Source organism: Paenibacillus sp. YSY-4.3 (assembly GCF_054767475.1).
Genome location: NZ_BAABMC010000003.1, coordinates 518,051 through 574,803 on the forward strand (window position 1 = coordinate 518,051; position 56,753 = coordinate 574,803).

The following is a 56,753-nucleotide window of genomic DNA, read 5'->3' on the forward strand; positions in this document are numbered from 1 at the left end:
CTCGGCAGCCGCATTGGATACGGCCCTGTCTTCAACAACGTATATCACACCGTAGGTAACAGCTTCATTGGGATTATGATTTAAGTATGCGTCAACCTCCCGGTGCGCTCCCGAACTGATGGGACAACGGGTACTATGTTTGAATAACAAAAGCGGCTTAAGCGCTGAGCCTTCCACAGTCTGGGCAAGCTCTTCTATGGAAGTTATTCTTTTCAAAGCAGCCATAATATATCCATCCCCTTTTTCCGACAAGGCAGACTCAACATACTCTTTAGATATCTTAACAAAAAAAAGACGTTAAACACAACTCATTACAGCACTTTGCCAAAAACCGTCCTTAATTCGCCCTTGAAAATTGACTGTTATTTACAAATTGAGATATTTGCGCTAATCTTTTGGAAATATCCTCCATCCAATCGCTATCTTCCATGCCTTTGGCGCATCCATACACATCCAGCAGCAGGTTAATGCGTTCCTTGCATTTCTGGTCGAGGAGCGATTCAAATGATGGAGAGTCCGTCTCATTCCATGTCCGGTAAATGCCGTACATCACGTCCGCCAGTTCGTTCACCTCATTAAAAAGCACGAGCCCCTGCTCCTGGCTCGCCTTCAGTTCCCCCAACAGAGCAAGCAGATCCGGTTTGACGGCCGGAAGCACCTCGTAGTGACTGCATTGCTCGCATTCGAATATCGGTACTCTGTCAATTTCGATAACCCCTCCAAAAATGAGCACTCTAAAATCGAGGCTCATTTCTTGCCCGCAATGACACAACTTGCGCACAGTACCACCTCTTCTTACAAATCATTTTTCAATTTACTTTTAACTGCCCGTCGTCCATTAAATGATGTATTCGACCCTTAGGGGATGTTCTCCTTTTCGGGGATGCAAATGCTTGTAATTTCCTTGATTGGCAAGGAATCTCGCCTAGGTTGCGGCGATGTCCATATGAAAAATAACTTTATTTTTGATACAATTAAAATATCGAAAACGATTTTCGTCAAGACCGATCAAGAACTGGAGGCGTCGATATTGAGACTTACTGGTAAAAGAGTTATCGCTTTAGTGGACGAGGAATTCGAGGATTTGGAGCTGTGGTACCCGATTTATCGGGTGCGTGAAGAAGGAGCCGAGGTGCATCTCGTCGGACCGGAGAAAGGCAAAAAATACATCGGCAAGTACGGCGTGCCTGCTGAAGCGGAATATAGCTTCGAGGAAATCGATGCCAAAGACTACGACGGCATTCTCGTTCCGGGCGGCTGGGCCCCGGACAAGCTTCGCCGTTACGGCAAGGTGCTTGAAATGGTCAAAGAACTTCATGCGGCGAAGAAGCCGATCGGCCAAATCTGCCATGCTGGCTGGGTGCTGATATCCGCTAAGATTCTACAGGGCGTTACGGTAACGTCGACGCCGGGAATCCGTGACGATATGGAAAACGCAGGCGCGATTTGGAAGGATGAGGCCGTCGTCGTGGACGGGCATATCATCTCAGCTCGCCGCCCGCCGGATTTGCCGCCGTACGGCAAAGCATTCGTCGATGCGCTGGCGAAGGCGTAATCAGTCCGCCTTGAAGCCGCTGCTGAATATCAAAAAGAAGAACCGCAAGGGAAGGAGCCGGCTGCTCGATCCCTATGCGGTTCTTCTTCGTATTTAATTATTCTGCCACACGCAGCTTTCCGCAAAACGCGTAAGTTCTGCCTCCACCTCAGCTCCAGTCGCGAGCCGATAGCAGTTCGCCCCGGCTTCTCTCCCTGCCGAAGCTTCAGCATTCAATATCCGGTGCTTTACCCTTAACAGCGATTGCGGTGACATGCTCAGATCGCGGACGCCCAGATGAAGCCAGATGGGGATAGCCTTCTCATCCCCAGCGAGTTCTCCGCAGACGCTGACCGGGATCCCAGCATCCTGCGCTGCCGTAATCGCTTGGCGCAGCAGGCGAAGCACTGCAGGATGAAACGGCTGGTACATATGGGCGATCGTCTCATTCATCCGGTCGACCGCGAGGACGTATTGGACAAGATCATTCGTACCGATGCTGAAAAAATCCGCTTCCTTGGCCAGCAAATCGGCGATCGCCGCCGCCGCCGGCACTTCGACCATGACGCCGACCGGTATGCCGTCGTCGTAAGCAATGCCGCGCTGGTCGAGATCGGACTTGGCCTCGGCCAGTATTTGCTTCGCCTGGCGTACCTCCTCCAGCGAGGAAATCATCGGCAGCATAATTTTCAAGTTTCCGTAGGCGCTGGCCCGAAGGATGGCGGTCAATTGAGTCTTGAACATATCCTTGCTGTTCAAGCTGATCCGGATAGCCCGATAGCCGAGGAACGGGTTATCCTCCTCCGGCAGCTCGAAATATTCCAGCTGCTTATCCCCGCCGATGTCGAGGGTACGAATCACGACCGAATGACGGCCTGCCTTCTCGGCGACCTGCCGGTAAATTTCAAACTGCTCCTCTTCCGAAGGAAAGTTTGGCCGGTCCATATAGAGGAACTCGGTACGGAACAACCCCGCGCCTTCGGCACCGCAATTGAGAACCTGTTCCAAATCTTTGACAGAGCTGATATTGCCCGCAAGCCGAAAGCGGACACCGTCCCGCGTGATGGCATCGACTGTCGCCAGCAGCTGCAGCTGCTCCTTGCGCTTCCGCTGGGCTTCGGCCATTTCTGTGTACCGTTGTATGATTTCTTGGTCAGGTTCAACATAAATAAGTCCTTCATCCCCGTCAACGACAAGCATATCGCCCGTCTTCAGCGGCGCTCCGAGCTTATGCTCCAATCCAGATACAAGTGGAATCCCTAAAGCCCGGGCCATAATGGCCGAATGCGAGGTCTTGCCTCCAGCCATCGTAACCATGCCCAGTACATTATCGGGATTCATATGTACAAGCTGGGAGGGCGACAATTCCTTAGCCACCAAGATATAGGGCTGGGTATCGGCTGGAAGCGTAATATCGGGCGTGCCAAGCAAATGCTTCAACAGGCGATTGCCCACATCCTTGATATCGAGCGCCCGCTCTTTCATGTACTCATCATCGAGCAGATCAAACATCGTGACAAAATGATCCGTTGCTTCTTTGACAGCAACTTCTGCGGCTTTGTACTGGCGTTCGATGATCCCGCGGATTTCGCTCATGAATACGGGATCCTCCAAAATGGCCAAATGGGCGTCGAAAATGCTCGACTCCTCGACCCCTACCGCTTCCTTGACTTCATTTTTCATTACTTCGATTTCCGTCTTGGATGTGCGTATGCCTTCATACAATCTTTCAAACTCTGCGGCCAAATCCACCTTATCCATCTGGCTGTCCGGCACATCCCATTCCCAGGCAGGCAGCACGAATGCCTTGCCGATGGCTACGCCCGCTGCTGCAGCGACGCCCTGTATCATGTTTAGACCCCCTGTATCCTGCTCTGTTATAGGATATCAATCTCTATATAATATTTATCTTTATTCACGAAGTAATTCGGGTTCGCACTATTATGGTAATCCTAGGTTTACAAATTTGTCAAAGGAAATTAAGCCTGTCCGGGCAAAACAAAGAAGAGGACCCCCGAATTCGGGTCCTCTTCTTACAGATTATTGCCTGCTCTTGCCAAGCAAAATGCTGTCCTCTACCTTGATGCACCGGTCCATGATGACCTTCAGGCCGCCCTGCTCAGCAATTTGCGCAGCTTCCTCACTGATGATTCCCTGCTGGAGCCACAGCACCTTGGCACCGGCCGTAACCGCCTCCCGCGCTACCTCCGGCGTATATTCGCTGCGCCGGAATACGTTGACGATATCGATCGGCTCCGGAATGTCCGCCAAGGAGGCATACACCTGCTCGCCGAGAATCTGTCCGCTTACCGCCGGGTTCACCGGAATAATGCGGTAGCCGTTGCTCTGCATCGCTTGGGCCACCATGTAAGACGTGCGGTCTGTCTTATCAGACAGCCCGACGACGGCGATGTTACCCGCATGCTCCAAAATTTCCTTGATTTCCTCGCGACTGGGATTTTCAAAAGCCATGGCCTAATCCTCCTCTCGAAGTTCCATAGTATGCCCTGCCCTAACTTCTTATACCCATTCTACCTGAGCGCCAAGCGCCTCCATATGGTCGAAAAATTGCGGATACGATTTAGCGACGTGATGCGCGTCCTTGATGACCAGCGGTTCACGGCAGCGCAGACCGACAATCGTCAAAGCCATGATAACGCGGTGATCGTAATGAGCGTTGATCTCAACTCCACCCTCAAGCCCGCCCGGACGGCCGTGCACGATGATCTCGGCCTGGCGCTCCTCTACGTTCGCACCGGCTTTTCTCAGCTCGTTCAAATAATCCGTAATCCGGTCGCATTCCTTATATCTTAAATTCTCTACGTTATAGAAACGGGAAGTTCCGTCGGCAAACACCGCGGCTGCCACCATGGCGAGCACCGCATCGGTCGCGGCATCGCCGTCGAACTCCACCGGACGAAGACGGCCATTGCCTTGTACGTGGACCGTGTCGTTCACATGAGTCAGCGGTACATCCATCATTTGCAGGACGTCTACGACCGCGCGCTCTCCCTGTTTGCTGCGCTCAGCGAGACGTTGCACCTTCACATTCGATTTAGTTACAGCAGCTGCCGCCAGAATGGCCGCAGAGCCCGGATAATCGCCTTGAACCGTATAGGTCTTCGCCTGGTAGCTCTGGCGGCCAGGTACCTTGAAGCTCATGTAATCGTCGCTGGCATGAATAATGATCCCCGCCTGCTCCAGCACTTCCAGCGTCTGGCCGACAACGACCTTCGATTTCAAATCGTCCAGCACCTCGATCTCGCTGTCCTCCTCCAGCAGCGGAGTCAGGAACAAGAGGGCGCTTAAATACTGCGAGCTAACCGCACCGGATACGGTGATCTTGCCGCCTTTTGGATTGCCGCCGCGAATCGTGATAGGCAGACGGCCCTCCTGATGGTCGACCTCAACGCCAAGCTGTTTCAGGGCCACAATCAAATCGTCATGCGGACGCTTGCCCAAGGAATCAGGGTACGTGTTGACGAAGGTCACCTCAGGGCACAAGGCGCCGATTCCCATCAGAAACCGGAGCACGGCTCCGGCATTGCCAACGTTCAATTCCTTAACATCCTTCGGTTTCCGGCCAAAGCCCGTAATGACGATCTTCTCCTCATCCTCTTCCAGTACCGCCCCCAGGTCGGCAATGCAGCGGCGCATAGCGTCGCTGTCCTCGCTGTGTGCAGGGTAATATATAGTGCTCGTTCCCTCGGCTAGTGCGGCAACGAGCAGATAGCGTGTCGTATAATTTTTCGATGATAGCGCCCCGATTTCACCGCTAAGCTCGGGCGTTGGTCTAACGATAACGTCCATTTATATTCTCCTTTTTCACCAAATATTATTTTGATTAACCGCGGTAATGCATTAAAATCTCAGACGCTAGGACGTCCGGGGTTTTACCCGTGGTATCGATCTTGGCATGAGCGAAATCATAAGCATGCTTGCGCTCCTCTATGAGGACGGTTAGTCTCTCCCTAGCCCCTCCGGCAAGCAGCGGCCTGCCCGGATCCTCGCCAACGCGCTTCAGAATGCTCTCCAGGTCAGCGGTTAGAGCAGCGACCCAGCCATGCTCCAGCATGACGGAGCGGTTCTCCTCGCGCAGAACGGCTCCTCCGCCGGTTGCCAGCACTACCCCGCCCTCTTGCAGAACCTGGCGCAGCAATGCGGACTCCATATCCCGGAAGTAGGGTTCGCCATGACTCGCAAACAGCTCAGGAATCGTGCACTTTGCTTCCTCCTCGATCCGCTGATCGAGATCGATCAGCCGATAACCAGCCATTTCGGCAAGTACGGCTCCTACCGTTGACTTGCCCGTGCCCATCATTCCTACCAGTATAATATTGTTTCTCATTCCACTCAATATTTCACCTACTTTATTCCTGTGCTGATGGCAAACTTTTTCATATCATAACACAGGCGCTAACATTTCGGCACACCTCATTATGAAATATTCAAAAAAGGCGCCAAAGAGCAAAACTGCTCTTGACGCCTTATGAATCAATTAATTAGAACCATTGATGATGGAATACGCCTTCTTTGTCAACGCGTTTGAACGTATGCGCCCCAAAGTAGTCGCGCTGTGCTTGCAGCAGGTTGGCCGGCAGGCGCTCCGTGCGATAGCTGTCATAGTAGGACAATGCGCTGGAGAAGCCAGGAACCGGAATGCCGCGGGAGACCGCTGCCGAGATCACTTGACGCCATGCATCCTGATACGTCTCCACGATGTTCTTGAAGTAAGGATCGAGAAGCAGATTCTTCAAGCCAGAATCGCGGTCGTAAGCTTCCTTGATGTTATGCAGGAATTGGGAACGGATAATGCAGCCGCCGCGGAAGATCATCGCGATGTTGCCGTATTTCAAATCCCAGCCATACTCGTCAGATGCAGCTCTCATTTGAGCAAAGCCTTGAGCGTAAGATACGATCTTGCTGGCGAACAAAGCTTTGCGAACATTTTCAATGAACTCCTGTTTATCACCGTCAAAAGAGCTGGCAGCCGGGCCGCTCAAAATTTTACTTGCGGCAACGCGCTCTTCCTTCATCGCAGACAAGAAGCGGGAGAATACAGATTCCGTAATCATGGACAACGGCACGCCGAGGTCAAGGGCGCTTTGGCTTGTCCATTTACCTGTTCCTTTCTGTCCGGCAGCGTCAAGGATGACGTCAACCATCGGTTTGCCGGTCTCTTCATCGTATTGTGAGAAGATGTCCGCCGTAATTTCGATCAAGTAACTGTCCAGCTCGCCTTTATTCCACTCGGTGAAAATTTCATGCAGTTCCTTGGCATCCAAGCCAAGCACGTCCTTCAGCAGGTGGTAAGCCTCGCCGATCAGCTGCATATCGCCGTACTCAATCCCGTTATGCACCATCTTGACATAGTGGCCTGCGCCATCCGGACCGATATATGTACAGCAAGGATCGCCGTTCACTTTAGCGGAAATAGCCGTAAGAATCGGCTCTACTAATTTATATGCGCTTTCCTGGCCTCCAGGCATGATCGAAGGGCCGTTCAATGCGCCTTCCTCACCGCCGGATACCCCTGTGCCGATAAAGCGGAAGCCCTTAGCTTCAAGCTCTTTGCTGCGGCGCTGCGTATCCGGGAAGTAGGCATTGCCTCCATCGATAATGATGTCGCCTTGATCCAGGTAAGGAAGGAGCTGCTCGATCGTTGCGTCGGTAGCTGGCCCTGCTTGTACCATGATCAGAATCTTGCGCGGTACTTCCAAAGAATTTACAAATTCTTCAACCGAGAATGTACCGACCACATTTTTGCCCTTTGCTTCGTTCGCGAGCATATCGTGAGTCTTCTCAGGGGAACGGTTATACACCGAGACGGTGAACCCTCTGCTTTCAATATTTAGGGCAAGGTTCTTACCCATAACGGCAAGGCCGATAACGCCAATTTGTTGTTTCGACATGGTCTCCATCCTTTGCATTCTATATTTTTTTCAATAATATCATTTTAACTCTTTGAAGTACAGAAGTGAACCCCTTCATCCAACTCTCATTTTATATTTAAAAACGGCCCTTCCAATGATCCGAAAGAGCCGTTTCAATCCTTGTTTATTGTTCGCATTGTCTCTCTTACCACTCCAGTTGGATTAATTGAATACGAAGCTTGCGCAGTTTCTCTTTGCAGTTCTCGATCAGCTCTTCGTCGCCGGATTTCATGGCGTCATACAAATGATCCAGCTCCTCGTCCAGCTTCTTCTGCAGGCTCTCAATCTGCTGTTCCGCCGATTGCGAGGCAAGCAGTTCCACGACTCGCTCCATGTCGAGCATAGGCCCTTTTTGAAAAATAACCCGATGCTCCACTCCGGTGATTTCCACCAAGCGGATGACCTCGCCAAACAGAATGCTCTCGATCAATATTTGCCGATCTTTAAACCGTTTGACGACCGCATGGCCGCGCAATTCTCCGATCAGCTTCTCGAACCATTCCGCCAGCTTGGCGTCCTTGATGACGTAATCGCCTGCCAGCTTGTATCCTTTCGCAAGACGCTGAAAACGCAGCTTGGTCAATTTGCGTCCTGTGCGTACGGAAATAATGAAGACCGATTCGTTCTCGCTCCAGTACAGCGAATATCCATCCTGGATCAGGTCGCGAATCAGCTGCTGAATGTGCCGGCGATCGAAACGGAGTTCCAGATTGCAGTATTCTACTTCGTAACTTTTATTCACGGCACTCCCTCCTTACCTTATCTTATACTTCATCTTATGTAGAGGTAACTTGGATTATTGATTATTTTTACCCGTTATGGGCCCATTGTGACGCAGAATAGGCTGAAAAAGTGTTATACTGGCAAGTAACGGCCGATACTGGCCGATAGAAAAACAAGCAAGATGCTGGAGGTTGCCATGATGAATTTTTCCGGCTTTACAAGCCAAGATTTCGATAGCTTGACCGTGCCAGGGCTTGAGCCGCGGATGGAAGCAATCATCGCGAATATCCGTCCTAAGCTCGACGCGCTTGGAGGAACGATTGCTCCTTATCTGTCCGCCTTATGCGGCGAAGAAATGTTCCCGCATGTCGCGAAGCACGCGAGACGGACGATCAATCCGCCCGAGGACACGTGGATTGCCTGGAGCAGCAGCAAGCGCGGCTACAAAGCGCTGCCCCATTTCCAGGTGGGTATGTTCTCCACCCATCTGTTCATTATTTTTGCGGTCATTTATGAAAGCCAGAATAAAGAAACCATCGCTAGGTATTTAGAGAAGCATGCGACCAAAGTGGGCAAGCTCGTGCCGGCGGATTTCTACTGGTCGACGGACCATATGAAGCCTGAGGGAACGCTCCACCGGGAGATGGATAAAGAGGAGCTGCTGCAAATGGCCGGCAAGCTCAAAACCGTGAAGAAATCCGAGCTGCTGTGCGGACTGCGCCTCGATCGGGATCAACCGCTTCTTCAAGACGGCGAAGGACTTACCCATAAGATCGAACAGACCTTCGAGACGTTAATGCCGCTCTACAAAGGGTCTTTCTAAAGCAAAGCATCCTTCCCGCGTCAAGCTCGGGGAAGGCTGCTTTTTGGCCGTGATATAATGATATGAACAAAGAACAGGACGCCCATCACGATGGCGCTGGCCATAAACGGTGCGGAGGGGCCGATCATATCCCACATTTTACCCGAGACGATCGGTCCGAATACCATCCCCGAGCCCTGAACCGTCAAGAACAAACCCCATACGGTCCCTTTCTCCCCCTCAGGCAGCATTTGGGAAATCATCGTATCCCATGTCGGCAAAATGCAGGCATAGCTGATCCCGATGAGGATGACGAGGATCCATACGACAGGAATAGTGCGCGTTACGGCAAATAGCCCGATCGCGACGGCAGCGAGCGCGAAGCCAATGTGCAGAAACCATTTGGTCCCGAAACGGTCCACCAGCCGGCCGATCGGAATCAGACCGATGACGGTGATGCCCCCTCCGGTAACGAGCAAGGCGCTGAAAGCTTCCGGCGATAAATCAAGCTCTGTCCTTACAAACAATGTGATGACCGGCGTAAGCAGCCCGATCGCAAAGGTCTGCAGGAAGAGCGCCGGGAATAATAAACGGCTGACATGCAGATTCTCTTTAATATGCCGGATCGATTGGAGAACGTTGTTCAGCACTCCCTTGGCTCCTCCTTCCCAGAGGGAAGGCTCCTCCGTTGATTGCTCCGCCGTAGTCTGGTTGTTCTTCATTTTGGCCCTGCCCGGCAGGAACATGGATACGATGACTACAATCCCCATCAAAGCAAGCAGCACCCAAAAGACCGACCGATAAGAACCGCCCACAAAAAAATTGATGATGACCGGGCCGGAACCTGTCCCGCCCAAACTGGAAATTTGGATGACTCCCATCGCGGTGCCGAAATTGTTATTCTCGCGCGTAACGGCGGAAATGCCCATCAGAACGCACGGCCATAGCGGAGCGGTGCCGATGCCGATCAGCGCACAGCCCAGGACAATCATGCCCATTGTATCCGCCATAGCGATAATCAGTACAGCACCAAACGTCAGCAGCAGCCCCATCATCATCGTCAGTCTAAAACCGACTCTCTCAATGAACCAGCCGGCCGGACTGCGAAATACGTTATCGCCAATATATTGAAGCGAGAAGGATAAACCGATTGCAAACGCGCTTAGATGCAGTACATCCCCCATGTATACAGGTAAAATCGATACGATTAATGCTCCCTTTACAAACTCTACCAGGAACATGATGATCCACAGGCAAATGAAAGTCGGGGTCAGCAGTTTCTTGCTTACGAGTTTGGTCGTTATTTCCACAGTCGTTCTCCCTTTTCTTCTCTTTATAATCGTAAAGTTATTTCTATTTTATCCTCTCCACTTGCATTCCACTCTCTTTTTGCTATACTCAATTTTGTTTAAAAATTTAGCATGGAAAGGCAGGGATGGCCTTCATGGATCATCAAGTCACACCGCTGTTTACCGCGCTTAAGAAACACGCGGCCGGCAATCCCGTTCAATTTCATATTCCTGGGCACAAAAAAGGACTTGGAACCGATCAGGAATTTCGAGAATTCATAGGTGATAATGCCCTTTCGATCGATTTGATCAACATTGCACCGCTCGACGATTTGCACCAGCCTACCGGCGTCATCGAAGAGGCTCAGAAGCTGGCAGCGGACGCGTTCGGTGCCGATTATACGTACTTCTCCGTTCAAGGAACGAGCGGCGCGATTATGACGATGATCCTGTCCATTTGTGCTCCTGGCGATAAAATCATCGTTCCGCGGAACGTGCACAAATCCGTCATGTCGGCAATTATTTTCGCTGGCGCCAAGCCGATCTTCGTCTCCCCTGCACAAGACGAGAACCTGGGGATCGACCACGGCATTACCACTTCTTCCGTAAGGAGAGCCCTGAAGCGCCATCCGGATGCCAAGGCGGTGCTGGTAATCAACCCGACCTACTTCGGCGTCTGCGCCAATTTGAAGGAAATCGTCGACCTCGCCCACAGCTTCAACGTTCCAGTACTCGTTGATGAAGCGCACGGGGTTCACATTCATTTCCATGAGGAGCTTCCAATGTCGGCGATGGAGGCAGGCGCCGATATGGCCGCGACAAGCGTGCATAAGCTGGGCGGATCGATGACGCAGAGCTCCGTGCTGAATTTGAACGTAAAGAACGGATACGTTAATCCACAGCGCGTTCAGACGATCATCAGCATGCTGACCACGACGTCCACCTCGTATGTGCTGCTCGCTTCACTGGACACGTCGAGAAGGAACCTGGCGCTGCACGGGCGGGAAATGATACAGCGCGCTCTGGATATGGCGCATCATGCCCGCCATGAAATCAATAAGATCGAAGGCTTGTACTGCTTCGGACGGGAGATTCTCGGCAGCGAGGCTACCTATGATCATGACCCAACCAAACTTACGATTCACGTCCGCCATCTTGGGATCACTGGCTATGAGACGGAGAACTGGCTCAGAGAGCACTACAATATCGAGGTAGAGCTCAGCGACATGTACAACATTCTCTGCTTCATTACCCCAGGGGATACGGAAGAAACCGTGGAAACCCTGCTTACGGCGCTGCGTGAATTGTCTAAATTGTATTATAAAGAAAATAATGCTAATGAGCTAATCGTAAAAATTCCGGAGATTCCTCAGCTCTCACTCATTCCGCGCGACGCGTTCTATGCGGATACTGAGGTCGTGCCGTTTAAAGAATCGGCAGGCCGGATCATTGCTGAATTCATCTATGTATATCCGCCAGGCATTCCGATTCTCCTGCCTGGAGAAGTCATATCCCAGGACAATATCGATTATATCGTCGATCATGTGGAGGTAGGACTTCCCGTGAAGGGGCCAGAAGACCGGTACATCAATCAGGTCAAGGTTATCGTCGAAGCCGACCCTATTTTCTAGCGCTTGCCACTTATATCCAGTGCTCATATCCAAAGAAGCTCCCCTAGCCGGGGAGCTTCTCTTCAATTCAGCTCATAGATCTATAGACAAGCATTCTACACTTCATCTTGACCGGAGACTAGCTCGTTGTAGGCCGCCTCCACTTGACGCCATTCGTCCTCATCTTCAATGTTGTAGAGAACCATTTCCTCGTTCTCTTCTTCCAGACGAAGGATGATGCCGTCCGCTTCCGGATTGTTCCGCTCAAGCAGCAACGCATATACTTTCTCAGCTACGTCGAATGTTTCGACGAGAACCATTTCCACGTCATTGCCTTCTTCGTCCGTCAGCGTGAGCACAAACTCCTCGTGCTCATGGTCGTGATCGTGTCCGCAGCCGCACGCTTCTCCGTGTTCATGCTTGTGATCGCTCATTGAAATACCTCGCTTTAAATTGTTTTGTTGGTTGTTTGGATGAACCTGTCAGTTTCCTCTCGTATCGTATCATTTTTTTACGGGGCAGGTCAATTCAGTATCGAGGCATTCATGGCGCAAAAATGAATTATTTCAGCACATTGATGCTTTTCTCCGACACGAGTACGAAATCGGAGTTGCCGGATGCCGGTTTCATATAGAAGCCGAGCGTATATTTGCCTGCGGTTTTGAAATCATACGTATAGTCGTCGGTAACGAAATAGAAGTTGCTGCCGGTGTCTTTAACGTCCTTGCTCTGGATCGTTCTGGAGGAACCGTCCGGGGCCGTAATCGCCACCCTGACAGCGGATATTTCCGTTCTCAAATTGTCGATTTGCGAGAATACGCTGAACTTGAGCTTGCCGGTCTTCTCGATATCGGAAAACACATCCTTGCCTTTAAATAAGAAAATATGCACGTTAGGCTTGTAATAATTAACCTTCTTCGTCGCTTCGTCATATTCAACCAGTCCCTCAAGCTCTCGGACCGGGACATAAGTTTTGCCATCGATCACATAGCCGCCATCTTCCACTTCACGGCCGTCCAAATACAGTTTTACCTTCTGGGTTGCCGAATCTGCAAACAGCATGGATCCGCCCGCAAGGGAGAATGCCAATACTAGTACCGCTACTCTTCTCCAATTCAAGTTCATCAATAGCCCTCCAATTGATTCATGTTGATGTTAATGTATACTCCTGCAAGCTGCCCAAGTTGCGGTGTTTTCTGCAAATCGCTCTTATTTTTTGCGAGAATGCAAGAGCTCCTTTCTCTTATTAGGGAAATCGTGTAAATTAGAAATGTATACCAAAGAACGTTAAGGAGGGAATCCGTTTGTCGCTTCGCCTTCAAATGCTTGGTACAGGCGGCGCTTTTGCCAAGCAATATTACAACAATAACGGACTGCTGTACGCAGACGGTTTTACGCTGCTGATCGACTGCGGAATCACGGCTCCGCTTGCGCTTCACCGGATCGGCAAGCCGATGGAAGCCATTGATGCCGTTCTGATCACTCATATTCACGGCGACCATGTCGGCGGATTGGAGGAATATGCTTTCCGCATGAAATACGGCCATGGACGAAAGCCTGTCCTCTACGTTCCTGAGCCACTGGCTGAACCGCTGTGGGAGAATACATTGAAAGGCGGGCTAGGCCAGGATGGCATCGAGACGCTAGAGGACGCCTTTCATGTCCATGTCCTTCGCGAAGGAGAGATCTCAGAGCTCGCGCCCGGCCTCTCGCTGGAAATCATGCGCACTCCGCATATACCCGGGAAGAACAGCTACTCTTTATACTTGAACGGCGAAATTTTTTACAGTGCGGATATGATCTTTCAGCCTGAGCTGCTGAAGGAGCTCGTATATCGGCGCGGCTGCCGCAAAATTCTGCATGAAGTGCAGTTGACGGGCCCCGGCCAGGTTCACACTACTCTGGCAGAGCTGCTGACCTTGCCCGCGGACATCCGGACGAAAATCTCGCTGATGCACTACGGCGACGAAATGGAAAGCTTTATCGGCCAGACGATGGAAATGGATTTCCTGCGCCAGCATGAAGTCTATAAATTATAGGGGCAGCGCATACTGTACGACAAAGCAGCCAAGGGGTACTTACCCCAAGGCTGCTTCTTCGCTTATTCTATTCGAATGTGGGCAGCGCATCCAAATTGTTGGATGGATCTCCGTCCGCATCGCCGCGGATATACATCTCACCGTCTTTTCCCTTGAACATGTTCACACCCGCAATGGCACCAGCATTTACTTCACTCAGCGCGTCCTCGTAATTCAATATACGGCCACTGGAGGTTTTGAACCGGGTCAAGTTGCCGTCCCCGTTCCTTTGAACCGCGATAAAAGTCTCTCTGCTGTCAACAGCCATCCTTCATCACATCTCCTTAATATACTGGGATTCCCAGCAGGGATGCCTTTAGTGTGGCCCGCAGCGGCTATATATATGAGGAGTGATGCCTATAAAGGCTTTTCCATGCGCACATGCAGAATACCTGCATCATAGAACGGCTCCGTTGAGATCGTCTCATAACCAAGCTTGGCATAAAATCCCTCGGCCTGGCACTGCGCGTCAAGAACGGACTTCGTCAGGCCCAGCTCTCTGGCCCGTTCTTCCATGGCGAGCAGCAATATTTTGCCGAGGCCCTGCGAACGGAACGGCTTCCGCACCGCAATCCGCTGCATTTTGGCGCTGTTATCTTTATAGTACGTAATTCTTCCCGTTGCCGCAGCCGTGCCTTCCATTTCAATCAGCACATGAGCAGCATCCGGGCTGATCACATCATATTCGTCGATTTCCAGATCGATCGGCACCTTCTGCTCCTCTACGAAAACTTCCTTGCGAATGTTCAAGCATTTCTCCAATTGCTCTTCCGAGTTAACGGCAATAATTACAGCAGCAGCCATTGATACCCCTCCCATGTTGCTTCATTACTCTGCAAACTGCATCATTATACAAAAAAAAGCTTTTCGTGTATAGTTGTAAAATAACTACGTTTTAATTAAACATCTACCCCGGAAGGAGTCACTATACCATGGTCGTTTTGACGATTGCTGCAGCCGTGCTAATATCCGTTATACTTATCGTTCCCATGTTCTACGCCATCAAGAAGGGTTATTCCCGGAAATGGGAGGATGATTAATTCTGATCACGGAGGGGTAATGACCTCTTTCGAATATACATGATCCCGCACGGATTTGCCGTATACCTTATCACGAACGGATTGGCCGAACCATGAAGGAAGCTTCTGCTGCCGCAGCATAGTTTCTTCACTTGGCTGTAATCCGCATCCGCTGGCCAGCAGCAGCAGGCTAACGGTGCCGACGGCAAAAACTATTTTAGCGGTGGCTTTACGAGGAAGTTGTGCAGCTTTCGCTAGCTTCTTGTGCTGCATGGTGTTCATCCTTTCTGTCGTGTTTCTTGGTGTTTCGGCCTTACTGCCTGCTAAATTTATTCTCGGCTGGAGCCGTATCCTTTATACGTAAAAAACGTCTTTCTGCATAATCTCTTATTATTTTAAAAAAAGGTTTGACAGAGTTCATGTAACCTGATATGATATTTCTTGTCTTCACTAATTGCATCTGATCTGTTAGCTCAGCTGGGAGAGCACCATCTTGACAGGGTGGGGGTCAGTGGTTCGAGCCCACTACAGATCATAACGAAATAACCCTTACGGCGTAAGGGTTATTTTCTTTCTCATTGCTTTAGAATTATGGTCATGAATTTGGTTTCAGATTACTCGGGGAATTTTTATAAAACGCATTAATCCCTTGATATGACTGGATCTACATTCGATTAAACCATAATGCTCATCCCCCGCTTCCCATCTTGACAGGGTGGGGGTCAGTGGTCAGCCCACTACAGATCATACTTAAAGTCCTTGCCTATTAAGGGCTTTTTTATTTTTTTCCATCCTCTCAATCCGAGCTTTCAGAGGCTTTGGGGACAAAGTGGGGACAAAAGGCTTGGGTTAGACGCTTAGATGGACTGAAATTGATTTATTTCTCTACAAACCCGGCCAGCAAAGATGAAGTGCACCCCTTAGTATTAGACATTGATATCCCCTTCGTTTTAATCGATGAATTCTAAGGAGTGCATTTCAACCCTGTCATTTTCTTGTTTTTTTGTACTTCATTAATTAGGCAATTTTAATTTCCTTAAGTATTTCCTCTATCCTTAATTTAAAACTATGATACTTGTCAGGCAGTACCCCAATTAAATTGGACAAATCTTGAAATAAAAAGTTCGTTACATCCTCAAATGTGTTAAGTAAGTCTAAAGTTTTCCCTAAAGTATACTCTGCAGATACACCAAGTTCTATTTCTAAAGTTATTGCCTTACAGTACATTGAAACTGCAGTAGCTGGAACCCTCCTAAGTTTATGAACCTCCGCTTCAATTTTGCATAGCGTTAACTCTTCTTGCTTTAACTTTCTATTTAACACAGCTTCTGTATAACTAATATCCTTAGTTATCTGATTTAAATCCAAATCTACTCTCTGTGATAAAGCATTAATCCCCGCATCTAATCCACTTGTAGCTTCTTCAATAAGTTTTGAGATCTCAGCTGAATGGATCTCATTTAGCTCGTTAAAATGTTCTTCTAATTCAGTTTTTACCTTATTTATAAACTTCTCATTTGAGTTTATTAATTCTTTTTTAATTACTTCTAACCCTTCCTTATTATTCCGATAGCTATTAAATACATTTAAACCAACAATTGCAATAATGGCAGAACCTAACCCTCCTAGTGCCCAATAAATTGTATTTAGTATTCTATCGTTATACTCTTTTTGATCAATGTAAAGCTGCTGATAAAATATACCCGACTGTTCAGCAATAATGGTTTCTTTCTCTTCATTGCTAGTAGCAATAACAGTTCCATAAGATGATGCTGATAAGACGAGATAAAGTAGTACTGTACAACATACAATTTTCTTCATAGCTTCCCCCGTATTATTATTTAATTATGGAGGTATTTCGACATCATTCCTAAATTTTCCTTCCATTCGGGTCAGTGGTTCGAGCCCACTACAGATCATACGGAAAGAACTCTTACGATTGTAAGGGTTCTTTCTTTCGTGAAAATATTCCCCTCTCATTTCTAGTTACTTCTCTTCTCCTCTCCATCTCAATTGCTATTGCTGAAAAGCAAAGAACAACAGTAAAGTTAATCACAAGGCAAAATTCGACAAAAAACTCTCCTAACACTGCAGAAAATTCCATATCTTGCCGATATCTTCCCATTAAAGAAACAATTTGTTCAGAGATTGTATAGATTCATAGTCTATAGTATTTTATTGGAATTGTTAGATTGTTACAGATGTTATTACACATGTAGGGAGAGCGCGATGAAAGTTATTCTTCTGGATGATGAAAGAATTGCACTGGACTATTTGGGACAACAGCTGCAGCAGATTCCCGGGATTGAAATTATGGGGAAGTTTACGGATCCGGCATTGGGGAAGCAAGAAATACTTGATCAACCTGTCGACCTCGTTTTTCTCGATATCCAATTGCCCGATGTGGATGGGATTCAGCTGGCGGAAGAAATTTTACAAATAAAGCCTGAATTAAAAATCGTGTTTGTGACGGGGTACGAAGCCTATGCGGTAAAAGCCTTTGAGCTCAATGCGCTGGATTACCTGCTCAAGCCGGTGAAAACCGAAAGATTAATGAATACGCTCCAGCGGATTGACCGGTCGCAGACGGCATTCGATTTGGATCGGCTTGCGCAGCAAAGTCAATCGCTGCAAATTAAAATGCTGGGCCAGTTTCAAATGATTCTCGATGAGAAGCAGCTGCCCCCTCTGCGCTGGCGGACGACCCGGGCTCAGGAGCTATTCCTGTATATGCTGCAATGCCGCGGCCAGTTTATTCGCAAGTCGACGTTGATTGAATTGCTCTGGCCCGAATATGAGCCGAGCCGGGCGTTTTCTTTGCTGTACACGGTCATTTACCATATTCGCAAAACCTTGGAGCAGTACGAGGACTATTTTTCACTTACGAACTCCGTTGATGGGTATATTTTAAATTTGAATAATGTTCTGGTCGATGTCGAGGAATGGGAGAACTTTATCATATCCAGCCCGCCTTTAACTAGTAAAACGATCGGCGAATATATCGGCATGATGAAATTGTTTAAAGACGATTACCTGAAGGAATACGACTACTGGTGGGCGGAAAGCGAGCGCCAGAGATTAAAGATGCTATGGCTGCGCGCCTCGTTCCGAATGGCTGAATGGTACATGTCGAGCCATCAGCAATCGAAAGCTGTGGAAAAATATTTGGAAATCTGCCATCAGCATCCTATCGCGGAAGAAGCGCATTTTGCGCTGATTAAAATTTTCGCGGGAAATAAAAATTCATTGGCTGTCCACCGGCAATACCGCCTGCTTGTCGCTATTTTATTAGAAGAGTTCAATGAACAGCCAAGTACATATATAACGGACTGGTACGACGATTGGAAACTGGAACACGAAGAATAACGCTTACAATCGTTGGCCAGCCGATTTTGCAATTTTGGAGCATTCAGACTAAACTCATGTAGTGTTCATGCTTCTTGACCCATTCGCCGATCTCGTCGTCTCTCATGGGCTTGCCGTAATAATAACCTTGCATCACATGGCAGCCAAGCTGGGTCAAAAACTCGATATGTTCCTGTGTCTCGACGCCCTCGGCAATGACATCAAGCTGAAGATGGTCAGCCATCATAATGATTGCGTTGATGATCGCCCTTTTGCTGGGGCTCTCTAAATCATTCGTAAATAGACGGTCCAGCTTTAGTGTATCGATGGGAATCCGGTCCAGCAGCCCGATCGAGGAATATCCGGTTCCGAAGTCATCCATGGATACCCGCACGCCTAGCTTACGCAGGCTTTGAAGCTGGCGGATAATGTCGTTGATATCGTACAATACCATCGACTCAGTGATCTCCAGCTCAAGCAGATGAGGAGCCAAGCCCACTTTATCAAGCACGCCCCGGACAAGTTCCTGCAAACTATCGGTTTGAAAGAGCCGAACCGACAGATTAACGGAAACCGGTTGTTGCAATCCCTGTGACTGCCACAGCTTGCACTGGCGGCAAGCCACCTCCAGCGTCCATCTTGTCATCGGGACGATGAGCCCGGTTCCTTCGGCGATTTGGATGAACTCTCCAGGGGCAACCAAGCCAAGACGCGGATGCTCCCAGCGGATCAGTGCCTCGAATCCGACCAGGCTGCTCGTTTTAACGTTCCATTTGGGCTGGTATACGATAAAGAACTGGTTTTTTTCCAGGGCAAGCTGTAAGTCTTTCTCAAGCTCCATTCTGCGTACCAATTGAAGGCCCATTTCTTCGCTGTAGAAGCAGAATTGATTTTTACCGAGCCCCTTTGCTTTGTACATCGCCGTATCTGCGGTCTTGAGCAGCACGGAGCGGTCAGAATCCCGAATCGAGCCGATGCTAATGCCGATACTGCCGGTGACATACAGCTCATTGCCTTCAATGTGATAAACCTGCTTAATGCTTTGCAAAATTTGTTGGGCCAGCTGTTCCGCCCGCTGAGGACTGCAATGCTTAATAATGAGCAGGAATTCGTCGCCGCCGATGCGGAATGCTTGCTGATCCTCACGGATGTACTTGCGAAGACGGATACCGACTTCCTGAATAAGCAGGTCCCCGATATTGTGGCCGAGCGTATCATTGATTGCCTTGAACTGATCCAAGTCGAGAAACAGAACGCCGATCTTCTCGGTGCCCACATGCGAATCGAAGAACCGGTTCATTTCGTTACGGTTCGGCAGCCCGGTAATCGCGTCCAGATAGGCCAGCCTCTCGAGTACGTGGCGGTCGAAGAAAAGCGCTCCCCAAGACACGAGCAGAATGATACAGATGACGACCGTCACACCAAACAGCAGGAACAAGTCCACGCCCGTCGAAGCTTGTGCCAGCATATCCACGGTTGTGGAATGCTCCATCATGGCTGCCTCCATTCCCGTGTAATGCATACCGCAAATTGCGATGCCCATCGTAGCTGCCGACAGCCATTTGGACCAGCTTGTCGAAGATTCACTGCGAAAACGGAGGAACAGGAATAACGCCGCATAGGAAGCTACTAAAGCAATGACAGCCGATAGCACCAACAACGTTTTATCGTAATAAATGTCAACCGGCATAATCATGGCTTCCATTCCCATGTAGTGCATCGTAACGACCCCGCTGCCCATGATGAAGCCGCCGATGGCGATGGTATGCCATTTAATATCCCGAGGGATCGTGATGTAAAATGCAATAAACGAAGAAATTATGCTGGCCAGCAGCGATCCTAATGTCAGCCAGACATCATAGCGAACCGTCATATGTATATGAAAAGCCAGCATTCCCACAAAATGCATCGACCATATGCCGTTGCCCATGACTAAGGAGCCCGCCAGAAGCCAGAAAAACCTAGTTTTCCCGTTAGCGAGAGAGATTTTTGCCGCTATGGTCAAAGCGGAATACGATGCCAATACTGCAATTATTACTGAGAGTGCCACAATATAGTAATTATAACTGCCTTCTATGTTCATTGATTCCCCCCCTTACCATATATATTAAGAGTATAGGCTCTACAAAAACTTGACAGCCCGGGAATCGCTTCGTGTATAGGTATTGTATAGTTGTCTTTGTTGTAATCGAATATGCAAAATACTAAAGAAAGGAGATTCATTCATGGAAGGTTCGGCTATTATCGAGTTTTGGAAAGGCCAGCTGCTCGAGCTTCAAACCCCGGAAGGAGTTATGTATAAGACGCAAATCATCCATCAGGTGAATAACCGGCTTTACATACAAAAACCAATCAACCGCATGAACCGTTATTTAACCTTGACCGGCAATATACCCGTAACGATCTTCTTTCATAGCGAGGAGCGGGTGCTATACTCTTTTGACACCGAGATAAGCTTGCAGCATAACCAGCTGTCATTCCCTGCTCCGCCCGCAAGCCGCATAAAAAAAGCACAAAGACGCCGCTTCTTCCGGGTTCCCGTCGAGGTGGAATTAAATTTGAATCTCAAACCGGCCGGACATCCGAACGATGACGAATTTATCAAGGTAACAACTAAGGATATTAGCGGAGGCGGATTATCCTTCCTTTGCAGCTTTGAAGTGGGGGTCGAAAAGCTTGTGGCGGGAATTATGCACCTGGAGACGAACAATTCCCAAAATACGGTCGAGTTTCATGGAAAGATTGTTAACTGTACAGAACTCCCGGACAATAACTTTAAAGTTTCGCTGGAATTTGTTCAAATGAAGGAATCCATCCGCTCCGACATTATTAAGTATTGTTTGTTTAAGCAGGTTGAAGCTAGAAACAAACTTAAAAATTATTCGCTATAAAAGGATTTAGTCCATTTTTGTCGAATAGTCCTATTTACCTACAACTGATAGACTACACTCTTTAGCCCCGAGGTGAACGAGAGCGATGGACGATTCCATACTGAACGCGAACTTTATCAATGATATTTCTTTTGACCATCTACACGACAACAAGCTATCTCTCGACAAATGGGATTGGATCATGATGGTGCTTAGCGGCAGTATTGGTGCTTTATGCGACCTGGTCATCGGACATCCTAAAGGCATGGATGAGCCGAAAATTACGAACAGCTCCTTCGGAGGGCTCGGAGAGCAGCTCAAGCAGTACGATTTAAAAAACAATCCCATTGACTATCAAGAACCGGGAGCGTTTGGCGGAGATCACCGGCTGTATTCCTACGGGCATGATCTATTTCGATTCTTCGAAGGCGTCCGGCAAACGATGTTTGGCGAATATGCCGGGGTCTCGTCCGTAGGTTGGGGCGAATTGGTCAAGGAGTTTCCGGAATACGAGCAGCTCGACTTCGGAACGGCCGTCATTGTCAATTTGCTGCACTTGTTTAAAGATTTTTGTACGGTACGCTCCTTGCCCATTCCCGGCATGACGATTCTCGCCAATTTGAACGGCGATCAAATGCCTGCCTTCGCGGAGAAGCTGTACATTGACCATGGTTTCAATTTGCGCATCGTTACAGGTCAAGCCTTAAGCGTTGCCGCTATCGAAGTCATGCTGAGAGTGTATATGTTCCTTCGCTATTTTAGTGCAGACGTGTCTAAAGAAGCGATCCGCTCCAAACGGAGCAAAATGCTGCTGTTCACGCATTCCTTCGCCATGCTGTTCAATCTCGGCAAGGTGGCGGTTACCAAGAATCCGTTTCTGCTCAATGTCCCCCAGCTCCTAATGATTGCGAAATACTGCTTCCAAATCGCTAAAGAGAGTATGGATTTGCGCAAGCAGCTTATTACCGCAAGGCACCTCTCCTTTGCTGGCCAAGAACGCGATCTGCTGGCCTTGTATGACAACGCTACCATGATGAGCGGCATACACAGCGCCTATGAGGAGTCCATTCAGGACTATGCGGACATAAAAGATAACCAGAGCATCATTGTATTTAACAACCATAAGATAGCGGAGCGAATCGATGATGTCACGGATTCCTACTCAGAGGTTCTTCGGCTGCTAGAACGACGCAAAGGTGAGTAACTGATGAGCAAGCAAATGACCGTACTTCAAAGCGAAATCGAAGATTTGGCGAAAATAAAAATAACCGATGAGATGCTGAGCAAAGTGGATATTTCCTCGCTCATTCCTAAAATTACCGAAGTCGTCGAACATCTGGACGATGCCCAGGACTCTTTGGACAAGCTCTCCGAGCAGGGCATGTTTAAAATGTGGTGGGGCTCTTTTACCGGGGGCAATGATAAGGTGCTTGCGAATGCCGAGAAGACACTGATCGAAAGCTCGAAAATGAATATCGGGCTGGCCATGCTTACGACGATGTACGCCAAGGTGATCAAGGACCAGCAAAACGTGCTGCATCGGCAGCAGCGGGAACTTAAAGAGCAGAACGATGCGATCCGGGAGCAGCAAGAGCATATCGAGCAGCTCTGGGGCATTAGCCATGAGCAGGCACAGCAAATCCTGGCCGTCATACGGGATCAGCAGACGATGATCGCTGAAGCCGAGCAGCGGCTCATGGAGCAATCCAGACAAGAACAGGAGCTCGGGAACGAGAAGCTGCAGCAGGAAATGAAAGAACATCGGGCAGTTTTGGAGATTTGGAAAAAGGAGCTGCTGGAGCAGCTCAGGCAAGAAATCGCCGATGAGCAGCAGAAGAAAGTCAAGGCGGCGGAGAAACTGATATTCCGCAAAATGCTGTGGTGGATCGGCGGCGCTCTGCTTGTCTCCTTGTCCGCCTCATATCTGATCAACACCATAAACCCTTGAAGCCATTGGCTCCAAAGGTTTTTTTGGTTTTGTTACGCCGTTACGTCCAAAGGAAGAATGATTACACCAAATACCACACAAGGGCGCTGAAACTATTTCCTTCCGCCGCATACTGAATGGACTGGACAGTAAATCTTCTATTCTCATACAGCCAGTCGTTGATCTCCTTCTCAAGATCACCAATATTTGTGTTGAAGAATGTTTTTACGCTATTTCTCTTCATCCTCATCACCTCCCCACCATCATCTTATTCGACATCCCAGCCCTGCAGGCCTGCTTGTATGCAAAGATATGCTAAATTGCTGGCTGCCCGCTTCCCTTCTTAGAAAAAAGCCCGGCAAGGATAAAATCATCAGAATGCAGCAAAATAACTAAACGTTGGTTAACGACCGCATAATGGAGGATAGCTTTCAGATGTCTAAATATACCCGATTGTTCATTCCGTTTCTGACATTGACCCTCGTCTTCCCCCTATTCCCACACCCACTGTCGGCCCGCCCTGCGTTCGGGCTCAAAGACAGGGCTTATTATGAGGAGCGCGGCGATATCGTGTGGGAGGTCCCGACCGAGGACAAATGCATTGCCTTTACGTTCGATGACGGTCCAGATCCCCGCCAGACGCTGCAAATTCTGGACGTGTTGGATCAATACAACGCCAAGGCGACCTTTTTCGTTGTTGGGGAACGGGTAGAGAAATACCCTGAAATCGTACAAATGCAGCTGGCTAAAGGCCATGAGATCGGCAATCACTCGTATCGGCATCCATCGTTTCAAAGCTTGAGCAAAAGCAATATGCAAAACGAAATCAGCAAGACCCAGCAGGCCATTTTCCAGGCCACGGGCTATAAGGCTGTGCTCTTTCGCCCCCCCGGCGGATTTTACAACGAAACGCTCATCAACGTCTCCAAAGAGAATAGTTTGAAATTCATCCTCTGGTCCTGGCACCAGGATACGAAGGACTGGCGATCCCCGGGCGTAAGTAAAATCGTCAGAAAAGTGCTCACGAACGCACGCAGCGGCGACATCGTCCTCATGCATGATTATGTGGCAAACAGCACACAAACCGTCGAAGCCCTTAAGCAGATCTTGCCCGAGCTCAAAAAACAGGGCTATTCCTTTGTAACCGTAACCGAGTTGATAACTCATAAAGTCCAGCCCGATCATAAGCTGAAAAAAGTCATTCACTGAACGCTCATTATAGCCAGGCGGAGAAGCTCACCCTTCTTCGCTGCTTTATTTTTTTCGGGTACTTAAAAATTTATTTATTAAAAATTAATTAATTGTGATTTAAATCACATATATTGTGAAATTAATCACTTATAATAAAGACATCAAAGATGATCATCCTTCAAACAAACATTAAAAAAAGAACATCACAATAAGGAGTGGTAATTATGTTTAACAACTTCCTCAGAACAAATAAATTTGCAATGTGGTTCCTGACCATCGTCCGGATTTATCTCGGCTTCCAATGGATGAAAGCAGGATGGGGCAAAATTACGGGAGGCTTTGATGCCGGAGGTTATCTGGCTGGAGCCATAGCCAAGAGCACCGGCGACAATCCGGCAGTGCAAGGCTGGTGGGCAGCATTTCTAGAACATGTCGCATTGCCTGGAGTAGACATCTTCAACGTCCTCGTCCCTTACGGTGAGTTTCTCGTCGGCATTGGCCTCATCCTCGGTACCTTCACTACCTTTGCAGCGCTGATGGGACTTGTGATGAACGCCGCGTTCCTCTTCTCGGGCACAGTGAGCACGAATGCGCAAATGCTCTTGCTTGAAGTACTGGTTGTCGTAGCAGCCGCCAATGCAGGAAAAATCGGACTCGACTACTACGTACTCCCTTACCTTCGCGGGCTGTTTAACAAAAGAAATACAGCAACTAAAGCGCAAGGCCCTGCCGGCAAGCCGCATTTGAAAGTCAACCACGGCGCATAACTGCCTAGGCTAGCATAAAAAACAACAAGGCTGTTCCTCAAGAAGAGGAGCAGCCTTTCTTTTGCCTGACAAACCAATATAAGTGCTTAGCTCAATCTGCCAAGCCATCAAAGACCGAGCGCTCATGCTTCGCAGGGTTAAAGCTCCCCCGCTCCCATACGAGCTGGAATGATTCTGGCGCGAAGTGCCAAGGCGGGCCCCCGTCCAGCTTGCCAAATACACGTTCGATCGATAAAATTTGTGATTCGTGCGCTGCGAGTGCTTTGGCCTTCGTCTCCTGCAGCCCCTCTCCCTTAAGCTCGAGCACAGATTCGGCCCCAGAGCTCCCCATTATGTTATAGTACAGCTTCTGGACAGAGCTGCACGCCCCGCTGAACACCGCTGTATTTACCGCATGATGAATGGCGATATGATCGGAATGGCCGGAAATGCCGTCCGCCGGAAAAGTAACGACCACCTCAGCCCGATGTTTATTCAGAAACGCGGCAATTTTATCGACAAGCACTTCCTGCTTCACTTCACGCAGCTTGCCGTCTCCCAGATCCAGCTGCTCGATTTCCGCGATGCCCAAAATGTCCCCGGCCTGCTGAAGCTCCTGGTCGCGAATGCCCGCCAGTTGCTCCGAAGTCATGGCTCCGAGCCTGCCGCTTTTCCCCGCTTCTCCCCTCGTTGCCGTCAGCAGCACCGCCTTATCTCCCCCATCCGCAATCTGCCGAATCAGATAAGCGCAGCCAAAAGTTTCATCGTCGGGATGCGCATAAATAAAGCCAACCGTTCTGTTCATAAACTCGTCTCCTTAAATATCCTGTAGATTTTCGTTAATATACTTACTATACTTTAATATTGACTAAGTAGTTGAAATTCACTACAATGCAGAAGAATCCAATATAGATAGGTGATCATAATGAGCAAAACCGCATACCGCGTGTTACTATATTATAAATTTACACACATCGAATCTCCAGAAGTATTTACCGCGGAGCATTTGCAGTATTGCAAAGACCTCGGCCTCAAAGGACGTATCCTCATCGCTTCCGAAGGCATTAACGGAACGGTGTCCGGAACGATAGAACAAACGGAGAAATACATGAACGATATGCGGGCCAACCCGCTATTCCACGACATCGTCTTCAAAATCGATGAAGTAGAAGGCCATGCCTTCAAAAAAATGTTCGTTCGCCACAAGAAAGAGCTGGTTACTTTCCGTTACGAGCATGAATTAGACCCGAACGAAATCAGCGGCAAACGGCTGTCTCCTGTCGAATTCCACGAGCAATTGCAGCAGGAGGACGTCATCGTCATCGACGGCCGCAACGACTACGAATATGATATCGGCCATTTTCGCGGCGCCATCCGTCCGGAAGTAGAATCCTTCCGCGAGTTCCCGGAGTGGATACGCGAGAACCTGGGCCAATATAAGGATAAGAAAATTTTGACTTATTGTACAGGGGGAATCCGTTGTGAGAAATTGACCGGCTTCCTGCTGCACGAGGGCTTTACGGACGTAGCCCAATTAGAGGGCGGAATCGTCACTTATGGCCAAGATCCCGAAGTAAAGGGACATTTATTTGACGGCAAATGCTATGTGTTCGACGAGCGGATTTCCGTGCCGATCAACCGCACCGATGAGGATATCGTTATTGCGAGCTGCTACCATTGCGGAGAGACGAATGACCGCTATATTAACTGTCCCGTGTGCAATCTCCAGCACGTCTGCTGCGAAGCCTGCGAAGAAGAGCATCACGGATTCTGCAGCAGCGAATGCAAAGAAGCCGTACACACTGCAACCAACGGCTAATGTCATTCTAGCAAGGAGTGTCACGATGAACCAAATCAAAGAGCTGCCGACGAGGGAACGGATTTTGCACATGATGAAAACATCCGGCCCTCTTAGCGCCAAAGAAATTACGTCCGAGCTGCAGATTACGGAAATGGCGGTAAGGCGACATCTCGGCACGATGGAGCGTGACGGGCTGATCGAATCCAAGATGACCCGGCAGACGATGGGCAGACCCACCTCGGTATTCGGGCTTACAGAACTGGCCGAAAGTCTTTTTCCAAAAAATTATCATACATTGACCCTTGATCTGCTGGGAGAGCTCGAAAATGAGAACGGTGAGGATACGATCAGACTGCTCTTCGAGAAGCGCCGGGATAAGCTGAAGCTGCAGTACCAGACAAGCATGGAAGGCATTCCCTTTGCCGATAAAGTAAAGAAGCTGGCTCAAATTCAGAACGAGAACGGCTATATGACCGAATGCGAGCAAAATGATGATGGGGATTTTGTACTGAAGGAGCATAACTGTCCGATTTCGCAAATCGCAAACCGCTACAACCACGCCTGCGACTGCGAACTAAGCTTGTTCAAATCGCTGCTGAATACAGAGGTTGAGCGCACGGAATGCCTGGCGCAAGACGGAAAAAGATGCATTTATGTTATTTCCAATCCTGAATAAGAAAATAGAAAAACGATAATATGTAAAAAACCTTCGGAGCCGTCGATTTTCAGCGCCGAAGGTTTTCTTTTGCCTGCAATTGGGTATGATTAAACAGGGAACATCACTCTATATCATTAAAAGCCCGAAGCTCCTCCTCAATCGTCTGCCTAATCAGCTGCACGCACTCCTCAACCGTCTTGGCAAATACCCGCTTGCCATTGACCATCGCATAGGGCCTTAGCTTGCAGAGGCCGCACAAATTGAGGCAGTCGAGGCGGAGAACAGCTATCTCGGGATATTCTTCTTCCAGTTGCTCCAGCTCTACCGAGCTGAGCAGATTGCTATCGCATACTTCTACAACGACGATTCCCAAGCCCACCGTAGGTCACCTCAAATGTACGTTTTCGTTACAGTTCAATTATTATGATGAACGTCCTACCATTTGTCAATACTATCTACCCATTTAATATACTTAACATACATATAAGTTGACTAAGTGTTCGTAAATATTTATAATGATGATTGTGAGAAATAAAGGGCACTACATATACACTAGAGAGGATGATTTAAATTATGGCACATCAATTACCTGCTCTACCTTACCCGAATAACGCACTTGAACCACATATCGACGAACAAACGATGATGATTCACCATGATCGCCATCACAATACTTATGTAACGAACCTGAACGCGGCACTGGAGTCCGCTCCTGAGCTTCAATCCAAATCTCTGGAAGACCTGATCGCCGATCTGGACAGCGTTCCTGAGAGCATCCGCACAGCGGTTCGCAACAACGGCGGCGGACACGCCAACCACTCCCTGTTCTGGGAAACAATCGGACCAAACGGTGGCGGGCAGCCTTCCGGCAAGCTTGCTGATGCAATCAACAACGAGCTTGGCGGCTTCGACAAGTTCAAGGAAGATTTTGCGAAAGCAGCTACGACTCGTTTCGGCAGCGGCTGGGCATTCCTTGCGGTAGACAACGGCAAATTGTCCGTATACAGCCTGCCTAATCAGGATTCCCCAATCATGGAAGGCAAAACTCCAATCCTAGGCCTGGACGTATGGGAGCACGCTTACTACCTGAAGTACCAAAACAAACGCCCTGACTACATCGCAGCTTTCTTCAACGTCATCAACTGGTCTGAAGTTGAGAAACGTTATGAAGCAGCTCTTAACAAATAATCTAGTCATCGCAAAGACAAAGACGGACGTCTCTTTACCGAGATGTCCGTCTTTTGTATTGTGTATTCGTGTTTATGTACGTTCTGCTTTCCTCTGCACCGATTCGCGGACGATCAACGTTGGCGCGATACTCCAGCGGACCGCTTCCCGCGAGGGTTCAGGCAATGAAAGCAGCAGCGTCGCTGCAGCATCACACATTCGCTCCTTCTCTACGCGCATCGTCGTTATATTCACGCCCGAGCTGCTGTCATACTGGAGATCATCATAGCCTGCAATCGAAATGTCCCCAGGCACGGCGATATTCCGTTTCTGGAGCACCTCGGCCAATATATAGGCAATGCGGTCGTTGCCGCAAAAAAATGCGCTGGGCAGCTCGGTCAGCCCCGACAAAAAGGAGGATATTTCCTCTACCGTATAATCATATCCTTCCGAAGACGTCAAGCAATACTCCCCTTTTACCTTCAGTCCTCCGCTCTGCATCGCCTTCCAATACCCCAGCCAGCGCTCTTCATGACTAGTCGTCAAATTGACAGGGCCGATGAACCCGATTTCAGTATGCCCGCACTCCATCAGATAGGATACCGCTTCACATGCCCCCTCCATATTAGCCGAAGTAACGACCGGACAAGGCAGCTCCCGGTGATAGGAATCCATCATCACGAGCCGGACCTGCTGCTCCCAGACAAGACGTGTATATTCTGGACGTGTAATTCCAAACAATATAACGCCCCGGTAAGAAATATCCGTGAACAGGCGCGGCAGCTTAAGGTGCTGCTCGGATTCGCGGTCAATCGGCGCGATGACAGCGTTGAAGCCTTTGCTGCGTATGCTCTTCTCAAGCCCCCAAATCATGTCGTGATAAAATTGAAAATGATCGTTGTCCTGGTAGCTCATAATCCGCTCCGGCACGAGCACGAGAATATTGAATTCACCGCTGTCGCTAACGGCATAAGGGCCGTATCCCATTTCCTTAGCTGTATGGATAATGCGATTGCGCAATTCCTCGCTTACCCCCTTCTTATTCGTCAGGGCCAGCGATACGGCATTTTTGGAAATTTCCAGCTTGTCGGCAATATCCTGCATAGATATTTTCTTTCTTTGGGCCATTCTTTTCAACCCTCTCAAAACATGATAAACTTAACCTAAATATACTTTACAAAAAATAATTTTGTCAAGTTTGTAAAGTTATCATAGAATACAGGAGGTATTCGACTTGGAAGTGAAATATGCGATAGGCATCGATATCGGCGGCACCAAGACAGCCATCGGGATCATCGATTCGGATGGAAAGGTATGTGCCAAGACGTCCCTGCCTACAGACCAATCGATTGACCCGCACATGATGGTAGAACGTATTGCCAATGCCGTCAAGCAATTGCTAGCGGAACAGAATTTGGACGAAGCCCAAATTGCCGGCATCGGAGTTGGGGCTCCCGGACCTTTGAATACAAAGACAGGCCATATCGTAAAGCCGCCCAATATGCCGGCTTGGCACGGCTTCCCTTTGCGTGAATCCTTGAAGAGACATTTCGAACTACCGATTGCATTCGAGAACGACGCCACGGCCGCTGCTCTGGCCGAGAAATGGCAAGGAGCCGCGCAGGAAGCCGACCATTTCATCTTTATTACGATCAGCACGGGCATCGGCGCGGGGATATTCTCGCACGGCAAGCTGATTACGGGCTCAACCGGCAACGCTGGCGACGTGGGGCATCTCGTCATTGATCCGTCCGCCGGAGACTGTGTATGCGGCCAGCAGGGCTGCTGGGAGTTCGTCGCTTCCGGCACGGCTATCGCCAGACAAGCTTCCCGGCTGCTTGGCAGGGACGTCACCTCTAAAGAGGTGTTCGATCTGGCCCAGGAAGGGCATGCCGGCATGAAGGCGCTGATCGACCAAGTGTTTCGCTACATCGGCATTGGCTGCGTCACGCTGATCAACACATTCGATCCAGAGAAAGTGGTTATCGGGGGCGGTGTCTCACAGGTAGGCGAACCTCTGTTTAACGCGGTACAGGATTATGTAAGAAGATGTGCCTTGAACCCGTCGGGGCAGAGCACCCCGATCGTACCTGCCGCACTGAATCAAGATGCAGGCCTGATCGGGGCCGCCGCCCTGATCCATATGAAGTATTAATCATACTAGAAGAAGGGAAGAGATTATCTCTATGAATCAACAGCCCATTTTTTTGACATCTGTATTTCAAGAGCGCATTTGGGGCGGAAGCAAGCTGGCCGAGCTGTTCGGTTACGATATTCCCAATGCAAAAACCGGAGAGTGCTGGGCGGTATCCGCGCATCCCAACGGACAAAGCATCGTCAAGGCCGGACCCTACCAGGGACTAAGCCTCGGGGAGCTGTGGTCCTCCCATCCGGAATTGTTCCATTCCGATTCGCCGGTATTCCCCTTGCTGACCAAAATTTTGGACGCTTCTGACGACCTCTCCGTTCAGGTTCATCCGGACGATGTATATGCAGGAGAGCATGAGAACGGCGAGCTGGGCAAGACGGAATGCTGGTATATTATTGACGCTGAGCCGGGCGCAGAAATCATTTATGGTCATGAGGCCAAATCCAAGGAGCAGCTCATGCAGTGGATCGAGGAAGGAAATTGGGAGGGACTTCTTACCAAGGTTCCAGTCCATCCCGGCGACTTCTTCTACGTGCCTAGCGGCACGATTCATGCACTCGGCAAAGGAATCGTTGTGCTTGAGACGCAGCAAAGCTCGGACACCACTTATCGCGTTTACGATTACGATCGTAAAGACAAGGACGGAAATACCCGGGAGCTACATCTGGACAAGGCGATTGACGTCACCACTATTCCCCAGTCGTACAAGAAAGAGACCTATGATACCCGCACCCAGGAAGGACTTACCGTTACTTCCTTTGTATCGAATGATTTCTTCACCGTGCAAAAATGGGATCTTGATGGCAAAGCCAATCTGGAAGCCAGCAAGAAGTATACCCTATGCAGCGTAATTGAAGGACAGGGGCAGTTAACTGTCGGAGACAATCAGTACCCGCTAAACAAAGGCGACCACTTTATTCTCCCCGTCTCCTTTGGCCCATACATGCTTAGCGGCACCATGAATTTGATCATATCCTCGGAATAGACATTAACTAGTAAAAATCAAAGACGGGCTGCCTCCAGTTAGAAGTATCTAACTTAAGAGACAGCCCGTTGGCATTTGTCCGTTAGGAGTCATTCATTAAAATCATCCAAACCCAGCGCTAGCCTTAATTTTGCAAATAACGTTCACGAATAATGCGGTAATGATGGATCGCGTGACCAGCAATAATATAAGCCAGCGCTCTGCTGGATACAGGTTCACCGCACGCGATTCCGACCCGCTGCCAAGCTTCATCATCCAATTGCCGGATAAGCGACAAGGTCGATTTCCTGACCGCCGTGAAATCCTTTAGCAGTTGCTGGATCGACAGCCGCTCAAAATTGGCATGGCTAACGAACAGCTCCTCGCTGAAGCCTGGCAGCGGCGTCTTATCTCCCCTGGCAATCCGCAGCAGCCGATAGCTCATTACACGCTCCGTATCCGTAATATGCCCCAGCACTTCCTTCAAGCTCCATTTGCCTTCCGCATACTTATAATTGCCCGCCTCGTCCGATAGTGCGCCAAGCTTCAGCATAGCTTCCTCCGGCTGAAGCTCGAGCAAGGTTAGTAACTCTCCTTCCGGCACTTCACGAATATATGCCCCGAAATGCTCCGGAAACTCTCCTGGCTGTGGTTTTGACAACGTCATAACTCATCCCCCAAACATAAATCGTTTAATCATCCCATACTTCATCCATCAAGGACTTCACATACTCGCTTCTTTGCTTCGTCTTATCGGCGTTTGCATTCCACCGGGTTCCGTCCCATTCCACAACATCTCCGGTCTTAACGCCGGCATCTACCAGCTTACGGGGCACATCCCTCGTCTTGCCGTCTACCTCTATAATACAATATTCACCTTCAAAACCTTCAATGATCCCTACCATCATTCCACTCACCTCTCGGTCGTGATTCGGTATGTATGACCGTCTGAAGCAATTTCCACAGTGCCGTGCAGGTCATTGCGGTATACCTCAATCCCCTGCTTGCTTAGCCTATCCAACACGGTCGAAGTAGGATGCCCATAGTTGTTCTCCCCAACCTGGATCACCCCATATTGCGGAGCAATCTTCTTCAAGAAGCTTAACGTTGTAGAAGACTTCGAGCCATGATGCCCGATTAGCATGACGTCGGCCTGCAAATCCGCTCCCGATTCAATCATGTCCTTCTCGCTCTTCTGCTCAGCATCGCCAGTCAGCAAATAGGATGTATTGCCGTACACTACTTTGACTACGGCGCTCATGTTATTCTTGTCATCGTAGGTTTGGACCGGGGCAACCATGGTCACCTGAACGTCCTCATCCCACTCAAGCACAAGTCCTGCCTTGGCTGTCTTAACCTTCAGGCCCTTATTCTTAACCGACAGCAGCAAAGATTCGAACGTCTTCGTATTCGCTTGAATCTTCGGCATATAAATTTCCCCGACATCGACATGGTCGATCACTCGGTCCAATCCGCCGATATGATCTGCATCCGGATGCGTACCGATCACGATGTCCAGGCGATTAACGCCGTACTCCCTTAAATAATCAAGCATTGCCTGCTCCCGGTCATTATTCCCTGCATCGATCAGCATCGTCTTCCCGGAAGGGCTGATCAGCAATTGAGACGCCCCTTGGCCCACATCGAGAAAAATAACCCGCAGACGGCTCTCATTCAGCTTGGAACCGCTGCTTGTATCGGCAGGACTCCCCAGTTCCAATTCTAGAGCACATCCAGACAGCATCAGCACGACAACCAAAATACTTACGAACATTCTTAACTGAAACTTAAAAATAGAATAACGCTTCTTCATTGAATGATCATTGTCCTTTTCTAGTTGCTCTAACCTTGCGCCCTGACAACGAAACAATTAGAACATTTGTTCTTCCCATTATATTAAATGCTCCGACCAGAATCAACCATTAGCTTGTAACCTTTATCTGCGAAAATAATGCAAAAGCACTTCAGCCAATACGGCTGAAGTGCTTTTAGAATTGGAGAATACGGGATAAATGAAACTTGTTATTACTTCACTGTTACAGAAATTGTTACCGTCTTGCCATCAAACTTCCCTTTGATCGACGCCGTGCCTTTGCCTACCGCCTCAATTTTACCTCCGGTGACTTTAGCTACGGACGGCTTGGAGCTGGTCCATTCCGCGCTGCCGGTTACGATGGCCGTCGCGCCAGTATCATATTCGGCTTTGACGACAACCGTTTTGATTCCTCCAGGAGCTAGTGCAAGCTTCTTCTCGTCTACGGTCAGCTTGGTAAGCTTAGGAACAACCTTCACGTTAACGCTGACGTTATGACCTTGATAAGATCCGGTCAATGTAGCCGAGCCTTCGCCAACCGCTTTGACGGAAGAGGAACTAACTGTGGCTACGTCCGTATTGGAGGACTGCCAGTTCATTTTCGTGGACAGAGTTACTTTCTGGCCGTTCGAATAATAACCAGTTACTTTAATCGCCTTGGATTTTTTCAAGTTAAGCTCGATATTCAGCGGTTCTACGACGACTTTCGTAATTTTTTGCTCGACTGTCATCGGGATGCTGATCGTCTTATTCGAGTATGTTCCTTTTAAAGTCGCCGAGCCTTTGATTAGGCCCTTAATCGTTTTGCCGTTTGCGGAATCTTTGATCACCGCATTACTGTTTGATATCGTCCAAGTAATCTCGCTGGCGATATCCGCTTCTTCATTTCCGTTCTCCCATACGACAGCCACTTTAGGGAACGGGCTCTCCTCGCCAACGACCAGGTTCAGCTTCTCTTCCTGGCTGATCAGAGCCAGAACCTTTTCTTTGACGGTGACTTCCACGTCAACCGAACTATTGCGAACCGAATGTGCAGATCCAGCCGTAACTTTAGATTCTGGAAGCTTCGCCGTAATCGTTGCCTTGCCCGCTTCCTTCGCTACGATTTTGCCGTCCTCGATTTTGACGACATCCTCATTGCTGGATGACCAAATGACTTCCTTGCTGAAATCTATTTCCACATCATCCAGCTTGGTTGCTTTAATACTCGGAACGTTCAGGGACTCATTCTTGAGCAATTCCAGCTCCGTCTTATCCGCCTCAAGCTTCGTAATGGTCGGCTGAACCGTCACATTAATGCTTCTGCTGACGCCATGATAGCTGACTTTGATCGTGGATGTTCCTACTGCTTTTGGAGAAATGGCTCCTTTATCCACCGTTACCGCCAAAGGGTTAGAGGATGTCCACTCAGCTGCAGCGGTAACATCATCCGTTGTATTGGCACGGCTTCTAACCTCTGCCTTCGCTTCCAGCTGTTCTCCGATGAACAGTGCTTGATCGGACGAAGGGTTAAGGATGATCACTTCGTACGGCGTACGTACATAGACGTCTACTTGACCTTTAGCACCTAGATATTGGGCCGTAATCGTCGCTTTACCGATGGCTACAGGTTTGATCTTGCCATCCTCGACCGTAGCGATACCCTTATCGGAAGTCGACCACTCAGCTTTATCGGATACATCCAGCGTCGATTGGTCGATCGACGAAATGGAAGTGGCTTTGACCACAATCTCATTATCGCCGACGAGCAGCTCGATATTCTCCGCCTTCTCATCATTGCTCGCATATACGAGGTTCAGTTCAGAGTACGGCGAAGAGACAGTAGCCTCAAAAGAAGCCGTCAATCCGGAATATTTAGCCGTAATCGTCGTTTTACCTTCTGCAACAAGCGTGATTTTACCTTTATCAATCGTAAGTACGGACGTATTGGAAGAAGTCCACTGCACATCTTGAGTTACGTCGGCCAGCGTACCGTTCGTATTCTCAACGACGGCCTGGGCTTTAACATTCAGATCCGCTTCATCCGCTCCAAGCTTATATTTACCATTCAGCGAATACTCCAAAGTCAAATCCTTGTATGTATCCACCGCTTTGACGGTAATCGTATCTACCGCGGAATCGTTATAAACAGCAGTAATTGTAGCGGTTCCGCTCTTAAGCGGCGTTAGAAGACCATTATCTACTTTAATGGTATCCGGCTGATCCGATGTCCAGCCAACGGCACGGGTAATGTCCTTTTTGACCGAGGAGCCCTCGACCGTCGCCCATACCTTCAATTGCTTCGTTCCTTTGCCAACCGTAAGTTCTAGCGTTGCACCGGAGCCTTCAATATCAATCGATAAGACATCGCCGGAGGCAGCAAAGACGCTAGTCGGGAATACAGCGGCAATGAGCAGCACCATGGTCAGGAGCCACTTCGTCATTTTCCTGTTCGGAATCATCCATTTCTCTCCTTTGTTGTCATTTATAGCCGGAAATCCAATCCAGCTCTACTGAAATTATATCGACATCTAGGATTAATTTCGTAACCTTTTTCCATAAAAATAATTCGTTTGTCCTACTTCTTTATTACTTATTGGATATTTATTACATTCCAGTCGATCGGCCGAGCACCTTGCTCTTCAAGATAGGCGTTTGTCCTGGAAAAAGGACGGCTTCCAAAAAAGCCCCGTCTCGCCGACAAAGGACTCGGATGAGCCGACTCGATGACAAAGTGCCGATTCGTATTGATTTGCGCTCCTTTTTTCTGGGCATGACTGCCCCACAAAATGAAAACCACAGACTCGTCTCTTTCGTTCAACGCTTCCACGACCGCATCCGTAAACTTCTCCCAGCCCTTGCCCTGATGGGAGCCGGCCAGTCCTTCGCGTACGGTCAGCACCGTATTCAACAGCAGAACGCCCTCTTGCGCCCATGATGTCAATGTACCCCCAACAGGAATGGGAATTCCCAAATCGCTGGACAATTCTTTGTAAATATTCCGCAGCGACGGCGGAACCTTTACCCCAGGCAGCACGGAGAAACTTAATCCATGCGCCTGCCCTGCGCCATGATAGGGATCCTGCCCCAGGATCACCACCCGTGTTCGGCTGTAGCCCGTCAGTTTCAAGGCTTGAAACAAATACGGCCGCGGTGGAAAGATCGTATGCTCCCTGTATTCCTGATCCAGCCAATTCATCAGCTCATGGAAATATGGCTTGTCCATCTCTGCTGCAAGCACCTGATCCCAATCGTTGCCAAACATCTCCTCACTCATGTTGCCTCTCCCTTTCCAAGCTTCCAGCATTTATATACTATTAATAAACTTATTTTAGCAGAAATCATCTGACTGGAACCTACAAAAAAATCGCACAGCTTCCGCTTTCGCGAGAGCCGTGCGATTTATTTCGTAATGCCGAGGACCGGGATCGAACCGGTACGGTAGTCACCTACCGCAGGATTTTAAGTCCTGTGCGTCTGCCAATTCCGCCACCCCGGCATAAATAACATGCCTGCCACAATCAATGCTGAAAAAATTCCTGCGTTGTTGATTATAACACGTTATTCGGCAAAGTTTCAAGCCCAAATGTAAAAATGATCGCTCGGTAGCCTTTTGCAGATTTTTTTGATAGGTTAAAGATAGGTAATTCATGCCATTACATCAAGTTAATATGTCTGGATACACTACATGATGTATTCCATTATAACTGGAGGTCATGCCCGTGAATATCTCGACAGACACTTACAAAATCGCGCCGTTAAACGATCAGGAGCAAGCCGTCGCACTCATCAAAGAAGCCGAGGCGGCCATTGCTGAAGCGACCGGAAATGAAGTTACCTTAATCGCTTACGAAAAATCAGAGAACCGTTGACCATGGCTATATAGAGGAGGGAACTCCAATGAACAACATGCCGAAAATATTGATCATTGCCGGGGCAGCTCTTATCATCGTGGGCTTGCTCTGGTCTTTTCTGGGCAGGTTCATCCATCTCGGGCGCCTGCCAGGCGACATCATAATCGACAAAGGCAACGTTAAATTTTATTTTCCAATCGTGACCTGCATTCTAATCAGCGTCATTCTGTCATTGATTGGCTATATCGTCCGATGGTTCATGAAATGATTCAAGCCATCCCACTTGTATTAATTCACGACGACCCACAGCAAGTTCCTCAGCCTATGGGGATGTATCAGGAGCCTTCAGCTAATGAAAAAAATTGCTATTATTTTTGCTATCATCTCACTGCTAACCGCATGCGGCAGCAGGCCTTATTCCAAGCATACAGAGTCTGAACCAAGTGTTCAGGCGAGCAAGCGTGTAACAAATTTCACTACATACCAAGGTGAGGCTTACTCCTTTTCTTATCCCTCTTCATGGGAAAGAAATGAAGACATAGGTATAGGTGATAATATTGAATACGTAGTTTCTTTTGCCTTTCCAGATCCGAACGATTCTAAATACAATATTCTTGCGCAAGCCTTTCTTACCCCTACCGACAGGTTAGTAGATGTTAAATCAGCTAGCGATGCTCTCATTGAGTCTTTTAAAACCAACATTGAAAATTTCAAAAAGACCGGATATACCGAAAAACAATACAAAAATTATATCGGCGGGATCTTTACGGGGAAATTTGAAAGCAATGGCGAAGAATTCACGATGGTACAGTACGCAATCCCAACCGAGAAGTATATATTTTACCTGAATATAACTTATTTTCAGCCTCTGTATGAAAAATACGGAATAGAGCAAACAAAGCAAATTATCGATTCAGTAGAGCTGCATCTCGGACAGGAGCAAAATAGAGCGAGATCAAACGATAGTATCGCTGACAGAATGGTTGAGGTTGTTCCGGTCTTTACGAATAAAGAATTAACTCCGGCATCCTATGAGTTTCTGGATCGCACAAAGCAGCTTTTCCCTGCAGACTCCCAGGAATCCATAGACGAGGTCAAGCGTTTATTGAACCCTAAAGTGACGACCAAGCATTTGGACAAAAACATCAATGACTATTTAGACACCTTCGTTAAGATCCAAGGAACCGTACTAAAAATTGATGAGATGGTATTAGATGATAAAACGATCACTATAGCCGTAATTTACGATAAATATAATAATGTCATATACATTTGGTATCCAGGTACGGCAAAGGACTTGCTCAAAGACGATCAAGCACTTGTGGTGGGTGTTCCTACGGTTAACTTTTCTTATAACAACACAGCTGGCGGCATTACATACGCCACATTTATTGCCGCTGCCGTATTGAAAGAAGTAAAATAAGGAGGCACTCAAATGAGTAAAAATAACAAAGAAGAGTTCTCAGGAACCGGATTAGCGGTAGGTGTCGCTATGGGCGTTAGCATTGGCCTTGCCATGGATAACCTCGCCGTTGGAATCGCCATCGGCATTTCATAAAGGTTGCCCCATTATGCCAAATTGCCAACCTCCCTTATGTTCGTTACAATCATTATTAAACAATTACATCTACTGCTAGGAGAACAACATTATCATGAGCAAAAAAATTGTTGCCATCGACATGGACGACACCATTTGTCACTTAATACCCAAAGCGCTTTATTATCATAATATGCAGTACCCTGGGCTTCAATTGATGATGGAGCAGGTTACCAGCTTTGACCTAAGCGGCATCTGGCATCCAGAATGTACAGAGGAGGCCTTTTTCGGCAGACCAGGCCTTTACGAAGAACTGGATATCTTTGATGAGTATACGATCGAGGAAATACGCAAAATGACCGCCAATTATGATGTTATTGTCATTACGGCGGCTCGGCCCTCTTCGGTTCCCGAGAAATGGAACTGGATGCAGAAGCACCTCCCCTTCATTCCTTATGAGAACTTTTTTGTAGCAAAACGCAAGTATCTAGTTGGTTTTGATCTGCTGATAGATGACGGCCCGCATAACATTATCGCCGCTAGCGAAGCCGGCAAGGAAACGATCCTGATTCCCCGCCCGTGGAATGCGCGTATACAGCATCAGTATCAACTCAAGGACAATTGGCAAGGGATGAGCGATTTGGTCGTTCAGATGCTAGCATCCAAGTAGGGATGATGTTAGTGTCTTTATCAATTATTCACTCGGGTTATTCCGCCTACTCTTTCCAATTCCACAAGCCCTGCATCCCCTTTGCCGGCATGGGCTTCTCTAGCAGCCGGACATCCGTCATTTCCCAAGCATAACGGCCGTCGCGATAATCCCCAAAGACGTATTCATGCCCTGCTTGCGCCGCAAGGCTCGCTGCGTCCCATCTGACTAACTGTTCGCCTGCCTCAAGCCATACGTCTCCCTTTTCTCCTGACGGTCTGGTTACGGCATAGCAGCTCTGCAAATTGGCTATGGCAATAACCGCCCCTGTCGGAAGATTGTCCGCTGTGAAACCGTACTTCGCCAGAACACTCCGATAAGGCTCCTCCCGGCAAATCTTCTTATCGACCTTTTTCCCGGCATGGATGGCGACTTCTCCGCGATGTCTCGTTGCCCAGCTGCGTGTTTCGAAACGTTTCTCCCCAAGCGCCAGAAATGTCGCCCAAGGTTGAATAATCGTAATTGCCCTCATGAGTATCCTCTCCTTTTATTGCATCGGACGTATTCGTTTCCTGCCATTCAACATCATCATATCTTAGTACCGCTCTGTTATACCTATAGTCTGATTTCTTATGATCCCGCTTTTATCAATATAGGCTAACGCCGTGCCATTCTGGGTTAAAGTCCATAGACTAATGTCAGTGGTACATTAACCTTAGGAGGTACGTTTATGAACGCAAATGATTATCAACAAATCTGTTGGAGCTGCATGAATAAATATGTCGGAATCGAAACGACCGACGGCCATGCTTACGATGGTTTTATCGCTCACGTCGATCAAAACTACGTTACCCTCGCCGTCCCTACAAATGAAATGATGGATCGCTTGAACGGACTGCCCGCCGAGGAATCAACTTATCGCCAATTCGGATTCCACCCCGGCTTTTTCCCAAGACGCCGTTTCTTTCATCGTCGCTTTCCTTTTTTCGGCATACGGAGTTTATTTCTGCTCCCTTTTTTCTTCTAATTTAACACTTTTGAAATTGTATTATGCTGCATTTCTTCCCGCTGCTCCGCTGCCGTCGGCAGCGGTTTTCTTATGTCTAAATTGAAACAGCTGATGGATAACCACGTATCTTATAGTAAGGAGATGATTTCTATGACATTTTTCGTGTCACTTCTGTTCATTGTTCCTGGCCTGTTGGGGCTATTCTTCCCTGCATTCGGTTGGTACATCAGGTACGGGTGGATGGTCAATGGCGACTCGGAGCCAAGCGAAGCCTTTATTGCCATGTCACGGATAGGCGGCGGGTTGGCCATTTTCTTCGGATTACTTGTTCTCCTTACAGGCGGTTCCATTCTTAATTATTAAACGTCCATAGACGAAAAATAAAGGGAGGAGATCATCCCATGTCTTTTGCCATTTCACTTATAATTATAGGTCTTGCCGCTACTGCTCTTGGAATATTCTCATATCTTAAACCAACCTTCGGCTGGAATATGAGTGAAGGCTGGAAAGTAAAAGGCGAGTCTGAACCAAGCGATATCTATATCGATTTCATAAAACTCGGCGGAGTAGTTTCCATCATGCTGGGCTCGTTTTTTTTGATTGGCGGCATTCTTAATTTGCTTTGACAGATCCATTCTTAAAATTTCCGAGTTTGAATATTGAGCATAATAACAAAAAAGCACCCTGTTAAGAGTGCTCAAAAATCAAACTTTGCACGAATTTTAATATTCATTTACTTCAAAATTAATGATTTTATCAAAAATAAAGTAATCCTTTCTTTCCTTAAATGGCCCCTTATTATTGTCATGTTTATTTACCGCAAACGTGACTGGACCATTGCCTGCGGCCTTTGTTTCATACCATTTTATAAATTGATTAACCTCAGTCATGGAAAGATCAAATTCTTTGACAACACCATTTTGAAGCATAACCTCTAGAATCGCCCGGTTACTAGTCGTATCTATAGGCTGTTCTGGCTGTTCTGGCTGTTCTGGCTGTTCTGGCTGTTCTGGCTGTTCTGGCTGTTCTGGCGTTTCGGGCTGTTCTGGCGTTTCGGGCTGTTCTGGCGTTTCGGGCTCCATTGGAAGCTCCGGATCAGTTCCAATTTTGCTCATCATTTCTAGTTCATCAATACTAACATAAATACCGCCATTATTAGCTGTAACATTTATTCGATATTTTTTATATAGAATTGTATTGTCAAAAGTATATTCTCTCTTTTCTCCAGCCGTCCAATCTATTTCATTCTCCCTAGTATCAAGAATATCCCATTCTTCCGTTTGTTCGTTCCATCCTTCAAATGTCCAATTTTTCGGTGCTCTATCAACATTTGGAACCAAAATCGGAGTGATATTCTTTATTGTATACTTTGCAATAATTTGTGGAGTGTCGAATTCATATGCTAGCCACCCAGTTTGAATACGTGGTTCCCATGTATCTTCATAAGATTGGCTCGAGCTTCTATTAAAAGCCTTCCAAGCCGCGTACATTGGACCATACTCCTGACTTGCTGATGCTTTTCCACTTGGTGAAGTATGACTCGTCATTTTTGGAATCAAATTGTCCGAATATTCATCCTGAGATGTTGAAGCGGCAAAAGAATTTGTTAAAAAAACAGTAATGATCAACACAAATACACCTAGAAAAATAAAACTTCTTTTTAATGAAGCTGGCAATAATAAAACCTCCTAATTTATGTATGAATCAAAAATACTATAACGATTCCATATTGTCTAAACATTACAATCCATATAATGTATTTTAATACATTTATTATAACATTTTATTTAGAGACACAATCCTATGATTTGCCGTTATCAAAAGAATCCTTCGGCTCTTCTTAAGCTTCCAAATCTACCATCTACCAACCCTACGAACAGCAAAAAACCCTTGCTAGGCAAGGGTTTCTCTTAAGTATGGGCCCTGAGGGACTTGAACCCCCGACCAATCGGTTATGAGCCGACCGCTCTAACCAACTGAGCTAAGGGCCCGGAAACGGGGTAAAGATGAATTGCGGGGGCAGGATTTGAACCTGCGGCCTTCGGGTTATGAGCCCGACGAGCTACCGGGCTGCTCCACCCCGCGTCAGTAAATAGCGACAACTAATAATATACACGATACCCCTGCCATGAGTCAAGTATTTTACTAAAAAAATTAAGGAATAAAGCGGACCCCGTATTTTCCTTTACGTGAACGAAATATTTCCACCTCCCTCATTTCATCGAAGCCGTATATCCAGCCATCCTGTACAAGCCTTTTGGCCAGACAGCCTGCTTGAAATTTTGTTCTGTACAACTTATTGAAATACACCCATCTCATGTGACGTTCCTGCCCTTCAAAGATTTTGTCGATGAACCATTACAACTATAGAATGCCCAACAACGTGCAAAAAAAAATCTCGCCAGATCAAAATCCGGCGAGATTTTATGATTAGTGCATTTCAAATACCGAGCCATCCTCATTAAACTGGGCTTTCGGGTTCTTTTTCAGCTCCAGCAGCATTTTATTTCCCTTCTCTTCCCATTCCTTAAGCGCTTCTTCCACCGTTTTCTTGTCTTCAAGCACTTCCTGGAAATGCGGTCTGCCTGAATTCGAGATGCTATACAGCCCCGGAATATCACGCGCTAATTTTTCTTCAGCAGCGCTAGCCGGCGGTGCAGGCTTCAATTGATAAAATGCATCAATGTTATAGGTTTGACCAGCCTTCGGCGTAATAAATGATTTACGGGACACCATTTCATACGTGTTGCTGCGGGATCTCAGCTTAGCGAAATCCTCCCCGTTTACGAACTTAATGAAATTCCAAGCGGTCTCGGCATTCGGCGCTGCACTGTTAATCGAGAACGTATTCCCAATCCAGATATTGCTGCCGATCCCCGGCTTCTCTGGATGCACCGGCATCGTAACGATATCCCAGTCCACCGGGCTGTAGTTTTTAATTTTCTCCGCATTGTTATTTGCTTCTACAATCTCATTAATGTAATAGCCGTCGCTGAGCATCATGGCCAGCTTGCCCGACAAGAACAAATCGCCGCTAATCGGGCTGTAATTGTCCTCCGAGTAATACTCTTCCATGTTCATATTTGACGAGCTTGGAATGGTTTTATCCTTCGCCAGCTTGCTGATCGTTTCCCACACATTTTTCCATTGCGGCGAATTGACCGTCATCACTTCAGCTTTATCATCGTACACTCTAAGCTCAAGCGGGCTTACATAACTGTTTTGCATATCCCAAAAAGGATCGCTGCCTAAATAACGGTTAAAGGAGAAGCCAAATACCCGATCTTTCCCTTCCCCCTTGGAGAGCAGACGGGCTTTATCGAACACCTCATCCCAAGTCATGCCATCTGTCGGCGGCTCGATTCCTGCATCAGCAAATATTTTCTTATTATAAAATAACGCGGACGAGCTGAAGGTCGGCGACAGTCCATACAGCTTGTTATCCCCGCCGATATCCTTAAGCGTATCGATGACTACAGGCACGATATCAGAAGTATCGAACTTATCCTCTTGAATCATCGGATCTAGCGGCTTTAGCAAATTCTCCTCGGCCAGCCGTTTCAGGGTACCGGTATCCGCGATGACGATATCCACCGGATTGTTCCCTGTCATCAATTTCTTCATGCTCTCGAAGTAGTCCGGCTCAACATACTGCTCATTGCTGTAATCTCTATAACGATATTCGGATTGGTCTACCGCTGGCACGATTTCGATCCTTACATTGTTATTGAACTCATAAATATCGGTGTACTGCTGACGGAACCAGGAATCATCGTTAGAGCCGTACAGCATACCGATGCGCAGTACCTTTTCTTCCTTGCTGTCCTTGCCTTTGCCTACGCTGCTGCTGCAGCCAGCAAGCAAGCCGACGGTTAGGCTCGCGGCCAAAGCGAAAGTTAATACTTTTCGGATTTTTCCACCATACCTGTTGTTCATTGCTTATCCCCCTCTATTGGTTTTGGTGCGGTAATCACAATTTTATCCCCGTCGAATTCCATGCTGGCCCGGCCTCCAATGCCAACGGCCTCCAAGTATTCCTTCGGAACCTGCAGGCGGCCAACCCGGTCAACCACGACAAACGCTTCGTGAACCTCCTGAAGCCCTCCGCCCTGAGAGCCAAGCTCGCCGTCCGCCTGATCCAAATTTGGATTGCGCTTTACGAACTCGGTGCTCGTTAAGCCGTCCCGAATCGCGACGACGCGGTCAACCTTTCCGGCCAATTCCAGGTCATGTGTGACGATCACGATCGTAATGCCAAGCTCCTTATTCACTTCCCGGAATATTCGCATGATCTGATCCGATGTCGCTGTATCGACCGAACCCGTAGGCTCATCCGCCAGCAGCATCTTCGGTCGGTTTGATAGAGAGATGGCGATGGCCACGCGCTGCTGCTCTCCCCCGGACAGCTGATGCAGCTTGTTGTGCATTCGATCCTTGAGCCCGACCCACTCCAGCAGCTGCTTTGCGTAGTCGCGGTCCAGCTTGCCGGATAACAGCATCGGCATTTCCACATTCTCCAGCGCCGTCAAATACGGGAGCAGATTTCGCGCATTATTTTGCCATACAAAACCGACCGTATTTCGTTTGTACTCAACTAACTGGTCATCCTGGATTTTAAGCAAATCCCAGCCCCCGACGCTAACCTGGCCAGCGGATGGCCGATCTAGACCACCGAGAATGTTCAGCAGTGTGGATTTACCGCTGCCGCTGTTCCCGATAATCGCCATCATTTCCCCTTGCTCCACGGTCAAATTCAGCCCTTGAAGAGCAACGACTTCAATGTCCTCGGTCTTAAAAATTTTAACGAGTCCTTCGCAATGAATCATCGCCATCTTACCGCTCCTCTCCCATCTTGACTGCTTGATGCACCCGCAGTCTGCGAATTTGCCAGAACAGTAAACCGGCTCCCAGCGCCAGCATGACAAATACAACAACATAGAGCTGGAACGTATCCTTCGAATCGAAAATAATTCTGAACGGCGGCACCTGGGTCGTTACGTTATCCGCGGTTTGCAGGAACGGCAAGTACAGCTTGCCGACTACCTTGCCAATGGCGATGCCCAGCACAATCGATAAGCCGGCCGTCAATATTTGTTCGGCCAATAGCATCAATGTCAGCTGCTTTCGCGACAATCCCATCGCCCGCAAAATACCGAATTGCACGACGCGGCCCGACAGATTGAAGAACCAGTACAGCACATAACCGATCAAAGATACGATAACAGATACGAGGAATCCAAGGCTAAGGATACCGAATACCCCGCCGCGGGTAGGATGCTTGCTCTGCACAGACAATACGGTGCGCACATCCTCTACGGAATAAAGCTCGATTTGCTTCTCCTTCAATTTCTCCATCAAAGGAGCCACTTTTGCTCCCTCCTCCATCTTAAGCCATACTTGATATGGAATAAGCGGAAGCTGATCGTTGATATAGTCCAAATTTGCGATGATAAACGGCTTCTCGTCAGGATACTGACTCGGCCAATAAGGCACGATGCCATATACAGCCAAGTCAATGGCGCCATCCGTCAGCGATACAGAGAAAATATCGCCCTGCTTTAACTTATACTTCTCAGCAAAATTGGACGGAATGATCGCGGCGGCTTCATTCATTCCCAGCAAATTCAAATACTGATAGGGATGCGCCGGGAATAGATCGTTGCGGAACCAGGCAACCTGTGCAAAGTCTACGTTGTCGACCCCCATCAACGTTCCCTGACCGGCCGAACGGCCCGATACGATGATATTTCCTTTCGTTTGCAGCACGCGCGCAGCATGCTTCACACCATCCAGCTCACGGAAAGCTTGAAACGGCGGTTCTTCATTATATACAATCTTTGCTGGCGGGTTATTCCCGCCTTGACCGCCGCCACCGCCACCTCCGCCAGGTCCGCCAGGTCCACCGGCACCGGGATTCCCTCCCGGTTGTCCACCGCCCTGCCCTTGCGTCGGAGGCTTTGTCGTTTTCTCAGGCGTTCCCGTCCAGACAGCCTGCATAATCACATCTGTTCCGTATTTATATAACGTCCGTTCCGTCGAGTTCACATCGATCGTCCGAGCTGCCGAGGCGTTATAAACCCCAAGGCCCAGAGTCAGAACAAGCAGAATCATCAGTGGATAATAGGATGTCGACGAGCGAGAAAGCTGCGTCAGACTTAAATAGTAAGGCACCGGCAACCACTTTTTCCCGACCCAGCCGATCAGCTTGAGCAGCCACGGGAACACGCGCAGGAAAAACAAACCCATCGAGAATATGGCGATAGCCGGCACGAAAAATAGAAACGGCTGAACTTGCAGCTCATCCGTAGTCATCCCGGTCTGGAACGTGATCATTTGGCGATCCAGGAACAGGTAATACCCATAGCCCGCAATGCCAAGCAGGACGATGTCCAGGAAATACCGCTGCCAACCGGGCTTCCGGTCTGAGCGGGCTTGTTTTTGCTTCGCATTGACAATCGAAGACCTAGCATACGAAATGGCCGGAATCAGCGTGGCCAGTATCGCAATAATGACAGCTGCCCCGCCTAGAGCCAGTGCGTCCATATTAAAGCCTACCGGAATCGATTTACGGTTCACAAAGGTCAGGAAGCCGTCCGCCGCCCCGATGCTCTTGGACATAAACCAGCCGAGCAACGGCCCGATAATCATCGCTGCCAGCCCAAGCAGCAGCCCTTCCAGCAGATAGATGAACACGATTTGCTTCGTAGAAGCTCCGCGGCTTCGCAGCACAGCAATATCGCTTTGCTGTTTATCCAGCGATTGGCGCGCATTCATTACGATATAATAGAACACCATAGCAATCATCGGTGCGGCCAACGTGAACAGCAGCGTCTGCATCTGCAGGCTTTGTTTGCGGAAATCATTCAACAAACCACCGAAGGAGATGTCCACCTTCGTATCCTTCAGCTTCTGATACAGCTCGACATTCAGGCGATCCAGCGTGCTTTGGAGCGGGGACAGCTGGCTCGTCTTGATCTCCCGGAGATCGAATGCATAGTACCATCCGGAATTGTGCAGCGGTACCGCTAACTTTGTGAGCAATCCTTCATTAAATGCCTTCTCACTGACGTAAAACTGGTTCATCATGCCTTCAAAGCCCTGATACCAGTATGGATCGCCCTCTTGCATAGGTTGGAAAGTCCCCACGATCTTCACCTTAAGAGTCAGATCGGATTTGCCAATCACGGGATATTCCATCACTGCGCCGACATGCAGATCTTGGCGGAACATCGCTTCTTCCAGCATCAAGGCCTCAATGTATCCGTCTTCGACTTGATCCGAGAACGCTTTCCCGTTTGAGAGGGAAATATGTTCCGGCAAGCCGCTCATCGAGACGATCGACATGGCCCTTTTGCGGCTGGCATCCACCTTGGTCGGATCCTGAGGATACACCTCAGACGTACGAATTGAACGCGTATTAACGAAAGTCTGCTGCGGGAACCCGATTTCCTCAGGCACTTCGTTCACGATATACGAGTGAACGTTCTCCAGGCTGGCAAAATCCGTCTTCGCACCGCCCGCGGCCTGATAGCTCATCAATAAAGAGCCAGCAGGCAAACCCTTGCTTTCTTCCATCAAGGAATTCGAAACAACCCGCTTCAATGCCCCATCCGAGTACATCGGAATGCTTACTGTGAATGAGACAGCGACGACAAGTCCCAATAACGTACTAAGCGTCAACCATTTCGTGTTCCACATTTTGCGGAACAGCAAGCGTAATAAAGGAACACCCATTAGCGACCCACTACTTTCTGCCCCGGCTCTAGTCCTTTTACAATCTGCACATCAGTTGGGGTTTGAACTCCTACCTCAACGTCCGCTTCCCGCTTCGTCCCGTCTGGTTCGATGACCTGTACATAGGTACGCGATCCAACCGTACGCAGTGCCGAAATCGGAATGACCACCGCATCATCAATGCGCTGGGTAACGATTCTTACGGTCAGCATCGCCCCGCGTCCCAGATCAGTGGGCCATTTATCCAAATCAACGATTAGATATTTATCGATAGATTCCTTCTCTGGAGGGGTTCCGCTTTGACCTCCCCCATTATTTCCGCCATTGCTGCTGCCGCTATCGGTTGTGGAAGGCATGACTTTAACCTTTCCATCGAATTTACCAAACGTATTGATATCGACAGTTGCCTTCATTCCAGGGGCTAGCTTCTGCAGGTCATCCTTGCTGAACGTGGCGCCAACCACAAGCGCCGAAGTATCGGAGATGACGCCTAGTGATTCATAGGCCTTAATCGTACCGCCCTTCTCTGCCTTTAAAGACACGATCGTACCCGCAAACGGAGCCCGCAAAGTCCCGTCTGCAATTTGCTGCTCAAGATCGACCAGCTCCTGGCGCGCTTCCTCAAAGACGATAGTGGCTTCCTCAAATTCATATTCCTCTTTCTCATCCTTCGTGCGCAACGTTTCCTTCATCGCGATTTCCTGCTTGCGGAAGTCCAAGCGTTTCTTGCGAAGCTGCTTCTGCAACTCCTCAACGTCAAGTTCGAGCAGAATATCGCCTGCGGCAACCTTATCCCCTGCCTTCACTCGAACGTTCTTAATATGCGTAGCCCCTTTATCATCGGAAAAATACAGCTGTTCTTCCCGTTGGCTCAGCACTTTCCCCGTTCCCTTTACGTCCAGCTCAATCGTCTCTTTTCGGACCTCGTATTCCGGCTTCTTCGATATCGTTGGCGGGGTAATAACCGACAGATCCTCCTCTTCCTCTTCATTCGGGAGCAATCCGCAGCCGGACGCGCCGACGAGGACAATACATAATGACACAAGGCTCAGCGTCCGGAGCCATGCCTTTTTATTCGATAAATTTTCCATCCACCATTTCATAAACATGGTCTGCTACCTCCAAGATTGTAGGATCGTGAGTAGTCATACAAATCGTCACTTGTTCCGTATGTATGATATTTTTGAATACGGACATCACCTGCGCGCCCATCTGGGAATCCAGGTTGGCCGTCGGCTCATCCGCAAGAAGCAGCTTGGGGCGATGGGCGATCGCTTTGGCGATAGCTACGCGCTGCTGCTCTCCCCCCGACATTTCGAATGGGCGGTGAAACATCCTTTTGCCAAGTCCAACCAGCTCCAGGCACTGCGTTACGCGCTGCTTCCATTCCTGAGGAGGCACACCGGCCATCCGAAGCGACAGCTCTACGTTCTCCCATGCTGACAGCAGCGGCAGCAAAGCGTAGGCCTGAAAAATGAAGCCGATCTGGTCGCGGCGCAATATCGTTCGCTTATCGTCGCTAAGCTGATGCAGTGGTTGCCCGCGGAACAGGATTTCCCCTTTCGTAGGCTGATCGAGCCCGCCTAGCATATTGAGCAGCGTCGTTTTCCCAGAGCCGGATCGGCCTTTGAGCATCACAAGCTGGCCGGCCCGCACCTCCATGTTGATGCCCTTAAGCACATGAAGCTCAGTCCCGCCTACCGGAAACATCCGGTGAACTTCCCTCACTGACAAAATGGTCTCCGAAGATTTCGGGGATTCCACATGATCTTCCGGCTCTGCGGCCACCCTCGCAGCAGCAGCTTCCTCACGGCCTTGATCCGCGTCCTCAAAATTTTCGCCCTGTTCATCCGGCGAAGCTTCATTTGAGATAACGCTCACATCCTGATCATCGGATTGTTCTGATTTTACAGTTTTGCGAAACCATCGCATCATTGTGTATCGGTCTCCTATGCTTCCTAATTTTTACGCGTCCCTCAAATTCATCACGTCTAGCATTATAAACGAAATCTCATGGCAAAAAGTTACAACATTTTTTACGATATTGAGATAATATTTCCATTATTTACTCACTGAACTGCGGCAGCAAGTTTGTTAAGATGACAAAGACTCGTAATATATTAGAAATTACGGCATTGTTCAGCGCTGCTGATAACTTATAAATCTATTACTTCAAAAAAGGGGAGAGATGCGATGAAGCGTCGTGCGAAACTATTTCTTCTCATTACTATGACGCTTTTTATTTCCATAAGTTGCAATCTTCAGACACCGACCATAGCTTTCACACAGGAATCGCCGTTTCAGGACATCAGCGGCAGCTATGCCAAAGAAGAAATTATCGCCCTTTACCGGGATAATATCATGACGGGAACCAAACCCGGCTTTTTTGCCCCTAAGCAGCCGATGACCCGGGCGGAGTTTCTCACAACTCTCGTTCGCATGCTTCGCCTCACTCCCGTACCTGCCAAAGTACCCGCCTATAACGACGTTCCTTCGTCTTCCTGGTATTACGGCTATGTCCAAGCCGCCACGGAAATCGGTCTTGCCTCGGGAACAGGTTCGGGTACATTCAGTCCGGGCCGGCCGCTGAGCCGTCAGGAGGCGGCGACCTGGATTGTCCGCGCATTCAAGCAGCAGCCGGGCTCTGCCGCAGCGTTGTCCTCGTACCGGGATCAATCGGAAATTGCCCCGTGGGCACTGCCTTATGTTAATACGGTAACAAAGCTGCAATTCATGGGCGGATATGAGGGTATGTTCCAGCCGAACCAGCCGTTATCCCGTCAAGAGGCAGCCTCACTGCTGTATCGCATACGAGCTCATAAGCCATGGATGAACGAAATCGGCAAAGAGGCGAGCCCCAAAATTCAGATTGGCTGGCAGTACGGACAGACTACACAGCAATATGAACGTAACATTCTGAAATCCAACGTAAATGTCCTGTCCCCGCGGTGGTTATTTCTAGAAAAAGGCGGAAAGCTGAAGGACTATACGGACCCCTCTCTCATAACTTGGGCGAAGCAGCATAAAAAAGCCATTTGGGCCATGCTCGGAAACGGCTTCGACATGGAGGCGACGCATGAGCTTCTAGCCTCATCCACCGAATCGGCCAGCTTTACCCGCAGTATCGTGGCCCTTGTACAAAAATACGGCCTTCAAGGAATCAACGTCGACTTTGAAAACGTAAAACCCGAAGATCGCTTCTATTTCACCCGTTTCATCAAGCTGCTGGGCGAACAATTGCATAGCGCAGGAGCCATCCTATCGGTGAATGTCTCACCAGAGTTAGGAAGCGACTGGACGGCGGCATTCGATTACGAAGCTATCGGCAAATATGCGGATTACGTCGTGCTAATGGGATATGATGAGCATTGGACAGGCGGGTATTATGCAGGATCCGTCGCCTCCCTGCCTTGGGTACGCAGCGGTCTCGATACGCTGCGGCAGGAGGTGCCCGATCATAAGCTCATTTTGGCTCTGCCCTTCTACAATCGCGATTGGACAACGAAAGGAAGCAGTTCGACCGTAGCCATTGCTTCGACGGACGTTACCCTACAAGAGCAGTCCGACCTAATGGTGCGCTATAAATTCCGGCCTTTATGGAACGAGACCCTCGGCCAGTACAACGCCGCCTACACCAGCGGAGCAGCCCATCGGTTATGGCTGGAAGACTCCCGGTCTCTATCGCTGAAATATCAGATGGCCGCGAGCCGGGGCGTCGCTGGGTTTGCTTACTGGCACATCGGCGGTGAGACGCCGGATATTTGGACAAGCCTGAGCAATGCGGAGCGTTATTCCATGTACTCATTTGACTAATCATATTTATAGAAAAAAGGGCCATTCCCTACTACAGGGAATGGCTCTTTTGTTTGATTAAACTCCAAAGGATGCCGGATTTTCTCGCCAAGATTGCAGCAGGGATAAATCATCCGGCTTCACGATACCCTTCTCGACGGCAACTTCGATAAGCGCTCCATAGTTGGACAAGGTTTGCAGCGGAATACCAGCTTCAGCAAACGCCTGCGCAGCTTTATCCAACTGGTAGTTGAAGATGGCCAGCACAGCCAGCGGCTCGGCACCCGCCTCGCGAACGGCTTGCGCCGCTTTGATCGAGCTGCCGCCCGTCGAGATCAGATCCTCGATAACGATAACCTTCTGCCCAGGCTTGATCAGGCCTTCAATCAGATTCTCCTTGCCATGGCCCTTCGCCTTGTCGCGGACATAGATCATCGGCAATCCGAGCTTCTGGGAGACGAAGGCCGCGTGGGGAATCCCCGCCGTAGCCGTGCCCGCAATGACCTCTGCCTGTGGATAAGTGCTGCGGATAACCCCGGCAAACGACTCTGCAATGAGGTCGCGGATGTCCGGATAAGACATCGTCAGACGATTGTCGCAATAAATCGGCGACTTAAGGCCCGATGTCCAAGTAAAAGGCTGGTGCGGCCGCAGAGCGACCGCCTTAATGTCCAGCAATTTCCCTGCTACCTCTAAAGCGATTTGATTTGTATTTACCATGCTTCCTTCATCTCCTCTATAATAAGCTCAGCAGCACGCCGCGGATCTTTGGCTTCTGTGATCGGCCGTCCAACGACGATGAAATCCGTCCCTTGACGCATCGCGTCCCCCGGGGTAAGTGTACGGAACTGATCTCCCGCCGTGCTTCCTGCCGGGCGAATCCCTGGCGTTACCGTCTTGAAGCCGTCCCCACAGTGCTTTTTGATTGCTTGTACTTCTAATGGGGAAGCGACAACGCCATGCAATCCCGCTTGCTTCGTCAAGGAAGCGTAAGCGACGACAGCGTCCTCCATCGTTCCCGGAATGCCGATTTCCCGGTTTAGGGTCTCCTGACTGGTACTCGTAAGCTGAGTAACCGCAATGATCGTCGGCATGGCAAGCGACGGGTCGCTGGCTAGGGCAGCCTTGGCGCCTTCCAATGCGGCAGCCATCATTTTCAGCCCCCCAGCAGCATGTACATTGAACATGTCTACGCCGAGCCGGGTTACGCTGTTCGCTCCACCCTTCACGGTGTTCGGAATATCATGCATTTTTAAATCCATGAATACCCGATACCCCCGCTCCTTCAGTTCCCTTACAAAATCAGGACCGACTGCATAATACAGCTGCATCCCGATCTTCACGTAACAAGGGATGCCTTCCAATTGAGTGATCAGCTTGCGTGCTTCCTCCGCAGTCGGATAGTCGAGCGCGACCATCAGGCGCCCGGCAGCTTGTTCGAATGTACTCATAATTTAACATGTCCCCCCGTCATACTTGCGGCTCCGAAGCATAGAGCTTCCGGAGCCGCATAAATTCCTGCATTGCTGATTTAATAATATTCCCTTACAGAACCGGCATCGCTTGGGACGAGAAGTTGATCGTCTCGAGCATGTTAAGCAGCGCGCGTACCGTATCCAGCGAAGTCATGCAGACGATGCCATTCTCGACTGCTTCCCGGCGAATACGGAATCCATCACGCTCAGGCTCCTTGCCTTTGGTCAGCGTATTGATTACGAAGTGGGCTTCCCCGTTGCGGATCAGATCCAGAATATTCGGAGAACCTTCGCTTAATTTATTTACCGTTGTAACATGAATCTTGGCCTCCTGAAGCGCAGCAGCCGTGCCGCCAGTTGCCAGGATTTTGTAGCCTAGTTTCGAGAAACCGCGAAGGATTTCCACAGCCTCTTCCTTATCTTTGTCTGCAACTGTCGCAATAATCGCGCCAGTGGTTGGAATTCTCATCCCTGCGCCGACAAGCCCTTTATACAAAGCTTTGGCATACTGCGGATCGCGACCCATAACCTCGCCTGTCGATTTCATTTCAGGACCCAGCGTCGGCTCTACGCGGCGCAATTTCGCGAAGGAGAAGACCGGAACCTTAACGGACACGTAATCGGCTTCAGGCCACAGGCCGTCTGTATATCCAAGATCTTTCAGCTTAGTGCCGAGAATACACTGCGTAGCAACGTTGGCCATCGGAATGTTCGTCACTTTGCTTAGGAACGGAACCGTCCGGGAAGAGCGCGGATTGACTTCGATAACGTAGACCTCATTGTTGTAAATGACGAACTGGATGTTAACGAGGCCGACCGTCTTCAATTCGCGGGCAATTTTGATCGTGATTTCCGCAATTTTATTCTTCAATTCGTCAGATACATGCTGCGGTGGATATACCGCTATGGAGTCCCCGGAGTGGACACCCGCTCTCTCGATATGCTCCATGATCCCCGGAATGAGAACAGTCTCCCCGTCGCAGATCGCGTCTACCTCGACTTCTTTGCCGAGCATGTAACGGTCGATAAGCACCGGATGCTGCGGATTGATGTTGACCGCTTCCTCCATGTATTTCATCAATTCTTGGTCAGAGTATACAATTTCCATGGCGCGTCCGCCGAGCACGTAGGATGGGCGGACAAGCACTGGGTAGCCTAGCGCCTGCGCCGTGCCTACAGCTTCATCCACGGAGGTTACCGTGCTGCCTTTAGGCTGGGCAATTTGCAGTTTGGACAGCAGTGCCTCGAACTTCTTCCGGTCCTCAGCCTCATCGATGCTCTCCAGCGATGTTCCGATAATGCGCACTCCAGCCGCCTGAAGCGGTGCCGCCAGGTTAATCGCGGTTTGGCCCCCGAATTGGACGATTACGCCAACCGGCTTCTCCTCTTCAATAACGTTCATGACATCCTCGAAGAAGAGCGGTTCGAAATAGAGTCGGTCGGACGTGTTGAAGTCCGTCGATACCGTCTCCGGGTTGTTGTTAATGATGACCGCTTCATAGCCTGCCTTCTGGATCGCCCAGACGGCATGCACTGTGGAGTAGTCGAATTCAATGCCTTGACCGATCCGGATCGGTCCGGAGCCAAGCACGACGATCTTCTCTTTCTTTGTCTCCACAACTTCGTTTTCGGTCTCATAAGTAGAGTAGTAATACGGCGTGGATGCTTCAAACTCCGCTGCGCACGTATCTACCATTTTGTATACCGGACGCAGGTTGTGCTCTTTGCGGAACTGAGTCACGCTCTCTTCCGTCAGGTGCATTCCCCCTTGCTGGCCCGCCGCGCGCAGTTCAGCGATGGCCCGATCCGTAAAGCCAAGGCGTTTAGCTTCGTATAGTGTTTCGTATGTCAACGTTGGCTCGGATGCAATCTTGTTCTCGAATTGCACGAGGCGCTCGATTTTATCAAGGAACCACCAGTCGATATTCGTTAAATCTTGAATTTGCTGCAGCTTGTAGCCGCGGCGGAACGCTTCGGCGACCAGGAACAGCCTTTCATCGTCCGCCTGAACGAGCCGCTGATCGAGCGTCTCTTGGCTTAGTTGCTCCGTACCTTTCAAATACAAGCGGTGCGTGCCGATTTCTAGGGAGCGAACAGCTTTATGGATCGACTCTTCGAACGTCCGGCCGATCGCCATGACCTCGCCCGTTGCCTTCATTTGCGTTCCCAGCTTGCGGTTCGCATGAATGAATTTATCGAACGGCCAGCGCGGAATTTTACTGACGATATAATCGAGCGTCGGCTCGAAGCAAGCGTAGGTCTGCCCTGTAACCGGGTTGACGATTTCATCCAGCGTGTAGCCAAGCGCAATTTTAGCGGCCATTTTCGCAATCGGGTAGCCCGTTGCCTTGGAGGCCAAAGCGGAAGAACGGCTGACCCGAGGGTTAACTTCGATTACGTAATATTGGAAGCTTTGTGGATCAAGCGCGAACTGTACGTTACATCCGCCTTCGATGTTCAATGCACGGATGATTTTAAGCGATGCAGAGCGCAGCATTTGATACTCGCGATCCGACAAGGTCTGGCTCGGAGCCAGGACGATGCTGTCGCCGGTATGTACGCCGACAGGATCAAAGTTCTCCATATTACATACGACGATGCAGTTATCGTTCGCGTCGCGCATGACTTCGTATTCGATTTCCTTCATGCCGGCGATCGATTTCTCGATCAGGCATTGCCCGATCGGGCTGTAGCGAATCCCGGAAGCGACCGTCTCCTTCAGTTCTGCTTCCGTCGCGCAGATTCCTCCGCCCGTACCGCCAAGCGTATAAGCCGGACGAACGATGACCGGATAGCCGATCTCATCCGCAAAGCGCAGCGCTTCATTTACCGTTGTAATGATGGTACTTTCGGGAACCGGCTGCTCCAGCTCACGCATCAGCTCGCGGAACAAATCGCGGTCCTCCGCTTTCTCGATCGACGTAAGCTGCGTACCGAGCAGCTTCACGTTTTCCTGCTCGAGTACTCCCGCCCGGGCAAGCTCCACCGCCATGTTCAAGCCGGTTTGACCCCCGAGGGTCGGCAGCAATCCGTCCGGACGCTCCTGGCGAATGATCTGGGTAACGAATTCCAGCGTAATCGGTTCAATGTATACTTTATCCGCCA

The 56,753-nt window shown here is 49.1% G+C and carries 59 protein-coding genes and 4 tRNA genes (2 of these 63 running past the window's edge); 25 read left to right on the plus strand and 38 right to left on the minus strand.

Features of this window, described 5'->3' with window-relative positions:
* Positions 1–225 carry the 5' portion of a bacillithiol system redox-active protein YtxJ gene (gene ytxJ, locus ACYUJT_RS13160; protein WP_460322711.1) on the minus strand. Its footprint begins 120 nt before the window's first position, so the window shows 225 of its 345 coding nt (coding positions 1–225); it begins with the start codon at positions 223–225; its stop codon lies off the left edge, out of view.
* A gap of 112 nt (positions 226–337) precedes the next feature.
* Positions 338–781 carry a hypothetical protein gene (locus tag ACYUJT_RS13165; RefSeq protein ID WP_460322713.1) on the minus strand — a complete coding sequence of 148 codons (444 nt, stop codon included), beginning with the start codon at positions 779–781 and terminating at the stop codon, positions 338–340.
* Between the two features lie 246 nt (positions 782–1,027).
* Between ACYUJT_RS13165 and ACYUJT_RS13170 the strand changes: the two genes are divergently transcribed.
* On the plus strand, positions 1,028–1,555 hold the full coding sequence (locus ACYUJT_RS13170; protein WP_213590704.1) for a type 1 glutamine amidotransferase domain-containing protein: 528 nt from the start codon (positions 1,028–1,030) through the stop codon (positions 1,553–1,555).
* A 93-nt stretch (positions 1,556–1,648) separates the two neighbouring features.
* Here ACYUJT_RS13170 and ptsP read toward each other — a convergent pair whose 3' ends face one another.
* The 6 genes from ptsP to ACYUJT_RS13200 form a co-directional block, all read right to left on the minus strand.
* Positions 1,649–3,385 (minus strand): phosphoenolpyruvate--protein phosphotransferase, encoded by a 1,737-nt coding sequence (ptsP, locus tag ACYUJT_RS13175; protein WP_460322715.1) that lies wholly within the window; start codon positions 3,383–3,385, stop codon positions 1,649–1,651.
* 189 nt (positions 3,386–3,574) lie between these two features.
* A complete protein-coding gene (locus ACYUJT_RS13180) occupies positions 3,575–4,006 on the minus strand; it encodes a CoA-binding protein (protein WP_460322717.1) in 432 nt (143 codons plus the stop codon).
* A 48-nt stretch (positions 4,007–4,054) separates the two neighbouring features.
* Entirely contained in the window at positions 4,055–5,344 is a 1,290-nt protein-coding gene (aroA, locus tag ACYUJT_RS13185; protein WP_460322719.1) for a 3-phosphoshikimate 1-carboxyvinyltransferase, read from the minus strand.
* 34 nt (positions 5,345–5,378) lie between these two features.
* Entirely contained in the window at positions 5,379–5,882 is a 504-nt protein-coding gene (locus ACYUJT_RS13190) for a shikimate kinase (RefSeq protein WP_460322722.1), read from the minus strand.
* A gap of 154 nt (positions 5,883–6,036) precedes the next feature.
* Positions 6,037–7,446, minus strand: a complete 1,410-nt coding sequence (gene gndA / locus ACYUJT_RS13195; RefSeq protein ID WP_460322725.1) for an NADP-dependent phosphogluconate dehydrogenase — start codon at positions 7,444–7,446, stop codon at positions 6,037–6,039.
* Between the two features lie 166 nt (positions 7,447–7,612).
* The gene (locus tag ACYUJT_RS13200; protein WP_460322728.1) at positions 7,613–8,209 is read right to left on the minus strand and encodes a hypothetical protein; all 597 of its coding nucleotides are present in this window, start codon (positions 8,207–8,209) and stop codon (positions 7,613–7,615) included.
* Between the two features lie 180 nt (positions 8,210–8,389).
* Here ACYUJT_RS13200 and ACYUJT_RS13205 point away from each other — a divergent pair, with 180 nt between their 5' ends.
* Positions 8,390–9,013 carry a DUF1054 domain-containing protein gene (locus ACYUJT_RS13205; protein WP_460322731.1) on the plus strand — a complete coding sequence of 208 codons (624 nt, stop codon included), beginning with the start codon at positions 8,390–8,392 and terminating at the stop codon, positions 9,011–9,013.
* Between the two features lie 20 nt (positions 9,014–9,033).
* On the opposite strand, the gene ACYUJT_RS13210 is transcribed toward ACYUJT_RS13205, so the two are convergent.
* On the minus strand, positions 9,034–10,302 hold the full coding sequence (locus tag ACYUJT_RS13210; RefSeq protein ID WP_460322733.1) for an MFS transporter: 1,269 nt from the start codon (positions 10,300–10,302) through the stop codon (positions 9,034–9,036).
* 134 nt (positions 10,303–10,436) lie between these two features.
* On the opposite strand from ACYUJT_RS13210, the gene ACYUJT_RS13215 reads away from it, so the two are divergent.
* Positions 10,437–11,912, plus strand: coding sequence for an aminotransferase class I/II-fold pyridoxal phosphate-dependent enzyme (locus tag ACYUJT_RS13215; protein WP_460322735.1), 1,476 nt, complete (start codon positions 10,437–10,439; stop codon positions 11,910–11,912).
* A gap of 95 nt (positions 11,913–12,007) precedes the next feature.
* Here ACYUJT_RS13215 and ACYUJT_RS13220 read toward each other — a convergent pair whose 3' ends face one another.
* Together ACYUJT_RS13220 and ACYUJT_RS13225 are read right to left on the minus strand one after the other, a co-directional pair.
* Positions 12,008–12,325: a DUF1292 domain-containing protein gene (locus tag ACYUJT_RS13220; protein WP_055107530.1), complete on the minus strand. Its 318-nt coding sequence runs from the start codon at positions 12,323–12,325 to the stop codon at positions 12,008–12,010.
* A 127-nt stretch (positions 12,326–12,452) separates the two neighbouring features.
* Positions 12,453–13,010: a copper amine oxidase gene (locus ACYUJT_RS13225; protein ID WP_460323309.1), complete on the minus strand. Its 558-nt coding sequence runs from the start codon at positions 13,008–13,010 to the stop codon at positions 12,453–12,455.
* A 185-nt stretch (positions 13,011–13,195) separates the two neighbouring features.
* On the opposite strand from ACYUJT_RS13225, the gene ACYUJT_RS13230 reads away from it, so the two are divergent.
* On the plus strand, positions 13,196–13,930 hold the full coding sequence (locus ACYUJT_RS13230) for an MBL fold metallo-hydrolase (RefSeq protein ID WP_460322739.1): 735 nt from the start codon (positions 13,196–13,198) through the stop codon (positions 13,928–13,930).
* A 67-nt stretch (positions 13,931–13,997) separates the two neighbouring features.
* Here the strand turns inward: ACYUJT_RS13230 and ACYUJT_RS13235 are convergent, their stop codons facing one another.
* The 3 genes from ACYUJT_RS13235 to ACYUJT_RS13245 all read right to left on the minus strand — a co-directional run bounded on the left by ACYUJT_RS13235 (position 13,998) and on the right by ACYUJT_RS13245 (position 15,261).
* Positions 13,998–14,237: a DUF3892 domain-containing protein gene (locus ACYUJT_RS13235; protein ID WP_460322741.1), complete on the minus strand. Its 240-nt coding sequence runs from the start codon at positions 14,235–14,237 to the stop codon at positions 13,998–14,000.
* Positions 14,238–14,326: 89 nt separating this feature from the next.
* Positions 14,327–14,773, minus strand: coding sequence for a GNAT family N-acetyltransferase (locus ACYUJT_RS13240; protein WP_460322744.1), 447 nt, complete (start codon positions 14,771–14,773; stop codon positions 14,327–14,329).
* Between the two features lie 242 nt (positions 14,774–15,015).
* Positions 15,016–15,261, minus strand: coding sequence for a hypothetical protein (locus ACYUJT_RS13245; protein WP_460322746.1), 246 nt, complete (start codon positions 15,259–15,261; stop codon positions 15,016–15,018).
* Positions 15,262–15,450: 189 nt separating this feature from the next.
* Here ACYUJT_RS13245 and ACYUJT_RS13250 point away from each other — a divergent pair.
* Positions 15,451–15,523: transfer RNA gene (locus tag ACYUJT_RS13250), tRNA-Val, on the plus strand.
* Between the two features lie 482 nt (positions 15,524–16,005).
* On the opposite strand, the gene ACYUJT_RS13255 is transcribed toward ACYUJT_RS13250, so the two are convergent.
* The gene (locus ACYUJT_RS13255; RefSeq protein WP_460322748.1) at positions 16,006–16,809 is read right to left on the minus strand and encodes a hypothetical protein; all 804 of its coding nucleotides are present in this window, start codon (positions 16,807–16,809) and stop codon (positions 16,006–16,008) included.
* 408 nt (positions 16,810–17,217) lie between these two features.
* Here ACYUJT_RS13255 and ACYUJT_RS13260 point away from each other — a divergent pair, with 408 nt between their 5' ends.
* Entirely contained in the window at positions 17,218–18,354 is a 1,137-nt protein-coding gene (locus tag ACYUJT_RS13260) for a response regulator (RefSeq protein WP_460322751.1), read from the plus strand.
* A 43-nt stretch (positions 18,355–18,397) separates the two neighbouring features.
* On the opposite strand, the gene ACYUJT_RS13265 is transcribed toward ACYUJT_RS13260, so the two are convergent.
* Positions 18,398–20,416, minus strand: coding sequence for a bifunctional diguanylate cyclase/phosphodiesterase (locus ACYUJT_RS13265; RefSeq protein ID WP_460322753.1), 2,019 nt, complete (start codon positions 20,414–20,416; stop codon positions 18,398–18,400).
* Between the two features lie 142 nt (positions 20,417–20,558).
* Here ACYUJT_RS13265 and ACYUJT_RS13270 point away from each other — a divergent pair, with 142 nt between their 5' ends.
* From ACYUJT_RS13270 to ACYUJT_RS13280, 3 genes are all read left to right on the plus strand, one after another.
* Positions 20,559–21,224: a flagellar brake protein gene (locus tag ACYUJT_RS13270; protein ID WP_460322755.1), complete on the plus strand. Its 666-nt coding sequence runs from the start codon at positions 20,559–20,561 to the stop codon at positions 21,222–21,224.
* 85 nt (positions 21,225–21,309) lie between these two features.
* A complete protein-coding gene (locus ACYUJT_RS13275; protein WP_460322758.1) occupies positions 21,310–22,407 on the plus strand; it encodes a hypothetical protein in 1,098 nt (365 codons plus the stop codon).
* Positions 22,408–22,410: 3 nt separating this feature from the next.
* The gene (locus tag ACYUJT_RS13280; protein WP_460322761.1) at positions 22,411–23,151 is read left to right on the plus strand and encodes a hypothetical protein; all 741 of its coding nucleotides are present in this window, start codon (positions 22,411–22,413) and stop codon (positions 23,149–23,151) included.
* Between the two features lie 61 nt (positions 23,152–23,212).
* Here the strand turns inward: ACYUJT_RS13280 and ACYUJT_RS13285 are convergent, their stop codons facing one another.
* The gene (locus ACYUJT_RS13285) at positions 23,213–23,374 is read right to left on the minus strand and encodes a hypothetical protein (RefSeq protein WP_154674770.1); all 162 of its coding nucleotides are present in this window, start codon (positions 23,372–23,374) and stop codon (positions 23,213–23,215) included.
* A gap of 191 nt (positions 23,375–23,565) precedes the next feature.
* Here ACYUJT_RS13285 and ACYUJT_RS13290 point away from each other — a divergent pair, with 191 nt between their 5' ends.
* Together ACYUJT_RS13290 and ACYUJT_RS13295 are read left to right on the plus strand one after the other, a co-directional pair.
* Positions 23,566–24,339: a polysaccharide deacetylase family protein gene (locus tag ACYUJT_RS13290; RefSeq protein ID WP_460322764.1), complete on the plus strand. Its 774-nt coding sequence runs from the start codon at positions 23,566–23,568 to the stop codon at positions 24,337–24,339.
* 206 nt (positions 24,340–24,545) lie between these two features.
* The gene (locus ACYUJT_RS13295) at positions 24,546–25,088 is read left to right on the plus strand and encodes a DoxX family protein (RefSeq protein WP_460322767.1); all 543 of its coding nucleotides are present in this window, start codon (positions 24,546–24,548) and stop codon (positions 25,086–25,088) included.
* 91 nt (positions 25,089–25,179) lie between these two features.
* Here the strand turns inward: ACYUJT_RS13295 and ACYUJT_RS13300 are convergent, their stop codons facing one another.
* Complete coding sequence (locus ACYUJT_RS13300) at positions 25,180–25,872, minus strand: PIG-L deacetylase family protein (protein ID WP_460322770.1); 693 nt, start codon at positions 25,870–25,872, stop codon at positions 25,180–25,182.
* A gap of 120 nt (positions 25,873–25,992) precedes the next feature.
* On the opposite strand from ACYUJT_RS13300, the gene trhO reads away from it, so the two are divergent.
* Positions 25,993–26,886, plus strand: a complete 894-nt coding sequence (trhO, locus tag ACYUJT_RS13305; protein WP_460322773.1) for an oxygen-dependent tRNA uridine(34) hydroxylase TrhO — start codon at positions 25,993–25,995, stop codon at positions 26,884–26,886.
* 25 nt (positions 26,887–26,911) lie between these two features.
* The gene (locus ACYUJT_RS13310) at positions 26,912–27,544 is read left to right on the plus strand and encodes a helix-turn-helix transcriptional regulator (protein ID WP_460322776.1); all 633 of its coding nucleotides are present in this window, start codon (positions 26,912–26,914) and stop codon (positions 27,542–27,544) included.
* Between the two features lie 103 nt (positions 27,545–27,647).
* Here the strand turns inward: ACYUJT_RS13310 and ACYUJT_RS13315 are convergent, their stop codons facing one another.
* Positions 27,648–27,905 carry a YuzB family protein gene (locus tag ACYUJT_RS13315; protein ID WP_460322778.1) on the minus strand — a complete coding sequence of 86 codons (258 nt, stop codon included), beginning with the start codon at positions 27,903–27,905 and terminating at the stop codon, positions 27,648–27,650.
* 194 nt (positions 27,906–28,099) lie between these two features.
* Here ACYUJT_RS13315 and ACYUJT_RS13320 point away from each other — a divergent pair, with 194 nt between their 5' ends.
* The gene (locus ACYUJT_RS13320) at positions 28,100–28,714 is read left to right on the plus strand and encodes a superoxide dismutase (RefSeq protein ID WP_460322781.1); all 615 of its coding nucleotides are present in this window, start codon (positions 28,100–28,102) and stop codon (positions 28,712–28,714) included.
* Between the two features lie 72 nt (positions 28,715–28,786).
* On the opposite strand, the gene ACYUJT_RS13325 is transcribed toward ACYUJT_RS13320, so the two are convergent.
* On the minus strand, positions 28,787–29,821 hold the full coding sequence (locus ACYUJT_RS13325) for a LacI family DNA-binding transcriptional regulator (RefSeq protein WP_460322784.1): 1,035 nt from the start codon (positions 29,819–29,821) through the stop codon (positions 28,787–28,789).
* A 112-nt stretch (positions 29,822–29,933) separates the two neighbouring features.
* On the opposite strand from ACYUJT_RS13325, the gene ACYUJT_RS13330 reads away from it, so the two are divergent.
* Both ACYUJT_RS13330 and manA read left to right on the plus strand, forming a co-directional pair.
* The gene (locus tag ACYUJT_RS13330; protein WP_460323311.1) at positions 29,934–30,848 is read left to right on the plus strand and encodes an ROK family protein; all 915 of its coding nucleotides are present in this window, start codon (positions 29,934–29,936) and stop codon (positions 30,846–30,848) included.
* A 31-nt stretch (positions 30,849–30,879) separates the two neighbouring features.
* Positions 30,880–31,827: a mannose-6-phosphate isomerase, class I gene (gene manA / locus ACYUJT_RS13335; protein WP_460322787.1), complete on the plus strand. Its 948-nt coding sequence runs from the start codon at positions 30,880–30,882 to the stop codon at positions 31,825–31,827.
* A gap of 124 nt (positions 31,828–31,951) precedes the next feature.
* Here manA and ACYUJT_RS13340 read toward each other — a convergent pair whose 3' ends face one another.
* From ACYUJT_RS13340 to ACYUJT_RS13365, 6 genes are all read right to left on the minus strand, one after another.
* Complete coding sequence (locus ACYUJT_RS13340; protein WP_460322789.1) at positions 31,952–32,473, minus strand: DinB family protein; 522 nt, start codon at positions 32,471–32,473, stop codon at positions 31,952–31,954.
* 25 nt (positions 32,474–32,498) lie between these two features.
* Positions 32,499–32,714, minus strand: coding sequence for a DUF3006 domain-containing protein (locus ACYUJT_RS13345; protein ID WP_460322792.1), 216 nt, complete (start codon positions 32,712–32,714; stop codon positions 32,499–32,501).
* A 5-nt stretch (positions 32,715–32,719) separates the two neighbouring features.
* The gene (locus ACYUJT_RS13350) at positions 32,720–33,580 is read right to left on the minus strand and encodes a ComEC/Rec2 family competence protein (protein WP_460322795.1); all 861 of its coding nucleotides are present in this window, start codon (positions 33,578–33,580) and stop codon (positions 32,720–32,722) included.
* Positions 33,581–33,831: 251 nt separating this feature from the next.
* Positions 33,832–36,060 carry an Ig-like domain-containing protein gene (locus tag ACYUJT_RS13355; protein WP_460322798.1) on the minus strand — a complete coding sequence of 743 codons (2,229 nt, stop codon included), beginning with the start codon at positions 36,058–36,060 and terminating at the stop codon, positions 33,832–33,834.
* A 131-nt stretch (positions 36,061–36,191) separates the two neighbouring features.
* Positions 36,192–36,863, minus strand: coding sequence for a uracil-DNA glycosylase (locus ACYUJT_RS13360; RefSeq protein WP_460323313.1), 672 nt, complete (start codon positions 36,861–36,863; stop codon positions 36,192–36,194).
* Positions 36,864–37,011: 148 nt separating this feature from the next.
* Positions 37,012–37,097: transfer RNA gene (locus ACYUJT_RS13365), tRNA-Leu, on the minus strand.
* Positions 37,098–37,320: 223 nt separating this feature from the next.
* Here ACYUJT_RS13365 and ACYUJT_RS13370 point away from each other — a divergent pair.
* The 5 genes from ACYUJT_RS13370 (at position 37,321) to ACYUJT_RS13390 (ending at position 39,659) form a co-directional block, all read left to right on the plus strand.
* The gene (locus ACYUJT_RS13370) at positions 37,321–37,470 is read left to right on the plus strand and encodes a hypothetical protein (RefSeq protein WP_460322800.1); all 150 of its coding nucleotides are present in this window, start codon (positions 37,321–37,323) and stop codon (positions 37,468–37,470) included.
* A 28-nt stretch (positions 37,471–37,498) separates the two neighbouring features.
* Positions 37,499–37,720 carry a DUF2905 domain-containing protein gene (locus ACYUJT_RS13375; RefSeq protein WP_460322803.1) on the plus strand — a complete coding sequence of 74 codons (222 nt, stop codon included), beginning with the start codon at positions 37,499–37,501 and terminating at the stop codon, positions 37,718–37,720.
* 84 nt (positions 37,721–37,804) lie between these two features.
* Entirely contained in the window at positions 37,805–38,875 is a 1,071-nt protein-coding gene (locus tag ACYUJT_RS13380) for a hypothetical protein (protein ID WP_460322806.1), read from the plus strand.
* A 12-nt stretch (positions 38,876–38,887) separates the two neighbouring features.
* Entirely contained in the window at positions 38,888–39,010 is a 123-nt protein-coding gene (locus ACYUJT_RS13385) for a hypothetical protein (protein WP_460322809.1), read from the plus strand.
* A 94-nt stretch (positions 39,011–39,104) separates the two neighbouring features.
* Positions 39,105–39,659 (plus strand): 5' nucleotidase, NT5C type, encoded by a 555-nt coding sequence (locus tag ACYUJT_RS13390; protein ID WP_460322812.1) that lies wholly within the window; start codon positions 39,105–39,107, stop codon positions 39,657–39,659.
* 46 nt (positions 39,660–39,705) lie between these two features.
* Here the strand turns inward: ACYUJT_RS13390 and ACYUJT_RS13395 are convergent, their stop codons facing one another.
* Positions 39,706–40,170 (minus strand): ASCH domain-containing protein, encoded by a 465-nt coding sequence (locus ACYUJT_RS13395; RefSeq protein ID WP_460322815.1) that lies wholly within the window; start codon positions 40,168–40,170, stop codon positions 39,706–39,708.
* Between the two features lie 198 nt (positions 40,171–40,368).
* On the opposite strand from ACYUJT_RS13395, the gene ACYUJT_RS13400 reads away from it, so the two are divergent.
* From ACYUJT_RS13400 to ACYUJT_RS13410, 3 genes are all read left to right on the plus strand, one after another.
* Positions 40,369–40,665, plus strand: a complete 297-nt coding sequence (locus tag ACYUJT_RS13400; protein ID WP_460322818.1) for a phosphatidylinositol kinase — start codon at positions 40,369–40,371, stop codon at positions 40,663–40,665.
* A 132-nt stretch (positions 40,666–40,797) separates the two neighbouring features.
* Positions 40,798–41,010 carry a DUF6199 family natural product biosynthesis protein gene (locus tag ACYUJT_RS13405; RefSeq protein WP_460322820.1) on the plus strand — a complete coding sequence of 71 codons (213 nt, stop codon included), beginning with the start codon at positions 40,798–40,800 and terminating at the stop codon, positions 41,008–41,010.
* Between the two features lie 38 nt (positions 41,011–41,048).
* Positions 41,049–41,273, plus strand: coding sequence for a DUF6199 family natural product biosynthesis protein (locus ACYUJT_RS13410; protein ID WP_460322823.1), 225 nt, complete (start codon positions 41,049–41,051; stop codon positions 41,271–41,273).
* A gap of 96 nt (positions 41,274–41,369) precedes the next feature.
* Here the strand turns inward: ACYUJT_RS13410 and ACYUJT_RS13415 are convergent, their stop codons facing one another.
* The 8 genes from ACYUJT_RS13415 to ACYUJT_RS13450 all read right to left on the minus strand — a co-directional run bounded on the left by ACYUJT_RS13415 (position 41,370) and on the right by ACYUJT_RS13450 (position 50,316).
* Positions 41,370–42,323, minus strand: coding sequence for a discoidin/SUN/FTP domain-containing protein (locus tag ACYUJT_RS13415; RefSeq protein WP_460322826.1), 954 nt, complete (start codon positions 42,321–42,323; stop codon positions 41,370–41,372).
* A 241-nt stretch (positions 42,324–42,564) separates the two neighbouring features.
* A tRNA-Ile gene (locus tag ACYUJT_RS13420) sits at positions 42,565–42,638 on the minus strand.
* A 20-nt stretch (positions 42,639–42,658) separates the two neighbouring features.
* A tRNA-Met gene (locus tag ACYUJT_RS13425) sits at positions 42,659–42,732 on the minus strand.
* Between the two features lie 345 nt (positions 42,733–43,077).
* Positions 43,078–44,583 carry an ABC transporter substrate-binding protein gene (locus ACYUJT_RS13430; protein WP_460322829.1) on the minus strand — a complete coding sequence of 502 codons (1,506 nt, stop codon included), beginning with the start codon at positions 44,581–44,583 and terminating at the stop codon, positions 43,078–43,080.
* Complete coding sequence (locus ACYUJT_RS13435; RefSeq protein WP_460323315.1) at positions 44,580–45,473, minus strand: ABC transporter ATP-binding protein; 894 nt, start codon at positions 45,471–45,473, stop codon at positions 44,580–44,582. Before ACYUJT_RS13435 ends, ACYUJT_RS13430 begins: the two co-directional genes overlap by 4 nt.
* 7 nt (positions 45,474–45,480) lie before the next feature.
* The gene (locus ACYUJT_RS13440; protein ID WP_460322832.1) at positions 45,481–48,381 is read right to left on the minus strand and encodes an ABC transporter permease; all 2,901 of its coding nucleotides are present in this window, start codon (positions 48,379–48,381) and stop codon (positions 45,481–45,483) included.
* Entirely contained in the window at positions 48,381–49,490 is a 1,110-nt protein-coding gene (locus tag ACYUJT_RS13445) for an efflux RND transporter periplasmic adaptor subunit (RefSeq protein WP_460322835.1), read from the minus strand. The genes ACYUJT_RS13440 and ACYUJT_RS13445 overlap by 1 nt, the downstream gene beginning before the upstream one ends.
* Positions 49,453–50,316 (minus strand): ABC transporter ATP-binding protein, encoded by an 864-nt coding sequence (locus tag ACYUJT_RS13450; RefSeq protein WP_460322838.1) that lies wholly within the window; start codon positions 50,314–50,316, stop codon positions 49,453–49,455. The genes ACYUJT_RS13445 and ACYUJT_RS13450 overlap by 38 nt, the downstream gene beginning before the upstream one ends.
* 258 nt (positions 50,317–50,574) lie before the next feature.
* Between ACYUJT_RS13450 and ACYUJT_RS13455 the strand changes: the two genes are divergently transcribed.
* On the plus strand, positions 50,575–52,194 hold the full coding sequence (locus ACYUJT_RS13455) for an S-layer homology domain-containing protein (protein ID WP_460322841.1): 1,620 nt from the start codon (positions 50,575–50,577) through the stop codon (positions 52,192–52,194).
* A gap of 57 nt (positions 52,195–52,251) precedes the next feature.
* Here ACYUJT_RS13455 and pyrE read toward each other — a convergent pair whose 3' ends face one another.
* The 3 genes from pyrE to carB form a co-directional block, all read right to left on the minus strand.
* Positions 52,252–52,893, minus strand: coding sequence for an orotate phosphoribosyltransferase (gene pyrE, locus ACYUJT_RS13460; RefSeq protein WP_460322844.1), 642 nt, complete (start codon positions 52,891–52,893; stop codon positions 52,252–52,254).
* Positions 52,887–53,624, minus strand: a complete 738-nt coding sequence (gene pyrF / locus ACYUJT_RS13465; RefSeq protein WP_460322846.1) for an orotidine-5'-phosphate decarboxylase — start codon at positions 53,622–53,624, stop codon at positions 52,887–52,889. Before pyrF ends, pyrE begins: the two co-directional genes overlap by 7 nt.
* A 94-nt stretch (positions 53,625–53,718) precedes the next feature.
* On the minus strand, positions 53,719–56,753 hold the 3' portion of the coding sequence (carB, locus tag ACYUJT_RS13470) for a carbamoyl-phosphate synthase large subunit (protein WP_460322849.1). The gene runs 178 nt beyond the window's last position; the window shows 3,035 of its 3,213 coding nt (coding positions 179–3,213); the start codon falls outside the window, past its right edge; the stop codon is at positions 53,719–53,721.

Coding starts and splice junctions, on each gene's coding strand:
- ptsP (WP_460322715.1), bottom strand. CDS start 3,385: ATGATACAGGGCGTCGCTGCAGCAGCGGGCGTAGCCATCGGCAAGGCA.
- ACYUJT_RS13180 (WP_460322717.1), bottom strand. CDS start 4,006: ATGGCTTTTGAAAATCCCAGTCGCGAGGAAATCAAGGAAATTTTGGAG.
- aroA (WP_460322719.1), bottom strand. CDS start 5,344: ATGGACGTTATCGTTAGACCAACGCCCGAGCTTAGCGGTGAAATCGGG.
- ACYUJT_RS13190 (WP_460322722.1), bottom strand. CDS start 5,882: ATGAGAAACAATATTATACTGGTAGGAATGATGGGCACGGGCAAGTCA.
- gndA (WP_460322725.1), bottom strand. CDS start 7,446: ATGTCGAAACAACAAATTGGCGTTATCGGCCTTGCCGTTATGGGTAAG.
- ACYUJT_RS13205 (WP_460322731.1), top strand. CDS start 8,390: ATGAATTTTTCCGGCTTTACAAGCCAAGATTTCGATAGCTTGACCGTG.
- ACYUJT_RS13215 (WP_460322735.1), top strand. CDS start 10,437: ATGGATCATCAAGTCACACCGCTGTTTACCGCGCTTAAGAAACACGCG.
- ACYUJT_RS13220 (WP_055107530.1), bottom strand. CDS start 12,325: ATGAGCGATCACAAGCATGAACACGGAGAAGCGTGCGGCTGCGGACAC.
- ACYUJT_RS13235 (WP_460322741.1), bottom strand. CDS start 14,237: ATGGCTGTTGACAGCAGAGAGACTTTTATCGCGGTTCAAAGGAACGGG.
- ACYUJT_RS13240 (WP_460322744.1), bottom strand. CDS start 14,773: ATGGCTGCTGCTGTAATTATTGCCGTTAACTCGGAAGAGCAATTGGAG.
- ACYUJT_RS13245 (WP_460322746.1), bottom strand. CDS start 15,261: ATGCAGCACAAGAAGCTAGCGAAAGCTGCACAACTTCCTCGTAAAGCC.
- ACYUJT_RS13255 (WP_460322748.1), bottom strand. CDS start 16,809: ATGAAGAAAATTGTATGTTGTACAGTACTACTTTATCTCGTCTTATCA.
- ACYUJT_RS13260 (WP_460322751.1), top strand. CDS start 17,218: ATGAAAGTTATTCTTCTGGATGATGAAAGAATTGCACTGGACTATTTG.
- ACYUJT_RS13265 (WP_460322753.1), bottom strand. CDS start 20,416: ATGAACATAGAAGGCAGTTATAATTACTATATTGTGGCACTCTCAGTA.
- ACYUJT_RS13270 (WP_460322755.1), top strand. CDS start 20,559: ATGGAAGGTTCGGCTATTATCGAGTTTTGGAAAGGCCAGCTGCTCGAG.
- ACYUJT_RS13275 (WP_460322758.1), top strand. CDS start 21,310: ATGGACGATTCCATACTGAACGCGAACTTTATCAATGATATTTCTTTT.
- ACYUJT_RS13280 (WP_460322761.1), top strand. CDS start 22,411: ATGAGCAAGCAAATGACCGTACTTCAAAGCGAAATCGAAGATTTGGCG.
- ACYUJT_RS13285 (WP_154674770.1), bottom strand. CDS start 23,374: ATGAAGAGAAATAGCGTAAAAACATTCTTCAACACAAATATTGGTGAT.
- ACYUJT_RS13290 (WP_460322764.1), top strand. CDS start 23,566: ATGTCTAAATATACCCGATTGTTCATTCCGTTTCTGACATTGACCCTC.
- ACYUJT_RS13295 (WP_460322767.1), top strand. CDS start 24,546: ATGTTTAACAACTTCCTCAGAACAAATAAATTTGCAATGTGGTTCCTG.
- ACYUJT_RS13300 (WP_460322770.1), bottom strand. CDS start 25,872: ATGAACAGAACGGTTGGCTTTATTTATGCGCATCCCGACGATGAAACT.
- trhO (WP_460322773.1), top strand. CDS start 25,993: ATGAGCAAAACCGCATACCGCGTGTTACTATATTATAAATTTACACAC.
- ACYUJT_RS13310 (WP_460322776.1), top strand. CDS start 26,912: ATGAACCAAATCAAAGAGCTGCCGACGAGGGAACGGATTTTGCACATG.
- ACYUJT_RS13320 (WP_460322781.1), top strand. CDS start 28,100: ATGGCACATCAATTACCTGCTCTACCTTACCCGAATAACGCACTTGAA.
- ACYUJT_RS13325 (WP_460322784.1), bottom strand. CDS start 29,821: ATGGCCCAAAGAAAGAAAATATCTATGCAGGATATTGCCGACAAGCTG.
- manA (WP_460322787.1), top strand. CDS start 30,880: ATGAATCAACAGCCCATTTTTTTGACATCTGTATTTCAAGAGCGCATT.
- ACYUJT_RS13340 (WP_460322789.1), bottom strand. CDS start 32,473: ATGACGTTGTCAAAACCACAGCCAGGAGAGTTTCCGGAGCATTTCGGG.
- ACYUJT_RS13345 (WP_460322792.1), bottom strand. CDS start 32,714: ATGATGGTAGGGATCATTGAAGGTTTTGAAGGTGAATATTGTATTATA.
- ACYUJT_RS13350 (WP_460322795.1), bottom strand. CDS start 33,580: ATGTTCGTAAGTATTTTGGTTGTCGTGCTGATGCTGTCTGGATGTGCT.
- ACYUJT_RS13355 (WP_460322798.1), bottom strand. CDS start 36,060: ATGATTCCGAACAGGAAAATGACGAAGTGGCTCCTGACCATGGTGCTG.
- ACYUJT_RS13360 (WP_460323313.1), bottom strand. CDS start 36,863: ATGTTTGGCAACGATTGGGATCAGGTGCTTGCAGCAGAGATGGACAAG.
- ACYUJT_RS13375 (WP_460322803.1), top strand. CDS start 37,499: ATGAACAACATGCCGAAAATATTGATCATTGCCGGGGCAGCTCTTATC.
- ACYUJT_RS13380 (WP_460322806.1), top strand. CDS start 37,805: ATGAAAAAAATTGCTATTATTTTTGCTATCATCTCACTGCTAACCGCA.
- ACYUJT_RS13385 (WP_460322809.1), top strand. CDS start 38,888: ATGAGTAAAAATAACAAAGAAGAGTTCTCAGGAACCGGATTAGCGGTA.
- ACYUJT_RS13390 (WP_460322812.1), top strand. CDS start 39,105: ATGAGCAAAAAAATTGTTGCCATCGACATGGACGACACCATTTGTCAC.
- ACYUJT_RS13395 (WP_460322815.1), bottom strand. CDS start 40,170: ATGAGGGCAATTACGATTATTCAACCTTGGGCGACATTTCTGGCGCTT.
- ACYUJT_RS13400 (WP_460322818.1), top strand. CDS start 40,369: ATGAACGCAAATGATTATCAACAAATCTGTTGGAGCTGCATGAATAAA.
- ACYUJT_RS13405 (WP_460322820.1), top strand. CDS start 40,798: ATGACATTTTTCGTGTCACTTCTGTTCATTGTTCCTGGCCTGTTGGGG.
- ACYUJT_RS13410 (WP_460322823.1), top strand. CDS start 41,049: ATGTCTTTTGCCATTTCACTTATAATTATAGGTCTTGCCGCTACTGCT.
- ACYUJT_RS13430 (WP_460322829.1), bottom strand. CDS start 44,583: ATGAACAACAGGTATGGTGGAAAAATCCGAAAAGTATTAACTTTCGCT.
- ACYUJT_RS13435 (WP_460323315.1), bottom strand. CDS start 45,473: ATGATTCATTGCGAAGGACTCGTTAAAATTTTTAAGACCGAGGACATT.
- ACYUJT_RS13440 (WP_460322832.1), bottom strand. CDS start 48,381: ATGGGTGTTCCTTTATTACGCTTGCTGTTCCGCAAAATGTGGAACACG.
- ACYUJT_RS13445 (WP_460322835.1), bottom strand. CDS start 49,490: ATGTTTATGAAATGGTGGATGGAAAATTTATCGAATAAAAAGGCATGG.
- ACYUJT_RS13450 (WP_460322838.1), bottom strand. CDS start 50,316: ATGATGCGATGGTTTCGCAAAACTGTAAAATCAGAACAATCCGATGAT.
- ACYUJT_RS13455 (WP_460322841.1), top strand. CDS start 50,575: ATGAAGCGTCGTGCGAAACTATTTCTTCTCATTACTATGACGCTTTTT.
- pyrE (WP_460322844.1), bottom strand. CDS start 52,893: ATGGTAAATACAAATCAAATCGCTTTAGAGGTAGCAGGGAAATTGCTG.
- pyrF (WP_460322846.1), bottom strand. CDS start 53,624: ATGAGTACATTCGAACAAGCTGCCGGGCGCCTGATGGTCGCGCTCGAC.